The 53129-nt window shown below is 71.8% G+C and carries 47 protein-coding genes and 2 pseudogenes; 32 read left to right on the top strand and 17 right to left on the bottom strand.

Features of this window, described 5'->3' with window-relative positions; all coding sequences use genetic code 11:
• A partial coding sequence (locus ROT00_RS18325) for an alpha-amylase family glycosyl hydrolase (RefSeq protein ID WP_472974913.1) occupies positions 1–177 on the bottom strand: 177 nt, incomplete at its 3' end.
• 142 nt (positions 178–319) lie between these two features.
• Here ROT00_RS18325 and ROT00_RS17420 point away from each other — a divergent pair.
• A complete protein-coding gene (locus ROT00_RS17420) occupies positions 320–2203 on the top strand; it encodes a glycoside hydrolase family 13 protein (RefSeq protein ID WP_404776303.1) in 1884 nt (627 codons plus the stop codon).
• A complete protein-coding gene (locus ROT00_RS17415) occupies positions 2196–2987 on the top strand; it encodes a hypothetical protein (protein WP_404776302.1) in 792 nt (263 codons plus the stop codon). The genes ROT00_RS17420 and ROT00_RS17415 overlap by 8 nt, the downstream gene beginning before the upstream one ends.
• Here the strand turns inward: ROT00_RS17415 and ROT00_RS17410 are convergent.
• Positions 2952–3398: a VOC family protein gene (locus tag ROT00_RS17410; RefSeq protein WP_404776301.1), complete on the bottom strand. Its 447-nt coding sequence runs from the start codon at positions 3396–3398 to the stop codon at positions 2952–2954. The two genes, ROT00_RS17415 and ROT00_RS17410, sit on opposite strands and share 36 nt — an antisense overlap.
• Positions 3398–4153, bottom strand: a complete 756-nt coding sequence (locus ROT00_RS17405; protein WP_404776300.1) for a DUF2306 domain-containing protein — start codon at positions 4151–4153, stop codon at positions 3398–3400. The genes ROT00_RS17410 and ROT00_RS17405 overlap by 1 nt, the downstream gene beginning before the upstream one ends.
• A gap of 187 nt (positions 4154–4340) precedes the next feature.
• Between ROT00_RS17405 and ROT00_RS17400 the strand changes: the two genes are divergently transcribed.
• The 6 genes from ROT00_RS17400 to ROT00_RS17375 all read left to right on the top strand — a co-directional run bounded on the left by ROT00_RS17400 (position 4341) and on the right by ROT00_RS17375 (position 10903).
• Positions 4341–4994 (top strand): response regulator transcription factor, encoded by a 654-nt coding sequence (locus ROT00_RS17400; RefSeq protein ID WP_404776299.1) that lies wholly within the window; start codon positions 4341–4343, stop codon positions 4992–4994.
• Positions 4995–5046: 52 nt separating this feature from the next.
• Positions 5047–5862 (top strand): AAC(3) family N-acetyltransferase, encoded by an 816-nt coding sequence (locus ROT00_RS17395; protein WP_404776298.1) that lies wholly within the window; start codon positions 5047–5049, stop codon positions 5860–5862.
• A 122-nt stretch (positions 5863–5984) separates the two neighbouring features.
• The gene (locus ROT00_RS17390; protein WP_285465136.1) at positions 5985–7235 is read left to right on the top strand and encodes a sugar ABC transporter substrate-binding protein; all 1251 of its coding nucleotides are present in this window, start codon (positions 5985–5987) and stop codon (positions 7233–7235) included.
• 70 nt (positions 7236–7305) lie between these two features.
• Positions 7306–8919, top strand: coding sequence for an ABC transporter permease subunit (locus ROT00_RS17385; protein WP_404776297.1), 1614 nt, complete (start codon positions 7306–7308; stop codon positions 8917–8919).
• Positions 8919–9860: a sugar ABC transporter permease gene (locus tag ROT00_RS17380; protein ID WP_404776296.1), complete on the top strand. Its 942-nt coding sequence runs from the start codon at positions 8919–8921 to the stop codon at positions 9858–9860. Before ROT00_RS17385 ends, ROT00_RS17380 begins: the two co-directional genes overlap by 1 nt.
• 35 nt (positions 9861–9895) lie before the next feature.
• Positions 9896–10903, top strand: coding sequence for a LacI family DNA-binding transcriptional regulator (locus ROT00_RS17375; RefSeq protein ID WP_285465133.1), 1008 nt, complete (start codon positions 9896–9898; stop codon positions 10901–10903).
• Positions 10904–11023: 120 nt separating this feature from the next.
• On the opposite strand, the gene ROT00_RS17370 is transcribed toward ROT00_RS17375, so the two are convergent.
• The gene (locus tag ROT00_RS17370; protein WP_404776295.1) at positions 11024–11839 is read right to left on the bottom strand and encodes a hypothetical protein; all 816 of its coding nucleotides are present in this window, start codon (positions 11837–11839) and stop codon (positions 11024–11026) included.
• Between the two features lie 208 nt (positions 11840–12047).
• Between ROT00_RS17370 and ROT00_RS17365 the strand changes: the two genes are divergently transcribed.
• Positions 12048–13451, top strand: a complete 1404-nt coding sequence (locus ROT00_RS17365; RefSeq protein WP_404776294.1) for an MFS transporter — start codon at positions 12048–12050, stop codon at positions 13449–13451.
• A gap of 87 nt (positions 13452–13538) precedes the next feature.
• Here the strand turns inward: ROT00_RS17365 and ROT00_RS17360 are convergent, their stop codons facing one another.
• Positions 13539–13982: a MarR family winged helix-turn-helix transcriptional regulator gene (locus ROT00_RS17360; RefSeq protein WP_404776293.1), complete on the bottom strand. Its 444-nt coding sequence runs from the start codon at positions 13980–13982 to the stop codon at positions 13539–13541.
• A gap of 118 nt (positions 13983–14100) precedes the next feature.
• Here ROT00_RS17360 and ROT00_RS17355 point away from each other — a divergent pair, with 118 nt between their 5' ends.
• From ROT00_RS17355 to ROT00_RS17300, 12 genes are all read left to right on the top strand, one after another.
• Positions 14101–14580 carry an Lrp/AsnC family transcriptional regulator gene (locus ROT00_RS17355; protein WP_404776292.1) on the top strand — a complete coding sequence of 160 codons (480 nt, stop codon included), beginning with the start codon at positions 14101–14103 and terminating at the stop codon, positions 14578–14580.
• Positions 14581–14843: 263 nt separating this feature from the next.
• The gene (locus ROT00_RS17350; RefSeq protein ID WP_404776291.1) at positions 14844–16322 is read left to right on the top strand and encodes an amidase; all 1479 of its coding nucleotides are present in this window, start codon (positions 14844–14846) and stop codon (positions 16320–16322) included.
• On the top strand, positions 16319–17566 hold the full coding sequence (locus tag ROT00_RS17345) for an alpha/beta hydrolase family protein (RefSeq protein WP_404776290.1): 1248 nt from the start codon (positions 16319–16321) through the stop codon (positions 17564–17566). The genes ROT00_RS17350 and ROT00_RS17345 overlap by 4 nt, the downstream gene beginning before the upstream one ends.
• A 59-nt stretch (positions 17567–17625) precedes the next feature.
• Positions 17626–19098 (top strand): MFS transporter, encoded by a 1473-nt coding sequence (locus tag ROT00_RS17340; RefSeq protein ID WP_404776289.1) that lies wholly within the window; start codon positions 17626–17628, stop codon positions 19096–19098.
• Positions 19095–19853 carry an SDR family NAD(P)-dependent oxidoreductase gene (locus tag ROT00_RS17335; protein ID WP_404776288.1) on the top strand — a complete coding sequence of 253 codons (759 nt, stop codon included), beginning with the start codon at positions 19095–19097 and terminating at the stop codon, positions 19851–19853. Before ROT00_RS17340 ends, ROT00_RS17335 begins: the two co-directional genes overlap by 4 nt.
• Positions 19854–19906: 53 nt before the next feature.
• On the top strand, positions 19907–21154 hold the full coding sequence (locus tag ROT00_RS17330) for an aminotransferase class V-fold PLP-dependent enzyme (RefSeq protein ID WP_404776287.1): 1248 nt from the start codon (positions 19907–19909) through the stop codon (positions 21152–21154).
• Positions 21144–23264 carry a hydantoinase/oxoprolinase family protein gene (locus tag ROT00_RS17325; RefSeq protein ID WP_404776286.1) on the top strand — a complete coding sequence of 707 codons (2121 nt, stop codon included), beginning with the start codon at positions 21144–21146 and terminating at the stop codon, positions 23262–23264. Before ROT00_RS17330 ends, ROT00_RS17325 begins: the two co-directional genes overlap by 11 nt.
• Positions 23261–25081, top strand: coding sequence for a hydantoinase B/oxoprolinase family protein (locus ROT00_RS17320; RefSeq protein WP_404776284.1), 1821 nt, complete (start codon positions 23261–23263; stop codon positions 25079–25081). Before ROT00_RS17325 ends, ROT00_RS17320 begins: the two co-directional genes overlap by 4 nt.
• A complete protein-coding gene (locus tag ROT00_RS17315) occupies positions 25078–26442 on the top strand; it encodes a transaminase (protein ID WP_404776283.1) in 1365 nt (454 codons plus the stop codon). Before ROT00_RS17320 ends, ROT00_RS17315 begins: the two co-directional genes overlap by 4 nt.
• A gap of 226 nt (positions 26443–26668) precedes the next feature.
• Complete coding sequence (locus ROT00_RS17310) at positions 26669–27709, top strand: permease (RefSeq protein WP_404776282.1); 1041 nt, start codon at positions 26669–26671, stop codon at positions 27707–27709.
• Between the two features lie 4 nt (positions 27710–27713).
• Positions 27714–28478 carry a TIGR03943 family putative permease subunit gene (locus ROT00_RS17305; RefSeq protein ID WP_404776281.1) on the top strand — a complete coding sequence of 255 codons (765 nt, stop codon included), beginning with the start codon at positions 27714–27716 and terminating at the stop codon, positions 28476–28478.
• A 121-nt stretch (positions 28479–28599) separates the two neighbouring features.
• A complete protein-coding gene (locus tag ROT00_RS17300; protein WP_404776280.1) occupies positions 28600–29922 on the top strand; it encodes a hypothetical protein in 1323 nt (440 codons plus the stop codon).
• Here ROT00_RS17300 and ROT00_RS17295 read toward each other — a convergent pair.
• Entirely contained in the window at positions 29869–31074 is a 1206-nt protein-coding gene (locus ROT00_RS17295; RefSeq protein ID WP_404776279.1) for an MFS transporter, read from the bottom strand. The two genes, ROT00_RS17300 and ROT00_RS17295, sit on opposite strands and share 54 nt — an antisense overlap.
• A 111-nt stretch (positions 31075–31185) precedes the next feature.
• Here ROT00_RS17295 and ROT00_RS17290 point away from each other — a divergent pair, with 111 nt between their 5' ends.
• From ROT00_RS17290 to ROT00_RS17280, 3 genes are all read left to right on the top strand, one after another.
• A complete protein-coding gene (locus ROT00_RS17290) occupies positions 31186–31626 on the top strand; it encodes a MarR family winged helix-turn-helix transcriptional regulator (RefSeq protein ID WP_404776278.1) in 441 nt (146 codons plus the stop codon).
• Positions 31627–32087: 461 nt separating this feature from the next.
• Positions 32088–33410, top strand: a complete 1323-nt coding sequence (locus ROT00_RS17285; RefSeq protein WP_404776277.1) for a hypothetical protein — start codon at positions 32088–32090, stop codon at positions 33408–33410.
• Between the two features lie 106 nt (positions 33411–33516).
• A complete protein-coding gene (locus ROT00_RS17280; RefSeq protein WP_404776276.1) occupies positions 33517–33825 on the top strand; it encodes a GNAT family N-acetyltransferase in 309 nt (102 codons plus the stop codon).
• Between the two features lie 442 nt (positions 33826–34267).
• On the opposite strand, the gene ROT00_RS17275 is transcribed toward ROT00_RS17280, so the two are convergent.
• From ROT00_RS17275 to upp, 3 genes are all read right to left on the bottom strand, one after another.
• On the bottom strand, positions 34268–34753 hold the full coding sequence (locus ROT00_RS17275; protein ID WP_404776275.1) for a MarR family winged helix-turn-helix transcriptional regulator: 486 nt from the start codon (positions 34751–34753) through the stop codon (positions 34268–34270).
• Positions 34754–35315: 562 nt separating this feature from the next.
• Positions 35316–36077 (bottom strand): winged helix-turn-helix domain-containing protein, encoded by a 762-nt coding sequence (locus ROT00_RS17270; protein WP_404776274.1) that lies wholly within the window; start codon positions 36075–36077, stop codon positions 35316–35318.
• A 526-nt stretch (positions 36078–36603) separates the two neighbouring features.
• On the bottom strand, positions 36604–37236 hold the full coding sequence (gene upp / locus ROT00_RS17265; RefSeq protein WP_404776273.1) for a uracil phosphoribosyltransferase: 633 nt from the start codon (positions 37234–37236) through the stop codon (positions 36604–36606).
• A gap of 59 nt (positions 37237–37295) precedes the next feature.
• Between upp and tadA the strand changes: the two are divergent.
• Positions 37296–37739, top strand: a pseudogene (gene tadA, locus ROT00_RS17260) (tRNA adenosine(34) deaminase TadA); the annotation flags it as partial.
• 77 nt (positions 37740–37816) lie between these two features.
• Here tadA and ROT00_RS17255 read toward each other — a convergent pair.
• Complete coding sequence (locus ROT00_RS17255) at positions 37817–38440, bottom strand: TetR family transcriptional regulator (protein ID WP_404776272.1); 624 nt, start codon at positions 38438–38440, stop codon at positions 37817–37819.
• A gap of 115 nt (positions 38441–38555) precedes the next feature.
• On the opposite strand from ROT00_RS17255, the gene ROT00_RS17250 reads away from it, so the two are divergent.
• Positions 38556–39341, top strand: a complete 786-nt coding sequence (locus ROT00_RS17250; RefSeq protein WP_404776271.1) for an SDR family NAD(P)-dependent oxidoreductase — start codon at positions 38556–38558, stop codon at positions 39339–39341.
• 176 nt (positions 39342–39517) lie between these two features.
• Here the strand turns inward: ROT00_RS17250 and ROT00_RS17245 are convergent, their stop codons facing one another.
• Together ROT00_RS17245 and ROT00_RS17240 are read right to left on the bottom strand one after the other, a co-directional pair.
• Positions 39518–40480, bottom strand: coding sequence for a cation diffusion facilitator family transporter (locus tag ROT00_RS17245; RefSeq protein ID WP_404776270.1), 963 nt, complete (start codon positions 40478–40480; stop codon positions 39518–39520).
• Between the two features lie 185 nt (positions 40481–40665).
• The gene (locus ROT00_RS17240) at positions 40666–42153 is read right to left on the bottom strand and encodes an APC family permease (protein ID WP_404776269.1); all 1488 of its coding nucleotides are present in this window, start codon (positions 42151–42153) and stop codon (positions 40666–40668) included.
• Between the two features lie 180 nt (positions 42154–42333).
• On the opposite strand from ROT00_RS17240, the gene proC reads away from it, so the two are divergent.
• Entirely contained in the window at positions 42334–43179 is an 846-nt protein-coding gene (gene proC, locus ROT00_RS17235) for a pyrroline-5-carboxylate reductase (protein ID WP_404776268.1), read from the top strand.
• Positions 43176–44480 carry a beta-N-acetylhexosaminidase gene (locus ROT00_RS17230; protein ID WP_404776267.1) on the top strand — a complete coding sequence of 435 codons (1305 nt, stop codon included), beginning with the start codon at positions 43176–43178 and terminating at the stop codon, positions 44478–44480. Before proC ends, ROT00_RS17230 begins: the two co-directional genes overlap by 4 nt.
• Before the next feature lie 75 nt (positions 44481–44555).
• Here ROT00_RS17230 and ROT00_RS17225 read toward each other — a convergent pair whose 3' ends face one another.
• A complete protein-coding gene (locus tag ROT00_RS17225; RefSeq protein ID WP_404776266.1) occupies positions 44556–44804 on the bottom strand; it encodes a hypothetical protein in 249 nt (82 codons plus the stop codon).
• Positions 44805–44967: 163 nt separating this feature from the next.
• Between ROT00_RS17225 and ROT00_RS17220 the strand changes: the two genes are divergently transcribed.
• The gene (locus tag ROT00_RS17220; protein ID WP_404776265.1) at positions 44968–45354 is read left to right on the top strand and encodes a YciI family protein; all 387 of its coding nucleotides are present in this window, start codon (positions 44968–44970) and stop codon (positions 45352–45354) included.
• Entirely contained in the window at positions 45351–46637 is a 1287-nt protein-coding gene (locus ROT00_RS17215) for a DUF6596 domain-containing protein (protein ID WP_404776264.1), read from the top strand. The genes ROT00_RS17220 and ROT00_RS17215 overlap by 4 nt, the downstream gene beginning before the upstream one ends.
• A 4-nt stretch (positions 46638–46641) precedes the next feature.
• Here ROT00_RS17215 and ROT00_RS17210 read toward each other — a convergent pair whose 3' ends face one another.
• Positions 46642–48276 carry an amidohydrolase gene (locus tag ROT00_RS17210; protein ID WP_404776263.1) on the bottom strand — a complete coding sequence of 545 codons (1635 nt, stop codon included), beginning with the start codon at positions 48274–48276 and terminating at the stop codon, positions 46642–46644.
• Between the two features lie 175 nt (positions 48277–48451).
• Between ROT00_RS17210 and ROT00_RS17205 the strand changes: the two genes are divergently transcribed.
• Together ROT00_RS17205 and ROT00_RS17200 are read left to right on the top strand one after the other, a co-directional pair.
• Entirely contained in the window at positions 48452–49474 is a 1023-nt protein-coding gene (locus ROT00_RS17205) for a P1 family peptidase (protein ID WP_404776262.1), read from the top strand.
• Positions 49471–50547, top strand: a complete 1077-nt coding sequence (locus ROT00_RS17200) for a C45 family autoproteolytic acyltransferase/hydrolase (protein WP_404776261.1) — start codon at positions 49471–49473, stop codon at positions 50545–50547. Before ROT00_RS17205 ends, ROT00_RS17200 begins: the two co-directional genes overlap by 4 nt.
• Before the next feature lie 47 nt (positions 50548–50594).
• Here ROT00_RS17200 and rlmC read toward each other — a convergent pair whose 3' ends face one another.
• The 3 genes and pseudogenes from rlmC to ROT00_RS17185 form a co-directional block, all read right to left on the bottom strand.
• The gene (rlmC, locus tag ROT00_RS17195) at positions 50595–51758 is read right to left on the bottom strand and encodes a 23S rRNA (uracil(747)-C(5))-methyltransferase RlmC (protein WP_404776260.1); all 1164 of its coding nucleotides are present in this window, start codon (positions 51756–51758) and stop codon (positions 50595–50597) included.
• A 38-nt stretch (positions 51759–51796) separates the two neighbouring features.
• Positions 51797–52489: a response regulator gene (locus ROT00_RS17190; protein WP_404776259.1), complete on the bottom strand. Its 693-nt coding sequence runs from the start codon at positions 52487–52489 to the stop codon at positions 51797–51799.
• A pseudogene (locus ROT00_RS17185) lies at positions 52486–52938 on the bottom strand (sensor histidine kinase); the annotation flags it as partial. The gene ROT00_RS17190 and the pseudogene ROT00_RS17185, both read right to left, overlap by 4 nt.
• Positions 52939–53129 lie beyond the last annotated feature (191 nt).

Raw genomic sequence — 53129 nt, 5'->3', positions numbered from 1 at the left:
GACGCCGAGCTCGGCGAGGGCATCGAGGCGGCTCGCGATGCCCGCGAGATCGCCCATCCCGTCACCGTTCGCATCGGCGAAACTGCGGGGGTAGATCTGGTAGATCACGGCCGTCCGCCACCACTCGTCTCGAGCGTCACGAGCGAGCTCGAAGTGATTCTTGCGGCGGATGGCCATTGGCAGCTCCTTTGGTGCAGTCGACGAACATCACGCAGGATCCCACAGGACACACCGATTGCAAAATCTTTCAAACCATGAAATGAGTTTGCTAAGGTCGCCGCAACATCACTCGTCTATGCAGGGGAGCCAGCGTCATCTCATGAATTGCTACTACGACCGACCGCATCACGATGGTTCGTCTCTCTATATGTCGACCCGTGGACGGGGTGTGGGCGCGACACAGTTCGTTCGCGTGCGAGTTCCTCATGGATTCGGTGCTCCGCGCTCAGTGTTCGTTCGTGTGGTCTGTGACGCGGAACCGTGCTTCTTCCCGCTCTTGCCCGGTGCGGCTTCCCCCGACTGGGACACCGCGGCGGAATGGTGGGAAGGCAACTTCGCGCTCCCGAACCCGATCACCAAGTACAGATTCCTCATCAACCTCGAGGACGGGAGCACGCGCTGGTTGTCCGCGGACGGTCTGGAGTCGCTTGAGCCGCGAGACAGCAGCGACTTCCGAACGACCTCGTTTCCGCCGCCGCCGCCGTGGGCACACCAGCAGGTGATGTACCAGATCTTCCCGGACCGCTTCGCGAGGAGTTCAGGCGCGTCCCGTGACATTCCGGACTGGGCCGAGCCAGCGGAGTGGCAGGACGCGCCGGTCGCGGAGGGGCCCTCGACCTCGCGCCAGTTCTTCGGCGGAGATCTCGACGGCATCACGGAGCGGCTGGGCCACCTGGAGCGACTCGGGGTGACCCTCCTCTACCTGACGCCGTTCTTTCCAGCGCAATCGAACCATCGGTACGACGCTTCCAGTTTCGACCGGGTCGACCCGCTGCTCGGTGGCGACGAAGCGCTCGTCCGCCTGGTCGAAGCGGCGCACGCGCGCGGGATGCGGGTGATCGGCGACCTCACGACGAACCACACCGGCGACGGGCACGAGTGGTTCCGAGCTGCGTTCGCCAAACCCGGCGCCGTCGAATCGGGCTTCTACTACTGGAACGACACCGACCACACCGACTATGTCGGTTGGTACGACCTGCCCAGCCTTCCGAAGCTCAACTGGGACTCGCGAGAACTGCGCCGGCGGTTCATCGAGGGGGACGATTGCGTGGTTGCGAAGTGGCTCCTCCCGCCATTCAACCTCGACGGTTGGAGAGTCGATGTAGCCAACATGAGCGGCCGACTCGGAACAGATGACTTCAATCGGACGATTCAGCGGACGGTGCGAGCGACGATGGACCAAGTCGCCCCTGGTCGAGTGCTCTTCGCAGAGTCGACCAACGACGCCACAGTGGACTTCGACGGCGAAGGGTGGCATGCGCCCATGAGTTACCCGTCCTTCACTCGTCCAGTCTGGAACTGGCTTCGAAGCCCGACGATCAATCGGCGCGACTTCGGCATCCCCTACGAATCCGCTCCCGCATACTCTGCCGCGGATGTCGTCGAGAGCTACCGACGATTCACTGCGCCATATCCCTGGTCGGTGAAGCTCCTCGCGATGAACGCCATCGACACCCACGACACTGCTCGGTTTGCGGAAGAGGCTGACGACGAGCGCCAACTGGTCGCTGCTGGACTCTCGTACACGCTGCCGGGTACCCCGGTCGTCTTCGCGGGTGACGAGTTCGGACTCCGCGGACGCAATGGGGAGGGATCGCGGACGCCCCTGCCGTGGGAAGAGCACCCCCGACTGCTCGCTGCATACAGCGAGCTCGGTCGCCTTCGGCGAGAGTCGGTCGCCCTGCAGACCGGCGGCCTGCGCTGGCTCTCTGCCGACAGCGAGTGCCTGGCCTTCCTGCGGGAAAGCGATGAGGGCGCCGAACTCGTGATGGCATTCCGATCGCCCAGCGAACTCGCGCTGCCGCTCAACGTCGCTGAAGCGCTCGAGGATGCTCCTACGCTGACGTTCGGGAGCATCGCATTCCGACGCGAAGGTGCGCGGCTGCTCTGGGAGGCGGACGGGCCGGCCTTCGGGGTCTGGGCGGTTCGCACGCTGGTCACGGCACGCGCGTCCGCTCCCGAGCGGGTCAACGCCAATGCGTGACCTCGCTGAGTTCGACGCGTTCAGCGACCGCCTCGCGGGCGGCTTCGCAGGCGTACCTGGTGCACACGGACTCGTCTTCCTCGGGTCGGCCGCTGCGGGACACCGTCGAGACCGATGGTCCGACCACGACTTCCTCGCGCTCGTGGAAGAGGAGCACGTCGAGTCGGCCCGTGCGAACCTCGATTGGCTCCCCGATCCGCAACGTGTGCTGTGCGTCGCCCGCGAAGGTGAGCTCGGCTTCTCGGTGCTCTACGACGACGGCCATGTCCTCGAGTTCGCCGTTGGAACGACCAAGGAGCTCGCAGCCGCACCGCTGGATGAGGCGAAGCTGATGTTCGGAGATCCGCGGATGCGGGACTTCGTCGACGCGGGGCAGGACCGTCTCGCTGCGCTCCCTGCGATTGACCCGGCGAACGAAGTCGCCCTTGCCTACATCAAACTCCTCATCGGATACGGTCGAGCCTGTCGGGGCGAGCGCATCGCCGCCGGGCGTTTCGTGCGAGGCTGGGCGGTCGACCATCTGCTCCGGGCGATACGTGCACGCGTCCTCCCGGCGGGCGCAGCGCGCTCGGATCCGCTGGACCCTTCCCGACGCTTCGACGCCGCGTACCCGCACATAGCTACGCAGCTCGACCACGCTCTCGCTCAGCCGATCGAGCAATCGGCACGAGATGTCGCGCTGCTCGCGCGCGTTGTGTTGGAACACGGGTGGAAGGAGTTCCCGGCCATGACGGCTGAACGCGTCCAATCACTGCTCAGGAGCAGCGGAAACGCTCCGAGCTGACGGCGATCCGGACGGCCTGGCCCCACGGGAGAGAAAGCTGCGCTGCCGATCACTCCAGCGGTTCCCACAATCGACGACAAGACAGAAGCGATTGCCCTCAGGGTCCGCGAGTACAGCGAAGCCGCCGTCCCCCTCTGAAACAGGCTCCCGGAGAACCGATCCGCCGAGTTCGACGGCACGTTGCACCATGCCTTCGAGGTCGTCGACGACGACATCGAGGTGCAAGTTGCTTCGCGGGTACCGTCGCTCACTCGGGGCACGCCGAAATGCGAGGAAGACCGGCGCCTCTGCCACGATGGCCCACTCCGACCCGTCGACTGCCCACGTTGCGTCGAGCAAGCTGCCCCAGAACTCGGCGAGCTTGCTCGGATCCTCGCAATTCGTGACGACTTCTTGAATGCTCCCGAGCATCAGGGCTGCACCGCCCGGATGCGCGTCGTATCCGAGACAAGCCGAAACGTCGGCAACCCCCGTCGACGAATGATCAGCTCCGCGACGACCAGGTTCGGAATCCAGCCGAGGAACGGGACGACCGAGTAGGCGTTGCTGAACGCGCTGTCGAACTCGGACCCGCCGAACGGTACTTGGGCGAAGATCAGGAGACCCATCCAGACGCGAAGCGTGACGGCGGAATACGTCAGCGCGAAGTTCCGAATCATCCAGGCTCGGTGGCTCGGAACATCCCGTCGGCGGATCGCTCGGTACGCTGCCGCAGCCGTTCCGAGCCAGAGTGCTGCCATCATTCCGAACCCAAACAGACCGGACAGCCCCGCCGGGCTGAACGGTGCGATCACGAGCGCGGAGACCCCAGCCACAGCGACGCTGAGAAGGATGAGCCTGCCGATCCACCGGTGCAGTCGAGGAGTGCGTGCCCGAAGCGCGCCGATGAATTGCACCGGCGAGAGCAGGAGGACGATCCCGCCCGATATCACGTGCGCGTAGAACGCGACGACCACTGGGAGGGGTTGGTTGAGATAGTCCTGCGCGAGACCCACGTGATCGGCGGCAAGATCTGCAAGGGAGGCGGTGACGTACGGAGTGACGGCATATCCCACAATGGCGAGCGATGACAGCGCCACCCAAATCCACGCCGCTCCAGACCCCAAGGACGGCTTCGAAGGACGCGACAGGGTGACGCTACTATCAGTATCTGCAATGAGTTTCACTCGCACATCGTGGCTCATCTCATCGGACTCGCCAAGGGGTGGGCTGGGAATCGGTACTTCTGTAGGAGTTCGCCTGCGGCAGCGGCGCTGCTGCAAGCTCGAAAGCGAACGCAGCGCCGACTGCGGGAGGTAGGCATATGGACGCGGACTGGGCCTGCGCGGCATACCCACACCGTGCGGTGGCGGGATGAGCATCCGGGTACTCATCTCCGACGGTCAGGAACTGATGCGGCTCGGCTTCGCGCTCATGCTCGAAAGCCAGCCGGGCTTCGAAGTCGTAGCGCTCGCGCAGAACCGATCACAGGCAATCGAACTCTCGCGACGCCATCGCCCCGACGTCGTCCTCGTCGATCTGGACGGGTCATACCTCGAGGGCATCGCCGCGATCCGAGGCATCGTCGAGAGGGAGCCCTCGCCGAGCGTGATCGCGGTGGCGAGTTTCGACTGCGACGACGCAGCGTTCGACGCGCTCGAAGCCGGCGCGGCCGGCTATCTGATGAAGGATGCGAGCGCAGGCGAGCTGCACGCCGCGGTCCGGGATGCATCGGGCGGGGGAGTGGCCCTTCCCCACTGGGTGACCAGTGAACTCGTACGACGGTATCGTCGCCTGGCTCAAGCACCCGAGACTGCCGAGGAATGCAATCTGCTGACCCGACGTGAGCAAGAGGTCCTGAAGTGTCTCTTGGAGGGGCTCACGAACGCTGAGATCGGAGCACGTCTTTGGCTGTCCGAGTCCACCGTGAAGACGCACGTCGGGGCTGTCTTGCGAAAGCTGGGTGTTCGTGACCGCGTCGGAGCGGTCTTGTACGCGGCGAGATACGGCCTTCTCTCGGGCAATTGAGTGCGAGCGGTGGCGTTGCGTGAATCGTCATCCACGAGAGATCATGCAGGTCATGAAACACGATTCAGCCACCACGCAGAACGCCGGCCGATCCGTCAGCGAACGGGATATCGAGGCGACGGTTCGCTCGCTCGGTATCGGTGACGGCTCGGTGCTGCTCGTCCACGCGTCGTTGTCCGCGTTCGGGGATGTCATCGGCGGCGAGCAAGCGGTCATCGATGCCCTTCAAGCAGCGATCGGCCCAGCCGGCACGCTCGTGATGCCATCGCAGAGCTGGCAGCTTTGTGATCCTGAGTACTTGGCACCTGGTGCGATGGCGTTTGAGGAGTGCGCCCGCATTCGGGAAAATCTCCCGGTCTTCGACGTGGCGCGAACTCCGACGCGGTCGATGGGCGCAGTTGCCGAGCTGTTCCGAACCCTGCCTGGCGTCCGGCGAAGCAGGCATCCTCACCGCTCGTTCGCGGCGCTCGGACCGGAGGCGGCGGGCGTCACCGCCGAGCAGAATCTCGATTCACCGTTCGACGACGCGTCGCCTCTTGCGCGACTCTACGATCTCGACGCTGTCGTCCTGCTCCTCGGCGTCGGATTCGACAAGGCGACCGCGCTCCATCTCGCGGAGTGGCGCTCGCGGGCACGGCTCCCCAGGGTCCCCAACGGCGCGCCCATGCTCGTGGGCGGTGAACGGCGCTGGGTCACCTGGGAGGAAACGCCGGCCGAGTCGGAGGACTTCGAGGTGATCGGTGATGCCTTCCGGTCGAGTAGCGTGGCACGATCCGCGACGGTGGGGCGGGCAAGCTGCGAGGCGATGAGCCTCAGGGAACTCGTGGACTTCGGAGCGAGCTGGATGAATTCCACCCGCAAGACATGAAACGGCTTGCAAGTTTCGCAAGAGTCTGGCAATCTGCTCTCACCCGCAACGACGCTGCTCCCCTTCTCCGTGGAGGTGCTCGCGAGTGCGGGCCCTGACAATCACGCAGAAAGGCAGCACCAATGAAGGTGAATCGATCAGCCGCGACCGCGATCTTCGCGGGCAGCGCGATTCTGGCTCTGGCCTTGACGGGATGCTCGGCGGGCGGGGGAGGCGGGCAGTCATCGACGTCGGCCACGCTCACCGTCTGGGTCGACGCGAACCGTGTCGAAGAGATGCAGGACATCGCTGCGAAGTTCGAGGACGACAAGGGCATCAAGGTCGAGCTCGTGCAGAAGGAGTACGGCGATGTGATGCGCAACGACTTCATCCAGCAGGTGCCGGCAGGGGAAGGCCCGGACGTCATGGTCGGCGGCAACGACTGGCTTGGCCAGCTCGTCCAGAACGGGGTCGTGGCTCCGCTCGAGCTCGGCGACACCGCTGGGGACTTCTCCGACGTCGCCATCGGTGCCATGACCTACGACGAGGTCACCTACGGGCTGCCAGTCTCCCTGGAGAACATCGCGCTTCTGCGGAACACGGCGCTCGCCTCGTCCACCCCGGCCACCTGGGACGAGCTGATCGCTGCCGGGCAAGCCGTCGTCGCGAGCGGCGCCGCCCAGTATCCGGTGCTCGTGCCCTCAGACCCGGTGGACTCGGACCCGTACCACCTGTACCCCCTCCAGACCTCCTACGGTGCCCCGCTCTTCGCCTTCGACGCGGACAACGGGTACGACACCTCCGAGCTGTTGGTGGGTAGCGAGGGTGGGAACGCGTTCGCGGCCAAGCTCGTCGAGTGGGGCGCGGCCGGAATCATCAACACCAGCATCACCGGTGACATCGCACGTGACGAGTTCGCCGCTGGCAAGTCGCCATTCATGCTCTCCGGTCCGTGGAACCTCCCCGCGTTCCAGGAAGGCGGCATCGACTACGCCATCGAGGCCATCCCGCAGGCGGGCCCGGACGCGCCGACTCCCTTCGTGGGCGTGCAGGGCTTCTTCGTCAGCTCGCAGAGCAAGAATGCCATCGCGGCCAACGAGTTCGTCGTGAACTACCTCGGCAGCGAAGAGGCGCAGCTCGCGCTCTACGAAGCCGGCGGCCGCCCGCCGGCGCTGAACTCCGCGTTCGAGATCGCCTCCGCCGAGAACCCCGATGTGGGCGCGTTCGGCGAGGTCGGCCGGACGGGCGTGCCGATGCCCTCGATCCCCGAGATGGGGGCGGTCTGGGACAACCTCGGCGCCACTCAGTCTGCGCTGCTGAACGGAACGGCCGGAGACCCGACGGAAGCATGGCAGGCGATGACCGAACGGCTCCGCGAAGTCGTCGGCGGATAACAGACCGGGCCGAGGCGGAGCCCCAACCGCCTCGGCCCTTCCAGCCGTCCAACCGCATTCAGGAGCACGTGTGACCACCACCGAACTGCAATCGCCTTCCAGCACCGACAGAAGCCGGAAACGTCAACGCCCCACCACTCGCGCCGTTGCCGGCGCACCGTCCACCTGGGTGGTGCTGATCAAGATCATCAGCCTCGGCGTGCTCGACGCGGTGGTCATCTACGCGGCATTCATCCTCGCGTTGAACGAGGACTTGGTGCTCGCGGCTGTCGCGCTGGTGGCCGCAGCCCTGATCAACTGGATCTACATCCGAAGGGGGAGCCTCCCCGCCAAGTACCTGATCCCGGGAACTGTGTTCCTGTTGGTCTTCCAGATGTACGCCATCATCTACAGCGGGTACGTCGCCTTCACGAACTACGGTGACGGGCACATCGGCTCGAAGGAAGCCGCCGTCGAGGCGCTCATCAACAAATCGCTCACTCGGGTCCCCGATTCCCCCGCTTATCCGATGGTCGTCGTCGAACAGTTCGGGCAGCTCTCCTTCCTGGTGACCGACCCCGACGGTGAGGCGCTCATCGGTGGAGAGGACCGGCCGTTACAACCAGCGGATGCTGATTTCGAAGGCGGCCGTGCCGTCGCCGTCGAGGGCTACACCACGCTGGACTTCGCCGGTGTGCTCGCTGAACAAGAGCAACTGGCTGCGATGAGCGTGCCACTCACCGACGACCCGAACGACGGGGCGCTGCGGACTCCTGACGGATCCCAAGCGTTCGTCTACTCGGCGAAGATGCAGTACGACGAAACCGCCGACGCGTTCATCGACACCGCCACCGGGAGGATCTACGAGGACACCGGGGACGGCGCCTTCGTCGCGGCCGACGGAACTCAGCTCATGCCCGGCTGGAAGATCGATGTGGGCTTCGAGAACTTCGTTCGAGCGTTCACTGAAGAGTCCATTCGAGGACCATTGATCGCAGTGGTCCTCTGGACCTTCGTCTTCGCTGGATTCACCGTCGCAGCGACCTTCGCCGTCGGTGTGTTCCTCGCGCTCATCCTGAACGATTGGCGGCTGCGATTCCGCAGGACGTTCCGTGTCCTCGTCATTCTGCCGTACGCATTCCCCGTCTTCCTCTCGGCACTCATCTGGAGCGGGATGCTCAACCCGCAGTTCGGTTTCATCAACCAAGTGCTCTTCGGCGGGGCGCAGATCCCATGGTTGACCGACCCGATCCTGGCGAAGTTCAGCATTCTCATGGTGAGCCTCTGGCTCGGCTATCCGTACATGTTCTTGGTCGCCACCGGGGCGCTCCAGTCCATCCCGGAAGAGCTCGTCGAAGCCGCCAAAGTCGACGGGGCCGGACCATGGGCGGTGTTCCGGCGCATCAAGCTCCCCTTGCTCATGGTCTCGATGGCGCCGCTGCTGATCGCGTCCTTCGCGTTCAACTTCAACAACTTCAATCTGATCTACATGCTGACCAGAGGCGGCCCGCAGGACATCACCACCGACATGAACGTCGGCGCGACCGACATTCTCATCACCCTGGTCTACAAGGTCGCATTCGGCGAGACCGGGGGACGCGACTTCGGCCTCGCGAGCGCGTTTTCGATCATCATCTTCGTTCTGGTCGCGGTCATCTCGGTGATCAGCTTCCGCCGCACCAAAACGCTCGAGGAGCTCAACTGATGTCCATCGACACGTACCCGGCCACGTCGCATACGCCTGAAGTGAACCCCCGCGGGGAGAGGAGCGGGCGTGTCCCGAAGGGGCCCTCCCAGCGCCGCAGGACCGCCCGGGCGCTCGCCGCGAAGTACATCGTGGTCATCCTGACCTCGGTCATCGCGGTGTTCCCGATCCTGTACATCGTCTCCGCATCTCTGAACCCGAACGGAAGCCTGGCCGGCTCGACCGGTCTCTTCACGAAGTTCAGCCTGGAGAACTACATCAATCTCTTCAGCAACCCGGCTCAACCGTTCGCAGCATGGTTCATGAACACCCTGCTCATCGGGTTGGTGACGGCAGCCGGCACGGTCCTCCTCGGCGGGCTCGCCGCCTACGCCTTCTCGCGAATGCGGTTCTCCGGACGCCGGCTCGGGCTGATCACGATCCTCCTCGTGCAGATGTTCCCGCAACTGCTCGCGGTGGTCGCGATCTTCCTGCTGATGAAGGGCATCGGCGACATCTTCCCGGCGCTCGGGCTGAACACCCATATCGGGCTGATCATGGTCTACCTGGGCGGCGCCCTCGGCGTGAATACGTATCTCATGTACGGGTTCTTCAACACCGTCCCCGTGTCAATCGACGAAGCGGCGAAGCTCGACGGTGCCGGGCACAGCCGGATCTTCTTCACGATCATCCTCCGGCTCTCGGCTCCCGTTCTGGCCGTGGTCGGCCTGCTCTCGTTCATCGCGACGATCAACGAGTTCGTCATCGCGAGCGTGCTCCTGACCGCGCCGGAGAGGAAGACCCTCGCCGTCGGCCTCTACCAGTTCATCGCTCAGGAGACCTCTGCGAACTGGCCCGTCTTCGCGGCCGGTGCAGTGCTCGCGGCGCTGCCCGTGGTCGTCCTCTTCTTCGTGCTCCAGAAGTACATCGTGAGTGGTCTCACCGCTGGATCCGTGAAGTAGCCGGGGTGGAGTTCGCCGATGCTAGCCTTACCCGCATGGGTGCGACTCTCGCGGATATTGCAGCGCACGCGGGGGTCAGCGAAGCCACGGTCAGCCGCGTTCTCAATGACAAGCCGGGAGTCGCTCAACACAAGCGTCAGGCAGTTCTGACCGCTCTGGACCTACTGGGTTACGAACGGCCGGCGCGTCTGCGACGACGCACCGGTCGTCCGGTGGGTCTGCTCCTCCCCGAGCTGATCAACCCGGTCTTTCCCGCATTCGCCCAAGCCCTCGGGCCCAACTTCGCACGTCGAGGCTTCACCCCGCTGATCGGCTCCCAGAGCGAAGGCGGGCTCGACGAGGACGAGTACATCGACATGTTCATCGAGGCCGGTGCGGCGGGGATCGTCTTCTTCTCCGGCCGACACTCCGACTCAGGATTCCCGATGGAGCGGTACATCCAGCTGTTGGGGCTCGGCTTGCCGTTGGCGTTCGTGAACGGCTACCGCACCGGGGTCGATGCGCCGTTCTTCTCTATTGATGAGCACAGTGCGATGGAGCTCGCCGTGCGCCATCTCACTGCCATGGGGCACAGGAGGATCGGACTCGCGGTCGGACAAGAGTCCTACGTGGCCGCGCAGCGGAAGTCCGAAGGATTCCACAGCGCGATGAAGAAGCACGCCGGTGATGGAGCGCGCGGCGTCATCGAGCCGTCGCTCTACACCGACGATGGCGGAATCAGCGCTGGGCGAGCGTTGATCGCGGCCGGCTGCACGGCAGTGGTCTGCGCGAACGACCTCATCGCGGTCGGGGTACTGGCGGAGGCCCGCAGGCAAGGCCTTGAGATTCCTCGCGATTTGTCCGTCGTCGGCTTCGATGACTCGGTGATTGCGCGACACGCCTGGCCGCCGCTCACGACGGTCCGACAGCCGGTCACCGCGATGGGGGTGGCCATCGCTGATGCGTTCGTCGGGGAGATGAACGGCATCCGAGCGTCCAGGACCGAGTACCTCTTCCAGCCCGAGCTCGTGGTGCGCGAGTCGACGGGGCCCGCCAGAGCGTAGTCGGGCGCAGGACCGGCGCTTCGCCGTTGACGCCCTCGGGGCGTCAACGCTTCGTGCTGGAAGTCTCCGTCTCCCTGAGTTATCCACGCGCACGCGACCACGGTCGTCCCGCGGCCCCGCTCAGTCGGTCTCTGCAGCGCCCGCCTCGGCACTGCGCCGGCCCCGCACCGATTCCCACCTGGCCAGCGCCAGAGCGAGGAGCGTCGCCAGGATGAAGCCGCCGAGCAGCCACGGCGCGGCGGCGTCGAGCCCCTTCGCGAACGGCGAGGCGTACCACCCGAGCGGCAGCGGCAGGTTCGTGCGGCCCTGCTCGTGCGCGGCGGCGAGGTCGAACTGCACGTCCCAGGCGGGCGCCTCCGTCTCGGCGCCCGACTCGTCGCGGACGGTCCGGTTGTACCCGGGGAAGAGCCGCGAGACCGCGGGGTCGTCGACCTCGACGACGAGGCCGGCGGAGCCCTTCGCCGCCGTGCGGTCGCCGTCCAGGTCGGTCTCCTCGGGGAGCACCGTCCCCTCGCCGTCGTCGATGAGCACGTACGAGGCGAGGGGGTCGTACATGTCGCCGAGCTCCCCGGATTCGTCGACGCCCTGGCCGCGCACCTGTCGCGATGCCGGCGGCTCCTCGCCCGGCATGAGGAAGCCGATGTCGGCATCCACCGGGACCTCCGCGGCGGTGTAGGACTCCTCGTCGATCCGGTCGAGCTCGGACACCCGGGGGTCCACGGCCGGCGACACGCCGTTGATCAGGCGGAGCTCCGCCGTGGCCCCGGACGCGTCGCTGACGCGGAGCACGTCCGGAGCGTCGACCCGGATGCTCGGCGGGAGGCGCGGCATGCCCACGCCCGCGGTCATCACGCCCGCGCCGACGGCGAGCACCGCGCAGACTCCGGCGATCGCCATCCACCATCGAACCCGGGTCTTCGCTGTGTGCTGCGTCATGTCTCCTGCGTCACGTCCCTCGTCTGCCTGCGCTCCCATCCTTGCGCGTCGGGGCCCGGTTCGGCGTCGCGCCATCCAGAAGCCGCGAGTTCCCATCCCATCCCGTTGCTCCTGCGGGGTGCAGGATGGATGCCGCGGCGCGCCGTGCGGCATCCGCGTGTCGTCCGAATCATGGTGCAACTCGCGAAACGCCGGGCATACTAGTTAAGTGACTGAACTAGATGCGCTGGCGCCGCGCCGCGCCGCGACCGTGCTCGTCGGCCTCACCGTGGGCCTCTTCGGCTCGGCCTCGAGCGCGATGATCGTCGCCAACACGCTGCCGGCGATCGAGGCCGACCTCGGCGCCGATCCGGCCGGCGGCAGCTGGGTCGTCGTCGGCTCCCTGCTCGCCATGACGGTGACGATCCCGATCTGGGGCCGGCTCGTCGACGCCTTCGACGGCAAGCGCGTGGTGCAGTCCGCCTTCGTCGTCTTCGTGCTCGGATGCCTCGGCGCGGGCCTCGCCCCCGGGCTCGGCGGCCTCATCGCCACCCGGGCGCTCCAGGGCGTCGCGATGGGCGGCATCCTCGTCGCGAGCCAGGCGGTCATCGCCCGCGTCGTCCCGGGGCAGCGCCGCGGGGCCTACCTCGGCTACCTCGGCGCGACGATGTCGATCGCGAGCCTCTGCGGTCCGCTCATCGGCGGATTCCTCGTCGAGCTGCCCGGCGCCGGCTGGCGCTCCGCGTTCTTCGTCCTCATCCCCTTCGCGCTCGTCGGGCTCGTCGTCGTCGAGGCGGCGCTACCGCGCCGGCGCGGCCCGGGCGCGTTCCGGGTCGACGCCGCGGGCATCGCGCTGCTCGCCGTCGCCGTCACCGCCGTGCTCCTCCTCGTGACCTTCGGCGGCGTCGCGTTCCCCTGGTGGTCGGTGCCGGGCGTCGCGCTCGGCGGCGTGGGCGTCCTCGCCGCGATCGCGCTGGTGCTCGTCGAGCGCCGGGTCGCCGATCCGGTCGTCGAGCTCGGCGCCCTCGCCGTGCCCGCGGTGCGCTGGAGCGTCATCGGCAGCGTCGCGATCGGCGCCGTCATGTTCTCCGCGGTGCTGTACCTGAGCCAGTACTGGCAGCTCGCGCGCGGGGTCTCAGCGGCGATCACCGGACTCCTCGTGGCGCCGCTCCTCGCCGCGACACTCGTCTCCTCGATCGTGAGCGGCCACCTCGTGTCGCGCGGTCCGCGGGCGCGGGGCCGCACGATGCTCGCGGGCTCCCTGCTCCTCACGGCGGGACTCGCCGGGCTCGCGTCGATCGCGGTGTCGCCGCCCGACTGGCTCGTGGTGGCCTCGGCGAGCCTCGTCGGCCTCGGCATGGGCGCCCTGATGCAGACGTTCCTCCTCGTCGCCCAGCTCGCAGTCGCTCCGGAGCGCGTCGGCCGCACGACCTCGCTCGTCAGCATGCTGCGCTCGCTGAGCGGCGCCGCGGGCGTCGCCGTGCTCGGCGCGGTGGTCGCCGGCCTCGTGCCGCGGGAGGGGTATGCGGTCGCGGTCGCCACGGCGTTCGGCGTGGCCGCCGTGGTCTCGCTCGGGGCGGTCCTCGCGGCGCTCGTGCTCGGCCGGGAGCGGGGCGCGGCGGGGGCCGAGTAGCGCCCGCCCGAGTCAGGCGCGCCGGCGCCAGACCCGAGCGCGTCAGGCCCGCCCGCGTCAGGCGCGCCCGAGTCAGGCCCGCTCGCGTCAGGCGCGGGCGCCGAAGTCCCGGTCGACCTGCTCGTCGAGCGCGAGCTCGAGTGGGATGGTGTCGAGCGCCTCGAGCGCGCCGACCGCGTCGCCGAGCACCTCGCGGAACCGGGCGAGGAGCAGCGCCTCGGCCTCCCGGAGCCGTTCGCTGCCGTACTCGGTGACGACGAACACCACGCCGCGGCCATCCGTCTTCGAGGACTCCCGGGCGATCAGCCCGGCCTTCACCATACCGTTCGTGAGCGAGGTCACCGCGGGCCGGGTGACCGCCGTCGCCTGCGCGAGCTCGTAGGCGCGACGACCGGCGTCGCGCGCGCTGTTCAGGGCGCGGTACTGCGCGAGGTTCAGCCCGGCCTCCTCGCAGGCCTGCTGCGCGATGCGGGCGAGCCGGATCACGGTGCGGACGGAGTCGAGGAGCGCGGCGGGGTCGTCGGTGTGCATGGTTGCCTTTCGGGTGCGTGCCCGCCTCGTACCCTACGGCCCCGCGACGGTATCCTGCAGGAGCGCGATCGGAGCGGCCCGCGGGCCCCGGCCGGTCTCGACGGAATCGGAGGCCGGGATGGCGGACGCAGTGACGGGTGCCGGAGCGACCCCCGCGCTCGACGACATCGACAAGGCGCTCATCCGGCTGCTCCAGACCGACGGGCGCATGCCCTACTCGAAGCTCGGCCCGGCGGTCGGCCTCTCGAGCGCGGCGGCCCGGCAGCGGGTGCAGCGGCTGATGGAGTCCGGCGTCATCGAGATCGTCGCGGTCTCGCAGCCGCTGAAGCTCGGCTTCCACATCCAGGCGATGGTCGGCATCAGGGCGGATGGCGACATCCGCGCCCTCGCCGCGGCGCTCGCGGAGGTCGAGCAGCTCGTCTACGTGGTCGTCTCCTCGGGGCACTACGACCTCATCGTCGAGCTCGTCTGCACCGACGCCCGCGAACTCCTGGCGATCGTGAACGACCGCATCCGCACCCTGCCCGGGGTGACTTCCACCGAGACCTACAACTACCTCTACATCGAGAAGGTCAAGTACGCCTGGGGGACCGCCTAGGTCCTGCGCGTCCGCGCGGTCGACGTCTCGTCGGCCGGTGTTCGGCGACCCTGCGAGCCCGGCCTCGGGTCGGCAGTGGGCACTCGCGGGCGGCATCGGAACGCTCGAGGCATCCGCTCCTCGACCGTCGAATCGCTCGCTCTCACAATCGAATCGATCGTTCCGTTATGGATTCGCAATCGAAACAGTGGCGGAAAAGTAGTTAAGCGGCAATACTTCTTTTAGCGCGACGAACGCGGAGCGCCCACCACGAAGGAGTGAGCATGATCGGACTACCCGACGACCTCGACGGCCTCGGCATGGCCGCACTCGTGCGCGCGGGCGAGGTCACCGCGGCCGAGCTGCTCGAGGACGCCATCGAGCGCGTCGAGACCCGCAACCCGGCCGTGAACGCCGTCATCGGCACAATGTACGACGAGGCCCGTCGCGCGGTCGCCGAGCCGATCCCCGACGGCCCGTTCGCCGGCGTGCCGTTCCTCCTGAAGGACGGCGGCGGCGTCGGCTACGCCGGCGTGCCGATGACCTCGGCGAGCCGCTTCCTGCAGGACTACGTGCCCGCGACGGACGGCGAGCTCACCCGCCGCTACAAGGCCGCCGGGCTCATCCCCTTCGGCAAGACGAACCTCCCCGAGTTCGGTCTCCAGCCGACGACCGAGCCCGAGCTCTTCGGGCCGACCCGGAACCCCTGGAACCTCGGGCTCTCCGCGGGCGGCTCGAGCGGCGGCGCGGCCGCGGCGGTCGCGACCCGCATGGTCCCCATGGCCAACGCGAGCGACAGCGGCGGGTCGATCCGCATCCCCGCCTCGAACTGCGGCGTCTTCGGCATGAAGCCGACCCGGCTCCGGATCACCTCGGCCCGCCGGCACACCGGCCTCAGCAGCCGGATGGCGGTGCTCAGCGAGCACGCCGTCACCCTGAGCGTCCGCGACTGCGCGACCCTCCTCGACGCGACCGCGGGGCCGCTGCCCGGCGACCCCTTCATCGCGCCCCGGCCGGAGCGCCCCTACGCCGAGGAGGTGGGCCGCGACCCGGGCCGCCTGCGGATCGTCTACAGCACCGCCTCGCCCCTCGGCATCCCGCTGCACCCCGACTGCATCGCCGCGGTCGAGGACGCGGCCCGGCTCTGCGCGGAGCTCGGGCACGAGGTCGAGCACCGCGAGCCCGAGATCGACGGCGCCGCGCTCGCCGGCCCGTTCTCCACCGTCTCGGCGGGCGGCCTGGCCTGGGACATCGCCCGGCTCGAACGGGTCACCGGCCGCACGGCCACCGCCGAGCTCTTCGAGCCGGCGACCTGGGCCATGATCGAGCGCGGCCGCTCGAGCGAGGTCACGATCCTGCAGTACCTCGACGCGCTCGCCGAGCTGCAGGCGCTCAGCCAGCGGCTCGCCGACTTCCAGCGACCCTACGACGTGTGGCTCACCCCGACCGCGGGCAGCGTCGCGCCGCCGCTCGGCTCGTTCTCCTCGGATGCCTCGGACCCGTTCCGCGGGCAGCGCGCCGCCGGCCTCTTCCTCCCCTTCACCACCCTCATCAACGTGACCGGCCAGCCCGCCATGTCCGTCCCGCTCTACTGGACGGCCGACGGCATCCCGGTCGGCACCCACTTCGTCGGCCCGTACGGCGACGAAGGGCTGCTCTACCGCCTCGCGGCCCAGCTCGAGGCGGCCCGCCCCTGGGCGGGACGGCGGCCCGACACCGCACGACCCCACGCACCCCACGCCGAGAAGGAGCAGCAGCAGTGACCGACACCGCAGCACGACCGATTGCCCGAGTGAACGAGTACTTCCCCGGCCCGCACTGGACCGCGTTCCGCTTCTTCGAGAGCGAGGTGATGGACGACCAGTTCAAGCACCAGCTGGGCCAGATGTTCTACGGCGGCGCCGACCTCGGCGAGTGCCTCGAGGTCGGCGGCCGCATCGCCTCCGACGACGAGCAGATGTGGCTCGACGAGTGGTCCGCGCTCGCCGCGCGCCTCCAGGATCGCGCCGAGCAGGCCGAGGGCCGGGGCCACCGCCAGAGCGCCGCCTCGCTCTACAAGCGCGCCGCGACCTACTGGCGCGGCTCCCTCATCCACCACGCCCTGCCGGACGAGCCGCGCACCCGCACGAACGCCCTCGACGCGTACCGCTGCTGGGACCGCTACCTCGAGCTCTCCGGCTTCCCCGGCGAGGCGCTGCAGATCCCCTACGAGTCGAGCTTCCTGCCGGCCTACCTCTACCGCAGCCCGATCGCGGAGGCGAAGGCGCCGCTGCTCATCTTCTTCCAGGGGCGCGACGCGTGGAGCGAGGACACCGGCTGGGTGTACGAGAACGCCATCCGCCGCGGCTACCACGCGCTCTCGGTGCAGTGCCCGGGCCAGGGCATGGCGATCCGGGTCAACGGCCTGCCGTTCCGCCCCGACTGGGAGAACGTCGTCACCCCCATCGTCGACGTCGCCGTGCAGCTCGAGGGCGTCGATCCCGAGCGCATCGGGCTCATGGGCCTGAGCTTCGGCGGGCACCTCGCCCCGCGGGCCGCCGCCTTCGAGAAGCGGCTCAAGGTCTGCATCGCGAACCCCGGCGCCATCCACTGGGGCGAGTCCATCCGGATCGGCCTGCCGCCCGCGCTCACCGAGGCGTACGCCGACGGGCCCGACACCTTCAACGCCGTCGCCTCGGCGGTGTCGGACGCCTCGCCCGTCGCGTCGTGGTTCCTCCGCGACTCGATGTGGAAGCACGGCGTCGCGACCCCCTACGAGCTCATGGTCGAGTTCGACAAGTTCGACATCCGCGAGCTCGCCGGGCAGATCGAGGCCGAGACGCTCGTGATGGACGGCACCGAGGAGGTGTTCGAGGCGGGGCAGGCGCACCAGCTCTACGAGGCCCTCACCTGCCGCAAGGAGCTCATGCTCTTCGACGCGTCCACGACCGCGCAGCTGCACTGCCAGACCGGCGCGTTCGGCACGGCCGGCGAGTACCTCTTCGACTGGCTCGACGGCCGCCTCTGATGCAGTCCCCGCCGGGCCCGACCGGGCCCGGCGGCCTCCCCCGATCGAAGGACGATGACGTGACCGAGATCCCCAACACCCGCAAACCCCCCGAGCCGGCCGCCGAGCGCACCGCCGCGCCGGCCGCCGACCACGCCGCTGCGCGCGCCGACGGCATCGACGACGTGGTCGACGCCGTCGCCGACGCCATCCTGCCCGGCATGCAGGAGACCATCTCGCTCCGCGAGACGCTCCGCCGCGGCGGCTGGAGCGTCGTCTCGCTCGCCGTGCCGCTCGTCATGATGGAGCAGCTCGTGCGCGACGCCGGCACGACGCTCGCACCCGACATCCAGCGCTCCTTCCAGCTCGACGACGCGATGCTCATCGCGGTGCTCGCCTTCTCCGGTGTCGCGCTGACGCTCCTCGGGCCGCCGATGGCGTACCTCGCCGACCGGATGCGCCGCCGCTACCTCGTCGTCGGCTCGGCCGCGCTCGGCACGGGCGCGCTCGTGTGGGCGTTCTTCGCGAGCTCGGTCTGGGAGATCTTCATCGCGATGACCCTCACGGGGCTCGCGGCCGCCTACTCGCAGCCGGTCTTCGGCGCGATGATCGCCGAGGCGTACCCGGTCGAGGGGCGCGGCCGCGTGTACTCGCTGCACGCGATGGCGACTCCGCTCGGCCAGCTCATCGGGCCGACGCTCGCGGGCACCATCGCGGTGCTGTCGGGCGCGGGGGAGAACGCGTGGCGCTACTCCTTCCTCGGCCTCGCCGTGCCCTACGCGATCCTCGCGGTCTGCGCGGCGATCTTCCTGAAGGAGCCGCCCCGCGGCGGGCACGTCTATGCGATCGCCACCGGCGGCTCGATGGTCTGGGAGCAGCCGATCGGCGTGTTCGCGGCGTTCCGCCGGCTCGTGAGGATCCGCACCTTCCTCTTCCTGTGCATGGGCATCGGCTCGCTCGGGCTCGCACTGTACGCGGTGCCGATCCAGGTGTCCCTGCTGTTCGGCGGCACCTACGGGCTCGACGCCCTGCAGCGCGGCATCATCTTCTCGCTCACGCAGATCCCGGTGATCGCGGCGATGCTCATCGGCGGACGCCAGTTCGACCGGCTCTACCGGACGAACCCGGCGCGCACCATGTACCTCGCACTCATCGGCATCGTCGGCTTCGGCGCGCTCATGGTCCTCGGCATCTGGGCCGAGCCCCTCTGGCTGCTGCTCATCGTCTACGTCGTCGCGATGATGTTCAACGGGCTCACCCTCGTCTCGGTGGGCGCGATCATCGCCTCCGTGACGCCGCCGCGCTACGTCGCGCAGTCGTTCGCGGTGATGACCCTGTTCACCTTCCTCATGGGCGGCTTCTTCGGGGCCGTCATCTCCGGCCTCATCTCGAGCGCCTTCGGCACCCGGCTCGCCATCGCCCTCGCCGTCGGCCTCTCCGCCGTGGCCGCGGCGCTCTTCTACTGGCTCGGGTCCCGCACGATCGGCGCCGACGCGCGCCGCGTCGCCGCGGAGATCTCCGAGGAACTCACCGCGAAGGAGGCCGGTCGATGACCGCACCCCACCCGTTCCGCCTCGACGGCAAGGCCGTCATCGTCACCGGCGCGAGCTCCGGCATCGGGGCGGGCATCGCCCGGCTCGCCGCGCAGTCCGGGGCCGACGTGCTCCTCGTCGGGCGCTCCCGCTCCCGGCTCGCCGAGCTCGTGCAGGAGCTCCGCGAGACCGGGTCGAGCATCGGCTCCATCGCGATCGACCTGCGCGAGGACGGCGCGCCCGAGGCCGTCGTCGCCGCCGCGCTCGAGGCCTTCGACCGGATCGACGTGCTCGTGAACGCCGCCGGCATCTACCGGATGGCCTCGCTCGACGACACGAGCGACGAGATCTTCGACGAGCACTGGGAGGTGAACGTGCGGGCGCCGTTCCGGCTCACCCGGGCCGTGCACCCCCACCTCGAGCCGGGCGCCTCGATCGTGTTCGTCTCCTCGATGTCCGGCAGCGTCGGCTCGCCGAACGACTCCGCCTACTGCGCCTCGAAGGGCGCGATCGAGCTCATCGTGAAGGCGCTCGCCACCGAGCTCGCGCCCGCCGGCATCCGCGTGAACGCGGTCGCGCCCGGCAACGTGCGCACCCCGATCAACGCGGAGCTGATCACGCCGGAGCTCGAGGCCGAGATCCTCGCGACGACGCCGGCCGGCCGCATCGGCGAGGTCGACGACATCGCCCCGGCCGTCGTCTACCTCGCCTCCGACGCGTCGCGCTACGTCGTCGGCGCGAGCCTCGCCGTCGACGGGGGATTCACCGCCCAGTGAGCACCCCGCCGCACCGTCCCCACCCGACCACCGCCGTTTCCGAGAGGCCGATCATGACCACCTATCCCAGCGGGCTGACCCGACGCGAGTTCGAGCAGGAGCTCGACCGACTCGAGGTCGTCTCGCGCTTCCCCGAGATGCCGAGCAACCTCTTCGACGAGGGACCGCACCTCGTCGACACCCCGCTCACCCCCTGGGGCGACGAGGTGCGCGAGCTCGCCGTCGACGCCTACCGCCGCTTCATCCACGGCGAGACGTGGATCACCGGGGGCGGCGCGCGCGAGATGGAGGCCGAGGTCATCGCCTGGATGGGCGGGCTGATGGGCGCGGAGACGCCGACGGGATTCCTCACCGCGGGCGGCTCCGAGTCGAACATGTGCGCCATCCTGACGGCGAAGCAGCTCTCCGGCCGCCGCGGCGGCAGCGTCGTGTTCCCCGACAACGGGCACTACTCGCTGCACAAGCTCTGCCGGATGTTCGACCTCGACGCGATCGTCGTGCCCGCGCCCGAGGGCCGTCTCCACGAGGTCGACCCAGCCGCGATCGAGGCCGCCATCCGCCCCGACACCATCGCGATCATCGCGACCGCGGGCACCTGGGCCTTCGGCAGCGTCGACCCCATCGCCGAGATCGGCGAGATCGCCGAGCGGCACGGGCTCTACCTGCACGTCGACGGCGCCTTCGGAGGGTACATCCTGCCCTTCCTCGAGAGCTCCGGCTACGACCCGACCATCCCGGCCTGGGACTTCCGGGTGCCCGGCGTGCGCTCGATCAGCGCCGACCTGCACAAGAACGGCATGGCGCCGCCGCCCGCGGGCAGCCTGCTGTTCCGCGACGAGGAGCTCCTCGCCGCCGCGAAGGAGATCTGCCCGCCGAACGGCACGATGTCCGGCACCCGCGGCGTCGGGCCGATCGCGGGCGCGTGGTCGATGGTGCGCCTGCTCGGCCAGGCCGGCTACGAGGCCGTCTCGCTCGCCTCGATGGCGATGCGCGACGAGCTGAACGCCGGCGTCGAGCGGATCGAGGGCCTCGAGATCCACCCGGGCTCGCGCATCAACATGTCGCTCATCCACTCCACCACGCTCGACCTGCGGCCGACGGCCGAGGAGCTCCGCCGCCGCGGCTGGATGTTCGCGGCGCGCTCGGTGCCCGCCCCGGTCGGGATGGTGCTCGTGCCGATGCCGCACAACACCGGGCGCATCGCGCCCTTCCTCGCCGACCTGGAGGAGGCCGCGGGCCTCGCCCGCCCGCTCGGCGCCGAGGAACTGAGCGCCGCGGGGGTGTCGTCCTATGGCTTCTGAACGCCTGCGCCTCTCCGTCGACATCGGCGGCACCTTCACCGACCTCGTCGTCGAGGAGGGCGGACTCCTCCGTCTCTTCAAGGCGCCCACCGTGCCGAGCGACCCCGTGCAGGGCATCCTCGACGTCATCGGCGTCGCCGCCGCGGCCGACGGGGTCGGTGCGCGCGAGTTCCTCGACCGGGTGTCGAGCCTCGCCCACGCGACGACCCGCGGGCTGAACGCCGTGCTCACGGGCACGGCGGCGCGCACCGCGCTCCTCGTGACGAGCGGGCACCCCGACGTGCTGCTCCTCCGCGAGGGCGGGCGCCGCGACCCCTACGACTTCACCGTGCCCTATCCGGAGCCGTACGTGCCGCGCCGCCTCACCTTCGAGGTGCCCGGCCGCATCCTCTCCACGGGGGAGGAGCTGGAGCCGATCGACCTCGCCGCCGTCGAGGCGGCCTGCGACCGGCTGCTCGAGCTCGACGTCGAGGCCGTCGCGGTGTGCCTGCTCTGGTCGACCGTGAACCCGGCGCACGAGCTCGCCGTGGGCGAGGTGCTCGCCCGCCGGCTCGGCGGCGTGCCGTTCAGCCTCTCGCACGCGCTGAACCCCTCGCTCCGCGAGTACCGCCGCGCCTCGTCGACCGCGATCGACGCCTCGCTGAAGCCGCTCATGTCCGACTACGTCGCCGCCCTCACCGGCCGGCTGCGCGAGGCGGGGCTCGCCGGCCGCATCCTCATGGTCACCTCCATGGGCGGGGTCGTCGAGGTCGAGGATGCCGCGGCGGCGCCGATCGTCACGCTGAACTCGGGGCCGTCGATGGCGCCCGTCGCCGGGCGCGCCTACGCGGCCGCCGACACCGGCTCGGACGCGGTGATCATCGCGGATGCCGGCGGCACGACCTTCGACGTCACGCTCGTGCGCCGCGGCGAGATCCCCTCGACCCGCACCGCCTGGGTCGGCGAGGAGGGCACCGGGCACCTCACCGGGCTGCCCTCGATCGACGTGAAGAGCGCCGGCGCCGGCGGCGGCAGCATCGCCTGGGTCGACCCCGGCGGACTCCTGCACGTCGGACCGCAGAGCGCCGGCTCCCAGCCGGGCCCCGCCTGCTACGGTCGCGGCGGCACCGCCGCGACCGTCACCGACGCCGCGCTCGTGCTCGGCTACCTCGACGCGGAGCGCTTCTCGAGCGGTCGCATGCGGCTCGACGTCGAGGCCGCGCGCCGGGCGATCGAGCAGGACGTCGCCGGCCCGCTCGGCCTCGGGCTCGTGGAGGCGGCCTCGGCCGTGCTCGACCTCACCACCGAGCAGATGGTGCACGCCATCGAGGAGATCACCCTCCAGCAGGGCATCGACCCCGCCGCGGCCGTGCTCGTCGGCGGGGGCGGTGCCGCCGGGTTGAACGCGGCCGCGGTCGCGGGCCGGCTCGGCTCGCCCTCGCTCGTGATGCCCGCCGTGGGCGCCGCGCTCGCCGCGGCGGGGGCCCTGATGAGCGACTACACCGCGGTGTACTCCTCGACCGTTCCCGCGCTGACCTCGGCGTTCGACGCCGAGCGGGTGAACGCCGCCCTCGCCGAGCTCCTCGCCCGGGGGCGCGCCTTCGCCGAGCGGATGGGCGGGGCGGATGCCTCGATCGGCCTCTACGCCGAGGCGCGCTACCCGCAGCAGATCTGGGAGCTGGAGATCCCGCTCCGGGGCGAGCGCTTCGCCGGGGACGCCGACGTCGCGGACTTCGTCGCCGACTTCCACGACGTGCACGAGGAGATCCTCGGCATCCGCGACGACGGCTCACCCGTCGAGGTCGTGAGCTGGGGTGCGCGGGTGCGCGTGCCGCTCGAGCGCGCCGAGGGCGTGCTCTCCGCCCGGCTCGAGTCCGGCACCGTGGCGACGAGCCGGACCGCGTACGTGCGCGGCGTCGGCATGGTCGAGGTGCCGGTGCGGCCGCTGTCCTCGCTCACCCCCGGGATCGCCGAACGCGGGCCGATCCTCGTCGAGTCGCCGTTCACGACGATCGTCGTCGCCGATGCGAGCGCCGTCGAGATCGCCCCGAGCGGCTCGCTCGTGATCACCCCCGCCGGCGTCGCCGATCCCGCGACGCCGCCCGCCGAACTCCAGGAGAGCCTCCGATGACCGACCGACTCACCGCCGCACCGCCCGGTTCGGCGGCCCCCGCCGCCCCGACCCACGACGGCGCCCAGCTCGCGGTGCTGAGCCACCGCCTGGAGGCGATCGTCCGCCGCATGGCGAACACGCTCGCCCGCTCCGGCCGCTCCGGGGTGCTGAACACCGCCCGCGACTTCTCCTGCTGCATCCTCACCGCCGACGGCGAGGTGCTGACGACGGGGCAGAGCCTGCCGATCCACGTGATGGGCGGGCCCGACCTGCAGGCGAAGGCGCTGCGCGAGTTCTTCCCGGTGATGCGCCCGGGCGACGCGTTCCTGCACAACTCCCCGTACCACGGCAACACGCACGCGGCCGATCACGCGATCATGGTGCCCGTCGTCGACCGCGACGGCGTGCACCGCTTCACGGTCGTCGCGAAGGCGCACCAGGCCGACTGCGGCAACTCGGTGCCGACGACGTACATGGCGAGCGCCCGCGACGTCTACGAGGAGGGCGCGCTCGTCTTCCCCGTCGTGCGGGTGCAGCAGGACTACGTCGACCTCGACGACATCCTGCGGATGTGCGAGATGCGCATCCGGGTGCCCGAGCAGTGGCGCGGCGACTACCTCGCGATCATGGGCAGCGCCCGCATCGGCGAGCGTGCGCTGCTGGAGCTCGGCGAAGAGGTCGGCTGGGAGACGCTCGACCGCTTCTCCGACGAGTGGCTCGACTACAGCGAACGGCGGATGGAGGTCACGATCCGCGCGCTGCCCGCCGGCTCGACGACGAAGTCCACCGTGCACGACCCGTTCCCGGGCGTGCCCGACGGCGTGCCGATCCGGGCGACCGTCACGGTCCTGCCGGAGGAGGGGATGATCGAGGTCGACCTGCGCGACAACCCCGACTGCGTGCCGTCGGGGTTGAACCTCAGCGAGGCGACCTCTCGCGCCGCCGCCTTCATCGGGCTGTTCAACAGCGTCGACCACACCATCCCGCACAACCAGGGCAGCTTCCGCCGCGTGCGGGTGCTGCTGCGCGAGAACTGCGTCGTCGGCATCCCGCGGCATCCGGTGAGCTGCTCGGTCGCGACGACGAACCTGTCGAACCGCGTCGGCAACCTCGTGCAGCGCGCGATGGCCGAGCTCGGCGCCGGGCTCGGCATGGCCGAGGTCGGCACCGGGATGTCGCCGGCGGAGGCCGTCGTCTCGGGCATCGACCGGCGGGCCGGCGCGACGGCGTTCGTGAACCAGATCTTCACCGGCACGAACGGCGGGGCCGCGGGTCCGCACACCGACGGCTGGTTGACGATGGACGACCTCGGCTCGGGCGGCACGCTGCTCCTCGACAGCGTCGAGATCGACGAGCTGAAGCAGCCGATCGTGATCCACGAGCGCCGCCTCGCGGTCGACACCGAGGGGGCCGGGCAGCGCCGCGGCGCCCCGGGCACGGTCGTCGAGTACGGCCCGATCGGCGGGCCGATCGAGGCGATCTACGCGAACGACGGCTCGATCAACCCGATGGCGGGGGCGCGCGGCGGACGCGCCGGCGCGCCCTCGCAGCAGCAGAAGCGGACGCGGGACGGATCGCTCGTCGCGCTCGACATCTGCGGCCCGGAGGTCATCGAGGTCGGCGAGCGGCTCGTCGCCCGCACGAGCGGGGGCGGCGGCTACGGCGACCCGGCGACGCGCGAGCCCGAGCTCGTGCTCGCCGACGTGCGCGAGGGCTGGATCAGCGAACGACGTGCGCGCGAGGTGTACCTCGTGCAGATCCGCGACGGGCGGATCGATCAGGACGCGACCGGGCAGCTCCGCTCGGCCAAGGAGATGTGGAGGAACCGCGGATGACCGCGACGACGATGGACCGGACCCGGCTCGGGCAGCTGCTCGCGCGCGAGCGGGGGGAGTTCGTCCGGCGCACCCCGGAGTCCCGGCGGCTGCACGAGGCGGCGGCGCCGCACCTGCTCGGCGGCGTGCCGATGACGTGGATGGCGAAGAGCGCGGGGCCGTACCCGCTGTACCTCGACTCGGCGCGCGGCGCCCGGGTGACCGACGCCGACGGCAACCGCTACGTCGACTTCTGCCTGGGCGACACGGGCGCGATGGCCGGGCACTCGCCTGCGGCGACGGTCGAGGCCGTCGAGCGGCGGTACGGTCGCCTCGGCGGCGCGACCACGATGATGCCCACCGAGGACGCGGGCGTCGTCGCCGGCATCCTGGCCGAGCGCTTCGGCGTCGCGGAGTGGAGCTTCTCGCTCTCGGCGACCGACGCGAACCGCTGGGTGCTGCGCCTCGCCCGCGCGGTCACCGGGCGCCCTCGCGTGCTCGTGAACAGCTTCAGCTACCACGGCAGCGTCGACGAGTCGTTCATCGTCACGGGCCCCGACGGGCCGCGGGCGCGCCCGGGCAACGTCGGGCCCGCCTACGACGTGACCGAGACGAGCCGGGTCGTGGAGTTCAACGACCTCGCGGCGCTCGAGCGCGAGCTCGCCGCGGGCGACGTCGCCGCGGTGCTGATGGAGCCGGCGCTCACGAACATGGGCATCGTGCTGCCCGAGCCCGGCTATCTCGCGGGCGTGCGGGAGCTGACGCGGGAAGCCGGGACGCTGCTCATCAACGACGAGACCCACACCTTCTCGGCGGGGCCCGGCGGCTGCACGGCGGCGTGGGGGCTCGAGCCCGACATCGTCACCCTCGGCAAGGCGATCGCGGGCGGCATCCCGATCGGCGCCTACGGGCTGAGCGCGGAGCTCGCCGACCGGATCTGGTCGGACCCGGACGCCGACCTCGTCGACACGGGCGGCGTCGGCGGCACCCTCGCGGGCAACGCGCTGAGCCTCGCCGCGGCGCGGGCGACGCTCGAGCGGGTGCTGACCCCGGAGGCGTTCGCGGGCATGACCGCGCTGTCGGGGGAGTACACCGCGGGCGTGCAGGGCCTCATCGACCGCTTCGCGCTGCCGTGGACGGTCACGCAGCTCGGCGCCCGCTCGGAGTACCGCTTCACCTCGCCCGCCCCGCGGAACGGCACGGAGTCGTACCTCGCGACGGACACGGAGCTCGAGGACTACCTGCACCTGTTCCTGCTGAACCGGGGCGTCTACCTGACGCCGTTCCACAACATGGCGCTCATGTGCCCGGAGACGAGCGGCGCCGACGTCGAGCTCCACCTCGACGTGCTCGGGGCCGCGCTGGCGGACCTCGCCGGTTGAGAGCCGCCCGCCCCGCCCACCCGCCCGCATCTGCGAGTTGCACAACGGACCGGCCGGCGCGCCGGGCTTCGGCGGCGCGTCGCCCGAATCGCCGTGCACCTCGCGAAACGCGTGGGGCACCGCCGGGCGGCGCGGGCGGCGCGGGGCGGTCCGCCGTGCCGGCCGCCCGCGCCCGGCCGAGTCGAGCTATTGAGAACGATTCCGGTTCTCGGTTACGCTCGACGGGATGCCCCCGAGTCCCCTCACCCCGGTGCGCCCCGCGCCCGCCGCGCCCGGCACCCGGGGTGCGCGCCCCGCCGCCGCGCCGCTCGCCCTCGGCATCGCCGGCCTCGCGGGCCTCCTCGCGGTGCGCTGGCTCGCCCCGCCCGAGCTCTCCGCCGGGCTCGACGACGGCGTGCAGGACTTCCTCACCCTCTCGGCGAGCGTCATCATCGAGAGCCTGCCGTTCGTCTTCCTCGGCATCCTGCTCTCGATCGCGGTGCAGCTCTGGCTCCCCGCCGACCTCCTCACCCGCCGCCTGCCCCGCAGCCCGCTGCTGCGACGGGCGGTGGTCTCGCTGCTCGGCGTGCTGCTGCCCGTCTGCGAGTGCGGCAACGTGCCGCTCGCGCGCGGGCTCGTGCTGCGCGGCCTGACCGTCGGGGAGGCGATGACCTTCCTCCTCGCCGCACCGATCCTGAACCCCGTCACGATCATCACGACCTACCAGGCCTTCGGCTGGGACGACGGCATCCTCGTCTCCCGCATCCTCGGCGGCTTCGTCATCGCGAACCTCGTCGGCTGGGTGTTCAGCCGGCATCCGCGTCCGATGTCGCTGCTCACGCCTGCGTTCCAGGCCGCCTGCGCGCACGACCACGCCGCAGCCGGGTCGAAGCCGCGGCGGGCCGCCCGGATGTTCGCCGACGAGACCTCCGCGATGCTGCCCGCGCTCTTCGTCGGCTCCGCGATCGCCGGGCTGATCCAGGTCGCCGTGTCCCGGGAGCTCCTCGTCGCCCTCGGCCAGAACCCGGTGCTCAGCGTCTTCGCCCTGATGCTCCTCGCCTTCGTCGTCGCGATCTGCTCGAACGTCGACGCCTTCTTCGTGCTCTCCTTCGGATCGACGTTCATGCCGGGCGCGATCGTCGCGTTCCTCGTGTTCGGGCCGATGATCGACGTGAAGATGCTCGCGCTCATGCGCACCACCTTCACCGCGCGCACGCTCGTGCAGCTCACCGCGATCGTCGCGCTCGCCGCCGCAGCGCTCGGCCTGGGGGTGAACCTCCTTGCCTAGGCTCGTGGCCCGCTGGAAGGGCGTCGCGCTCACGCTCGTGGGCGTCGTCGCGACCGTCTGGCTCGCGCTCGACGGCGGGCTCGGGCTCTACATCCATCCGCGCTACTTCGGCTTCACCGCGGCGATGGCGGTGCTCGGCGGAGCGGCCGCGATCGTCGCGCTGGCGCTCGCGCCGCGTCCGGGCGAGGCGGATGACCCGGATGCCGCCCACGGATCCGGCGGGCCGGCGGATGCCCCGTCCGCCCGCCGCCGCGGGGCGGTCCTCGGCGCGTGGGGCGCCGTGCTCCTCGTCGCGACGGCCGTCGTGGCGCTCCTCGCCGTCCCGCCCGCCGCGCTCACCTCGCGCACGGCCGTGCAGCGCGACATCGACCGCACCACGGCCGACCTCGCGGGCGATGCCCCGAGCCTCCGCGGCGCCGACCCGGCGAGCTTCACGCTGAAGGACTGGGCGCTGCTCCTCCGCCAGAACGACGACCCCTCCGTGTTCGCCGGGCAGGAGCCGGAGCTCGTCGGCTTCGTGACGCCCGCCCCGGGCGACCCCGACGACGCCTTCTACCTCGCGCGGTTCACGATCACCTGCTGCGCGGTCGACGCCCAACCGATCGGCGTCCCCGTGCACCTGCCCGGCTGGCGGGAGCGCTTCGCGGTCGACGACTGGGTGCGGGTGAGCGGCGCATTCGGCCAGGATCCGGCGGGCGGCACCGGGCTCGTGCTGCTGCCCGCGGAGCTGGACCAGGTCGAGCAGCCGGAGCAGCCCTATGTCTACTGAGCCGTCGACTGAGCCGTCGACCGAGCCGTCTACTGAGCCGTCCGGGTCGCCGTCGGAGTCCCTTGCCCGGCCGGGGCCCGATGCCCGCCGCTTCCGCCGCGGGCTCGCCGCGACGCTCGGAGTGCTCGCGCTCGCCGCGGCCTCGCTCGGCGCCGCGGGCTTCCTGCAGGGTCCGAAGCTCGTCGACGCCGCGGTGGACGTGCAGCGGGCGACCCGGCTCGCCGAGTCCCGGCTCGTGCTGCAGTTGAACCAGCCGGTCGCGGAGGCGGGCGCGCTGCGAGTGAGCCCCGACGAGCCCGCCTCGCTCGACGTCGACGGCGACCGCCTCGTGGTGACCTTCGAGCGGCCGCTGCCGGCGAACACGGAGTTCCGGGTCGCCGTGACCGACGTGGTCGGGGCCGCCCAGCCCTCGCCCGCCGAGGTGTCGTACCGCTTCACGACCGCGGACGAGCCCGTCTTCACGCTCGTCCGCCGGAGCGCGGACGGCCGCCCCGACGTCGTGCGCCGGGCGAGCCCGGCCGAGCCGGCGCCGCGCGACGTGCTCGAGGCGCCGAGGCTGCAGTCCTTCGCCGCGGCGGGCGAGGTCGTCGTCGCGGCGGCGATCGAGGAGGACGGCACGAACACGCTCCGGGTCGCCGGGATCGGCGGGGCGACACAGACCGTCGGGCTGCCCGAGCCCGGCGTCGTCCGCCGGATCGCGGCGTCCACGACCCATCCGCTCGTCGCCCTGAGCTTCGACGGGCGCACGAACCCCGGCGGCGGCGAACCGCGCTTCCGGCACGCCCTGTTCACGCTCGACGTCTCGGGCGCGCAGGCCGCGCTCGAGCCGGTGCTCCGCCCCGACGGCGAGCCGTTCGCCGTCGCGGACTGGCGCTTCGTGCCCGGCACCACCTCGCTCGTGCTGCAGGACCTCGACGGCGGGCTCTTCGTCGTCGACGCCCTCGGCCTCTCGCCCCCGATGGCGCTCGGGGCGCACGCGGAGCTCCGCGGCATCCTGCCCGGCACCGCCGTGCTCGTCGTCGCCGACCCCGACGGCGGCGCCCGCATCGACCTCACCACCGGCGGGACGAGCGCGAACGAGCTGCCGCGGGCGGGGCTGCCCGAGCAGGCCTATCCGGGCCGGGTGCAGCAGCTCGACGCCGCGGGCGCGTACGTGATGGACGTGCTGCTCGCGTCGAGCGGCGGTGCGGAGTCGCTCGTCGTGCTCGTCGACGGCGGCGGCACCGAGATCCGCTACGCGAGCGGACCGGGCAGCCGACTGGCTGGGTCGTGCGTGTCGCCGAACGGCCGGCTCGTCGCGATCGAGACCGTCGCGGCGGATGCCCCGTACGACGGCTACCCGAATCTGCCCTCGCCCGTCGACCGCCTGACGACCGTCGTCGACCTCGACTCAGGCGACCCGGTGCTCGTGCAGAACGGCGGCTTCTCCGACTGGTGCGGCTGAGGCGCCGCGCCGCCGACGCGCGGCGAGTGCGGCGACGACGAGCACCAGGAGGGCGAGCGCGCTCAGCCCGGCGCCGATCCAGATCGGCGAGGTGTAGCCCAGGCCGGCGGTGATCCCGAGCCCGCCGGCCCACGCGCCGAGCGCGTTGCCGGCGTTGAAGGCGGCGATGTTCGCGCCCGATGCGAGCGTCGGGGCGCTCGCCGCGTAGCCCATGATGCGCGACTGCAGGCCGGGGACGGTGCCGAAGCCGAGACCGCCCATCAGGAAGAGGGCGACGACGGTCGCCGGGCCGTTCGACGCGATGAGCGCGAATCCGACGAGCACGACGACGAGGGCGGCGACGAAGACGAGCAGCGTCCCGTCGATGGAGCGGTCGGCGGCCCGGCCCCCGACCCAGTTGCCGAGGAACAGGCCGGCGCCGAAGAGGACCAGCAGCCAGGGGACGGCGCCGGTGGCGAAGCCGCTCACCTCGGTGAGGGTGTACGCGATGTAGGTGAAGGCGCCGAACATGCCGCCGAACGCGAGCATCGTCACGAGGAGGGAGAGCCACACCTGGCCCGAGCGGAACGCCGAGAGCTCGGTGCGCAGCCGTGGCTGCGGCAGGTGGCCGAGGGGCGGCACGAGCAGGGCGAGGCCGGCGAGCGCGAGGACGCCGATCGCGGCGATCACCCAGAACGTGGCCCGCCAGCCGAACTGCTGCCCCAGGAAGGTGCCGAACGGGACGCCGAGCACGTTCGCCGCCGTGAGGCCGGTGAACATGATGGCGATGGCCGCCGCCTTGCGTTCGGGGGCGACGAGGCCCGCCGCGACGACGGAGCCGATGCCGAAGAAAGCTCCGTGGCAGAGGGCCGCGATGATGCGACCGAGCATCGCGATCGCGTAGTCGGGGGCGAGCGCGGTGAGCGCGTTGCCGAGGATGAAGAGCACGAGGAGGCCGAGGAGCACGGCCTTGCGGGGGAGTCGGACCGTCGCCGCGGTCAGCGCGAGCGCACCGACGACGACGCCGAGCGCGTAGCCCGAGATGAGCCAGCCCGCGGCCGCCTCGGTGACGCCGAGGTCGGCGGCGACGTCGGGCAGCAGACCCATGATGACGAACTCCGTGAGGCCGATGCCGAACGCGCCGATGGCGAGGGCGAGCAGACCGAGTGGCATGGGTGATCTCCTGGTATCGTGAAGTAGTTGCGCGCGCTGCATATTTCGGCAGCGGGGTTAATAGTTGCACACGCAAATAGAGAGCGCAAGCAAGCAATTCGAGGAGGACCCATGGGCATCGCCGACGACGCCGTCGAGATCCGCGCCCGGGGCTGGCGGACGCTCGCCGCCCTGCACGCGATGATCGAGCTCGAGCTCGAGCGCGCGCTCGGCGAGGCGGCCGGGCTCTCCGTCGTCGAGTACACGGTGCTCGACGCCCTCGACCGCCAGGACGGCTGGCACATGCGCATGCAGCAGCTCGCCCGCGCCGCCGCCCTCAGCCCGAGCGCCACCACTCGGCTCGTGAACCGCCTCGAGGACCGCGGCCTGCTCACGAGGGTGCTGTGCGCCGACGACCGGCGCGGCATCTACACCGAGCTCACCCCCGCCGGCCGGTCGCTGTACGACTCCGCCCGCCCGGTCCACGACGAGGCCCTCGCACGCGTGCTCGACGACGCATCCGGACGTCCCGAGCTCGCGCCGATGGTCGACGCGCTGCACGCCCCCGCCTGAGCGCGCGACGGCCCGGGGGGTTGGGGCCGGGAGTCCCCGCGACCTTCCGGCGACCGCGAGGAATCATCACGATGCGATAGACTGCGCGGGCAGTTCTTCCGGTGCGCGCGCCGGCAGCCACCCGTCGGGACGGGTCGCGCCCGCCGCTCCGGTCCCGCCCGTTCGCCCCCGCGAACGGCGGGATTCTCGCCGCTCGGAGGCTCGAATGCCCCGTTTCCTCGGACTTTGCCCCCCGTTTTGGGTGGATTCTCGACGATTCGGGCGTGGGGGCGCCGATAGGCTCGATTTGTCTGATTCCCGTGAACGAGAGTCCGGATATGAGGGGTGCGTTTGTCGGGGCCACCCCGGCACCAACGCTCCGGGTACACTCCCTGCGGCGTCGCATGGCGGCCCCGGATCGTGCCGGTCGTGAAAATCACGTCCGGCTGAGCGGCGAGCGCTCGGACGCGTCGATTCCGCAGGTGCGCCCCGAATTCGTCGGCGACGCCGAGCCGATCGTCGACGCGCTGGCGACCATCGCCCTCCGCTCCTCCCGCGCCCTCCGCCGGATCTTCATCGCCGGCATCGCCCTCGCCTTCGGCATCGTCTTCGCCCGGCTGCTGAGCGTGGAGGGCCGCGGACTCGGCTTCGACGCCCTCGGGGCCTCGGACTCCGGCTGGGCCGGAGCGGATGCCGCGGTGATGCCGCTCGCCGGGCTCGGGGCCATGGCCGTCGCGCTGCTGCTGCTCGTCGTCTCGGCGTCCGAGGAGCGCCTCGCCGCCGTGGCGCGGTTCGGGCTGCCGGGCTTCGACGTCCGCGCCCGCGCCATCGCCAACGGAATGATCTGGGCCGGCATCGCCCTCCTCGCCGTCCACTTCGCGAGCCCCGCGTTCGCGTGGATGCCGGGCGGCTACGAGGCGGCGGGCGTTCTGCTCGGCACGGTGCTCGGCGTCGGCACCGCGCGCCTCCACCACCAGGCGATCGAGCACGAGGCGTACCGCACGTTCAACCTCGTCTCGATGCTCCTCGCGGCGGGCAGCCTCGGGGCGATGTCGATCACGCCGACCGGGGAGTGGTGGACGCTGAACTTCAGCACCCTCGGCACGAGCGACGACCTCGCCGCGGCGAGCTTCAACGTCGGGATCGTCATCGCGGGGCTCGGCATGGCGGCCCTCGGTCCGGCGCTCACCCACGCGCTCGGCGCCGCGCGCTTCGCGGCCCGCCGAGGCGGGATCGGCGCCGCCCGGATCCTCATCGCCGTCATCGGCGCGAGCCTCGCCGGGGTGGGCCTCGTGCCGATCGACACCGACACGCTGCTGCACAACGTCTTCGCCTGCGCGGCCGCCGCCGGATTCGCCGGGCTCGCGGGCTGCGTCCGGGCCTTCGCGCGGAGGATGCCGCGCACCCTCGTCACCCTCTCATTCGTGTTCCTCGGCATCGAGGTCGGCGCGATGTTCGCGTACCAGGTGCTGGGGCTGTTCAACCTGACGGTCTTCGAGATCGTCGCGTTCACGCTCGTCTTCGCCTGGCTGATCGCGCTCGTCGCGACCACGCACGCGGCGCCGCGGGTCGAGCCGCGGGACCTCCGCCTCGGTGCGGCGCCGGTGAGCGCACGCCGGCACGCGGTGCCGCGCCGGCGCGTCGCCCCGGCCGGGGCCGCCGCGCTCACCCGGCCGTCCGGTCGCGACGAGGAGGCCCGGTTCCGCGGCCCCGGCGCTCGCGGTTCGGACCGGCTCCGCCGACTCGGCGTGCGCGGCATGGATGCCTCGGCCGACGAGCCTCCGGACTTCGCGCCGCTCCACTGATGCCCCCGAGGAGGTGGGCATCGGGAATCCGGGACCGCGTCCCGCGTTGCATCAGGAGGACGGACGCGGCTCGCGGACGCGGGGCGCAGCAGGAGACGAGGAGCGCATGAGCGAGGACATCCAGGTCGACGAGGTCGCCGAGCGATCGCGGTACGAGATCCGGTCGGGCGGGGCCGTCGCGGGCTTCGCGATCTACCGGCGCGAGGGCGGCCGCACGACCTTCACCCACACGATCGTGAAGCCGGAGTACGAGGGCCAGGGGCTCGGCAGCCGGCTCGCCCGCTTCGCCCTCGACGACACGGTGGCGCGCGGCGAACGGATCGTGCCGGAGTGCCCCTTCATCCGGGCCTACCTCGAGCGGCACCCGGAGTACGCGGACTCCGTCGACCCCGTTCCGGGCGCCGACGAGCACTGAGCGCGCTCGGCGCGAGCGGGCGCGCTGATCACCGGGGCCGCGCACCGGGCGAAGATCGCCTCGCTGGGGAGCGTTGCGCCGCGCGGTGATGCGGATCCTCCGCCCGCCGGCGATCGACGTGACCCTCGTTCCGGGGGCGGCACGAGACGGGCGTGGGGGATACGATTCACCCAAACCCGAGTCGGGAACCCGAACCCGACATGCCCGCCAGCCATGGTGGCCGCGGTGCGCCCTCGCGCGCCCCGCTCGGGAGGTTGCTCGTCGAGCTCAGTTCGGGTCGCTCGGCGGGGAGGGCCTCCCCGGAGGCCGCGGTGGGGCGGGAGGTAGGGTTCCCGCCCCACCGTCACGCCCGCCGACCGGCCGAAGGGCCCGGCGACGGGCGCGCCGTTCCGCCATCCTCAGCCGCGCGCCGGGCGCCCTCGGAGCCGGGGCGCAGCCGGGCTCAGGCCTCGTCGACCTCGTCCTCCGGGCGGATGATCGGCGCGCCGGCCTCGGCGGCGCTCAGCCGGAGGCGGGTGGTCAGCCGGATCACGCTGCGCAGCTCGTCCTCGTCGAGGGCGGCGCCCAGGTGCTCGGTGATCGACTGCATGTGCTCGACCGCGACCCGACGGAACAGCTCGAACCCCTCCGCCGTGAGCGAAACGATGGTGCCGCGCCCGTCGTCCGGGTCCTCGCTCTTCTGGAGCAGACCGCGGCTCGCGAGCCGGTCGACGAGTCGGCTGACGCTCGGCTGGGTGATGAGCACCGAGCGGTTCAGCTCCTTCAGGCGCAGCCGGCGGCCGGGTGCCCGGGAGATGTTGAAGAGCACGTCGTACTCGTTCATCGAGATGATCGAGGAGGGGAAGTCGCGCTGCAACGCCCGCATGACGGTCACCTGGGCGCGGAACAGCGACTCCCATGCCGCGACGGTGAGCTGCCGATCGACCACGTGGTGCTCCCTTCGTCAGCGCATGCGCGCGCTACCAGAATAGGGGGCCCGGAGACGGTTGAGGGCCGGTCGTAGAGGCTGACGACCGGCCCTCGCCCTTGCACCAAGAGTGTCCTGCAATCACATTCCACACCGCCCGCCACAGCAAACGTGCGGTGCGATACCGAATATATAACAGATAGATAACGGGCGCCAGACCCGCTCGGAAAATCTCTCCCGGCTCCCGGCTCCCGGCTCCCGGCTCCCGGCTCCCGGCTCTCGGCTCCCGGCTCCCGGCTCCCGGCTCCCGGCTCGCGACTCGTCCCTCACGGGCGGGAGGAGATTCGCGCCGCGGGAGGATGCATCGGGCCCGACCATCCTCCCGCGGCGCCGATCTCCTCCCCCCGCGCGGTGGCGAGGGGAGGGGGTGGGCGCCGCGCGGTGGCGAGGGGAGGGGGTGGGCGCCGCGCGGGGGCAGCGGGAACGGGAGGGGCGCCGCGCGGGGGCCGCAGGGAGGGGGAGGGGCGCCGCGCGGTGGGAGCGGGGATGCCGGGACGCGGGGAAAGGGCGGGCCGGGCCGAGCTCAGAAGACGTCGGGGCTCGGCGTGGAGGCCTGGCGGATCGAGACGTCGGCGTGCCGGTCGAAGCGGTAGCCGAGGCCGCGCACCGTGCGGACGATGTCCTGGTAGTGCGCGAGCTTCGACCGCAGCCGCCGCACGTGCACGTCGATCGTGCGCTCGCTCGGCGCCTCGTCGTCGGCGTTCCACAGGCTGTCGATGAGCTCGTGCCGGTCGATCGTGCGGCCCTCGCGGAGCACGAGGTACTGCAGCAGCTCGAACTCCTTGTAGGTGAGCCCGGCGGGCTCGCCGTCGAGGAGCACGCGCTTGCGCGAGATGTCGATGATGACGCCGTTCGGGTGACGGTCGGTGTCGTCGCGCACGTCGCCCTGGGCCTCGCGCTGCTTCGCGAGCGCGGCCGGGTCCTGCAGGGCGAGACGGACGACGTCGACGTCGCGACCGCCGGCGCCCTCGGGGGCGAGTGCCACGGCGGCGTAGGTCTCGGCCGAGGGGGCGACCTCGGCGGTGAGCCGGCGGAGCGCCTCGACGATGCGGTGGAGGGTGGTGCCGTCCTCGGTGGCCTTCGTCTCGTCGATGCCGACGTAGAGGACGAAGCCGCGCGCCTCGGTGCCCTCGGGCACGGCGCGGACGCGGGGGGCGGGGGCGAGCTCGGCGGCGGGGGCCGCGAAGCGGGCGATGGGGGCCCCGTCGGCGATGGCCCGGACCGGGGCGGCCGAGATGCTGGGGGCGGTGCGAGCGGTGGGAGCGGAGGCGAGTGCGAGCGACATGACTGGTTCCTTGCGTTGCGAGGTGCAGCGATCGACCCCGTCGTCGGGGTCTGCGAACTGGCCGGGAACGGCCGGGCGAGCGCCGGAGCGGCGGCTCAGAGGAGTCCGGGCGATCGGGATGCGGATCGGCGGCGGGACTCGGCGAAGAGGTCGCGGGTCAGCGGCACATTCGACAACACATGCCTGCACGCGCCGACATCATCATGTCGGCAGTCCTGTTCACCTCGCGGGTGGTCAGGGTGCGTGCGGTGTCGGTCATGGGGAGAGTCAATCGGAGCCGCGAGCATGTGTCAATTCGTGACCGCCGGATGACGGGGTGTGACGTCGCACGCGGTGCAGCGGCATCCGGCCACCGCGGAACCCTCTCTCCAGAGTTCTGCCAGCGTCGAAGAATCAGCGAGGAACACCGAGCAAGAAAAATCTTCTGCGATCGATCCCGCGGAGCCGCGGGGCCTGCCCGAAGATCCTTCGCATATAGCACGACGGGCGCCTCCGGAGAGGCGCCCGTCGGGAGGAAGCAGTTCGGTCAGACGGTGCCGTACAGGCGGTCGCCGGCGTCGCCGAGCCCGGGCACGATGAAGCCCTGCTCGTTGAGCCGCTCGTCGACGGCGCCGAGCACGACCGTGACGTCGCGGCCGTGCAGCGCCTCCTCGACCGCCTTCAGCCCCTCGGGGGCCGCGAGGATGCAGATCGCGGTGACGTCGGTCGCACCGCGGGCGAGCAGGAAGTCGATCGCCGCGATGAGCGAGCCGCCCGTCGCGAGCATCGGGTCGAGCACGAAGCACTGCCGGTTGCTGAGGTCGTCGGGCAGGCGCTCGGCATAGGTCGTCGGCTGCAGCGTCTCCTCGTCGCGCGCCATGCCGAGGAAGCCGACCTCCGCGCTCGGCAGGAGCTTCACCATGCCCTCGAGCATGCCGAGGCCCGCCCGCAGGATCGGCACGATGAGCGGCTTCGGCTCGGCGATCCGCACGCCGGTCGTCACGGCGACGGGCGTCTCGATCTCGACCTCGGCGACTCGGACGCCGCGGGTGCCCTCGTAGGCGAGGAGCGTCATGAGCTCCTCGACGAGGGAGCGGAACACCGGCGAGGGGGTCTCGCGGTCGCGGAGCACCGTCAGCTTGTGGGTGATGAGCGGGTGATCCGCCACGTGGACTCGCATGGCCCCGATTCTACGGCGCGGTAGCGTGGCATCCGAGAGCGGATCGGGCGGAGGCGCGGATGGAGCGGGCGGAGCACCGGGAGTGGATGCGTCGTGCGCTCGCCGTCGCCGAGGGCGCCCGCGGCTCGGGCGACGTGCCGGTCGGCGCGATCGTGCTCGACCCCGAGGGGCGGGTCATCGCCGAGCGGCGCAACGAGCGCGAGCTGACCGGCGACCCGACGGCGCACGCGGAGGTGCTCGCGCTCCGCGACGCGGCCGCCGCGCGCGGCGAGTGGCGGCTCGAGGGCTGCACCCTCGTCGTCACCCTCGAGCCCTGCGTGATGTGCGCGGGGGCCATCCTCGCCGCCCGGGTGCCGACCGTCGTGTTCGGCGCCTGGGACGAGAAGGCCGGCGCGGCCGGCTCGCTCTACGACGTCCTGCGTGACCGCCGCTTGAATCACCGCGTCGAGGTCTACGGCGGAGTGGCGGCGGATGCCGCGGCCGCCCAGCTGCTCGCGTTCTTCGGCGGCGCCGAGCATCGACCGGCCGAGCGCGGGGCAGAGCCGCGCGGAGCCGGGCCGCGCGGAGCCGGCCGGCCGGATCAGCCGGCGAGCGAGATGCCGCTCGACAGCTGAGCGAAGGCGCGCCGGGCGAGCTCGGCCGGCACCCCCGCCGAGCCGTCGAGGTCCTCGTCGGCGGCGGCCCACGCCTCGAGTCCGAGCCGGATCGCGTCCGTCGCCGCTGCGGCGAGCAGGCGCACCTCGAAGGCATCGGCGTCGGGGCCGGCGAGCTCGCCGATGATCGTGCGCAGTCGGGACTCGGAGTCGTGGTTCACCCGGTGCCACACGGTCTGCAGCGCGGGGTCGTCGGCGGCGGCGCGGAGGAGGCCGTGGGTCCAGCGGAGCGCCTCCCGCTCGGGCTCCCCGGCGGGCGTCAGCACGCGACGGATGAGCTCGGGGAACGCACGGCTCGGATCGCCGGGGCCGGATGCCGCGAGCGCCTCCTGCCAGGTGACGGCGCCGACGGCGAGCAGCGGCCCGACGGCGTCCTCCTTCGTGCGGAAGTAGCGGTAGAAGGTGCGGAGCGAGACGCCCGCGGCCGCGGCGATCGACTCGGCCGTCACCCGGTCGGCGCCGTGCTCGGCGAAGAGCACGGCGGCGGCCTTCGCGATCTCGAGCTGGGTCGCGGCCTTCCGGCGCTCGGTCAGGGTCGGCGTGCGTTCCACGAAGGGAAGCGTACGGGAAATACCGGGCAGCATGTCGGTGTTTGACAATATGGCACGTTATGCCAAAGAGGCGTAACGTGTAGCAAAACTCCTGGGACTCGAAAGGTCGAACACCATGAACCGCTACGAAGGTCGCCGCGCACTCGTCACCGGCGGCGGATCCGGCATCGGGCAGGCCACCGTGCTGCGCATGCTCGCCGAGGGCGGCCGCGTCGTCGCCGCCGACGTCAGCGACGCCGGACTCGCCGACACCGTCGCCAAGGCCGGCGACGCCGCAGACCGCCTGCACACCGTCACCCTGAACATCGCCGACGAGGCATCCGTGCGCGCCGGCGTCGCCGCCGCCGTCGAGTGGCTCGGCGGGCTCGACGCGCTCGTGAACGCCGCAGGCATCCTCCGCTCCTCCCACACCCACGAGACGAGCCTCGACGCGTTCGAGCAGGTCATCCGGGTGAACCTCGTCGGCACCTTCCTCGTCACCCGCGAGGCGATCCCCGCGCTCCTCGAGGGCGACGGCGCCGCCGTTGTGAACTTCAGCTCCACCTCGGCCGAGTTCGCGCACCCCTACATGGCCGCCTACGCCGCGAGCAAGGGCGGCGTGCAGTCGATGACGCACGCCCTCGCCGCCGAGTACGCGAAGCAGGGCATCCGCTTCACCGCGGTGCAGCCCGGCTCCATCTCCTCCGGCATGACCGACGGCTCCGGCCAGAGCAAGCAGAGCCAGGGCCCCGGCCTCCCCGAGGACGCCGACATGATGCTCTTCATGAAGCTCCAGCCCGCGCTCGGCCAGGGCTTCGCCGGACCCGAGACCGTCGCGAGCGTCGTCGCCATGCTCGCGAGCGATGACGGCCGCTTCATCACCGGCACCGAGGTGCGCATCGACGGCGGCACGCACTTCTGAGTCCAGCCGCCCGCCGAACGCCCGAGTTGCCCGACTTCCATGGAAGTCGGGCAACTCGCACATTCGGCTCGCCGGGCTCGGGCTCGCCGCGCTCGGGCTCGCCGGGCTGGGGGCGCGGCCGCTCAGCGGCCCCGGATCACGCCGGAGAGGTGAGGGTCACGCCACGGAGGCGACGGTCACTCCAGGCCCTTGATGACGATCGCATCGGTCGGGGGCGCCGTGTGGTGCGGATCGACGTAGACGTCCGGCTCGATGTAGATCACCCGCGCCGCGGGCACCGCCTGGCGGATGCGCTGCTCGATCACGTTCGTCGCCGCGGCCACCTCGAGCAGCCGCTGATCGGCGGCGAAGCCGAGCTTCGCGGCCACGAGCAGCTCATCCGGCCCCAGGTAGAGGGTCTTCATGTGGATGATCCGCTCGATCTCCGGCCCCGCCGTGATCGCCTGCTCGATCTTCTCGACGTCGGCGTCGTTCGCGCCCTCGCCCACGAGGAGGCTCTTCGTCTCGATGCCGAGGACGATCGCCACGACGATCAGCAGCGTGCCGATCATGAGCGTGCCGATCGCGTCGAACAGCGGGTTGCCCGTGATGATCGTGAGCCCGACGCCGAACAGGGCGAAGACGAGACCGAGGAGGGCCGCGACATCCTCGAGCAGCACCACCGGCAGCTCCGGCGCCTTCGCCCGCCGGACGAACTGCACCCAGCTCTGCCGGCCCCGCAGCGGATTCGACTCCTTGATCGCCGTGCGCAGCGAGAACGACTCCAGCGCGATCGCGATGACGAGCACCAGGATCGGCAACCACGGCACCTCGAGCTCGTGCGGGTGCTGGATCTTCTCGATGCCCTCGTAGATCGAGAACAGGCCGCCGACCGAGAACAGGATGATCGCCACGACGAACGCGTACACGTAGCGCTCGCGGCCGTAGCCGAACGGGTGCTCCTTGTCGGCGGCGCGGCGCGCCTTGCGACCGCCGAAGATCAGCAGCAGCTGGTTGCCCGAGTCGGCGAAGGAGTGCACCGCCTCCGCCAGCATCGAGCTCGAACCCGAGAACGCCCAGGCGATGAGCTTCGTGACGGCGATGCCGAGGTTGGCGAGGAAGGCCGCGATGATGGCTTTGGTTCCGCCCGATGCGCTCATGGATCGATTCTAGGAGCCGTGGATGCCTCGAGCGTGATGGGCTCTGCCGATTGCGCCCGATGCGCTCATGGATCGATTCTAGGAGCCGCGGATGCCTCGAGCGTGATGGGCTCTGCCGATTGCGCCCGATGCGCTCATGGATCGATTCTAGGAGCCGCGGATGCCTGGAGCGTGATGGCTTGGCCTCAGTCGATCTGCGCGAGGTGGGTGGTCGGCGTCCCCAGGTTCTGCGCGAGCCGCTCGAAGCGCTCCGGCCGGGTGCGCCGCCACCGTCGCGCGACCAGCACACCCGTGACGAAGAGGACCGGCGTCGGCAGGATCAGCGCCGCGTTCACGAGCGTCCCCTCGAGTCCGCTGATGATCGAGAAGTTCAGCACCACCACCACCCAGGCGACGCCGAGGCCGATCGCGCCGACGAGCGGCGCGACGACGACCCGCCACGGCGAGTGCCCCCGCCGATCCCGGACGAAGTACGCGACGACCGCGAAGCCCGCGACCGCCTGGGCGAAGATGATCGCGGCGACGCCGGTGGCGTAGACGACCATCGCGAACACCAGGAACGGGTCGGCGCCGGTGACGGCGCAGACGACGATCGGCACCATCGAGATGGCCGAGACGGCGAGGCTCGCATTGGCAGGCGAACCGTGCTTCGGATGCACCCGGCCGAGCACCGGCGGCAGCGCCTCGTCGCGTCCGAGCGAGAACAGGTAGCGCGCCGAGGCGTTGTGGAACGCCATCACGCAGGCGACGAAGCTCGTGACGACGAGCACCGACAGCACGATCGCGGCCCAGTGCCCGAGGTACGTGTCCGACGCCGCGAAGATCATGTCCTGGAAGTCGTCCTGGGCGGATGCCTCGAGCACCCCGTCGGTGCCGAAGGCGACGGTGTACATCCAGAAGGCGAAGGAGTAGAAGATCCCGAGGAAGCCGACCGCGATGTAGGTCGCGAGCGGCACGGTGCGCTCCGGGCGCTTCGCCTCCTCCGCGTAGATGGCGGTCCCCTCGAACCCGACGAAGGCGCCGAAGCCGAGCACGAACAGGGCCGCGGCCCCGGGGACGAACAGGTGCGCCGGGTTGTACGACTCCGCCGACATCGGCTCGGGGCCGCCGGTCGCGAGCACCGCGACGGAGAGGATGACGAGGATCGCGACCTCGGCGGTGAGGAGCACGGCGAGCAGCCGGGCGCCCGCCTCGGCACTGCGGCGGCCGAGGAATGCGACGAGCACCCAGCCGAGCAGCGCCCCGACGGTCCAGTGCACCTCGACCCCGAGGACGGTGCGCACGCCGATGCTCGTGAAGATCCCGATGAAGCCGAAGAAGCTGGCCGTGAGCACGACGTAGGCGAAGGTCGTGACGGCGGCGATGCCGAGCCCGGCGGGGCGGCCCAGCCCCCGCCCGACGTACGCGTAGAACGCGGCCGCGTTCGTCACGTGCCGGCTCATCGCGGTGAAGCCCATCGCGAAGCAGATCAGCACCGCCGCGCAGATCAGCATCGCGAGCGGGCCGCCGAGTCCGCCGAGTCGGAAGTTCGTCGGTCCTGAGCTCGCCGCCACCGTGAGTGGCGCCGCAGCGGATACCACGAGCGCGACGACGGCGAAGATGCCCAGGCTGCCGGCACGGAGCCGCTGCGGCGGACCCGTCTCACTCGGGGCAGGCGATCGAAGGTCGGTCACGGTGGTGCTCCTCTGCGGTCCCGCTCACGTGCGCGCGTGCACGATGAGATCGGTGCCGACGCTAGTTCCGTGTTGGGATACCACGCATCGGCGAGCCGGGCATCCCGCGCGGACGGTCAACACCCGTGCGCCCGCCGTCAACAGCGGAGGGAGGCCGGAGCCGCTCCTAGGATGGGGCGCATGACTGCCGACGCGCCATCCCTTCCCGTCATCGCGTTCCTCGGCGCCGGCTCGATGGCCCGGGCCGTGCTGCACGGCCTGCTCCAGCCGGGCGTCGCCGTCGCCGGCATCCGTGCGACCAACCGCAGCGCCGAGAAGGCCGCCGAACTCGCCGGGCTGCCCGGCGTCACCGCCTTCGCGACGGAGCAGGATGCCGAGGCGAACCGCCGCGCGGTCGCCGGCGCCGGCCTCGTCGTCGTGGCCGTGAAGCCCGCGATGGTGCCCGAGCTCCTCCGCGAGATCGCCGACGCGCTCGAGCCCGGCACGGTCGTCGTCTCCGTCGCGGCCGGCGTCACCGTCGCGACGTTCGAGTCGATCCTGCCGGCCCACGTCGCCGTCGTGCGCACCATGCCGAACACGCCCGCCGTCGTCGGCCGCGCCGTCACCGGGGTCTCCGCCGGCACCCGGTCGAGCGACGCCGAGCTCGACCTCGTGGTGCGGCTCTTCGAGACGGTCGGCGAGGTGCTCGTCGTGCCCGAGTCGCAGCTCGACGCGCTCTCCACGATCTCGGGCTCGGGGCCCGCGTACGTCTTCTATCTGATCGAGCAGCTCACGGCCGCGGCGGTCGCGAAGGGCTTCACGCCCGAGCAGGCGGCGACGATGGTGCAGGGCACCTTCCGCGGCGCGAGCGAGCTGCTCGCCGACTCGGGGGAGGAGCCGGCCGAGCTCCGCCGCCGGGTGACGAGCCCGAAGGGCACCACCGAGCGCGCCGTCGCCGTGCTCGAGTCGGCCGGCCTCGAGGAGCTGTTCGCCCGCGCCACGGACGCCGCGCTCGCCCGCGCGCGCGAGCTCGCCGCCGGCGCATGAGCGCCGCCGTGCCGCCCGCCGCCGGACTGCGGTTCACGGGGGAGCCGCGCTTCGCCTGGCGCGGCGTCATGCTCGACGTCGCGCGGCGCTTCCGGCCGCTCCCGGAGCTGTACCGCTTCGTCGACCTCCTCGCCGCGCACCGGATCGCCGTGCTGCAGCTGCACCTCTCCGACGATCAGGGCTGGCGCTTCGAGGTGCGGGCGTACCCGCGGCTCACCGAGCTCGGCGGGCGCCGCTCGGAGACCCAGCTCGGGCACGGGCCCGACTCGACGCTCGACGGCGTGCCGCACGAGGGCTGGTACCGGCAGGCCGAGCTGCGCGAGCTCGTCGCCTACGCGGCGGAGCGGGGCATCCGCGTCGTCCCGGAGCTCGACGTCCCCGGGCACGCGAGCGCCGTCCTCGCCGCGTACCCCGAGTTCGGCGTCGGCGGCGCCGAGGCGGTCGCCCGGCGGGTGCGGGAGCCGTGGACCCGCTTCGGCATCAGCGACGAGGTGCTGAACGTCGAAGAGGCGACCCTCGAGTTCATCGGGACGGTCTTCGACGAGCTCTGCGAGGTGTTCGACGACGAGGTCGTCGGCATCGGCGGCGACGAGGTGCGCAAGGACCGCTGGCGCGCCGACCCGCGCACGCAGGAGCTCATGGCCGAACGCGGCATCGCCGACGAGGAGGAGCTGCAGGCCTGGTTCCTCGCCCGCGTCGCCGACGGCCTCCGCGCCCGAGGCCGGCGCGCCGTCGGCTGGGACGAGATGCTCGAGGGGCGGGATCCGGCGCCCGATGCGGTCGTCGCCTCCTGGCGCGGGCCCGTGGGGGCGAGGCTCGGGGCGCGCCTCGGCCACGACGTCGTGCTCTGCCCCGACCTGTGGACCTACTTCGACTATCGGCAGTCGGATGACCCGGCCGAGCCGATCCCGGTCGGCACCGTGCTCTCCCTCGACGACGTCGCGGGCTTCGACCCGGTGCCCGAGACGGAGCCGGGATGGTTCGCCGAGCGGGTCGTCGGCGTGCAGGCGAACGTCTGGGCCGAGCACCTCGACGGTCCCGAACGGCTCGACTACGCCGTGTTCCCGCGGCTCGGCGCGTTCGCCGAGGTGGCGTGGACGGGGCATCCGCTCGACCCGGCGGACTTCGCGGCGCGGCTGCCCGACTACCTCGCCTGGCTCGACGCGCAGGGCGTCGGCTTCCGGCCGACGGCCGGTCCCCGGCCGGATCAGCAGCGCCCCGGCGTGCCGGGGGTGCCGCGCGAGCGCGCCTCGCGCATCGCCGAGCTCGAGCGGCTCACCGCGGGGCTCGCGGGCGCCTGAGACGTGGAACGCGGGGCCGGCCAACGATGGCCGACCCCGCGTCCGGGTCTCCCGGGACGATCCCGGGTCTCTGGGCTAGCCCGCGTGCTTCGCGTCGCGCGAACGCACCGCGCGCGCGGCGGTGCGCACGAGCCGGACCGCGACGAGGGTCGCGGCGGCGATGGCGACGGCGGCAGCTCCGGTGAGGAGTCCGGCGAGCGCCGCGCCGTCCGTCGCGGGCGTCGCGCCCGAGTCGAGACGGCCGAGATAGCCGAACGCGAATCCGATGATGAACAGCCACGTTGCGACGATGATGGTCGCGGGGACGATTCCGATCCTTCGCATGTCACCTCCTTTGCATGACCGATCAGTATAGCCGACGAAACTGCGGAAAGGCCTGAACAGGGCCCGTTTCGTTCCGGGTGTCGATTTCCGGGGCCCGGATTCGTCACCATGGTGTGACGATCGTCGTCACAGCCCGCGAGCGGGCTGAGAGCTGGGAGACACCATGACCGACACGTACGTCTACCTCATCCACGAGCCCGACTGGGACTCCGACGCGTTCCTCGGCGGCGGGGGTGTACCGGGCGGCGACCCGGAGGCGAACTTCCCCGCGCACAAGGCGTTCCAGGAGGCCGTCGAGCGGCTCGGCGCGCGCATCGTCGGCGGCTCCGCGCTGCAGAACGCGAAGTACGGCGGACGGGTCACGCCCGGTGCCGGCGACCGCGTCGAGGCCGACGCCGTCTACTCCGACGGGCCCTACCCCGACACGAGCGAAGTCGTCTCCGGCTTCTACCTCGTCGAGACCGACGACGAGTCGCTCGCCCGCCGCATCGCCGCCCTCGTGCCCACCGGCGGCCACATCGAATGGCGGAAGGTCTTCCCCACCTCGTGAACGGATCCGCCGCCGGCCTCGGCGAGGACTTCGCCGACGCCTGGCCGCGCGTCGTCCGCGCGCTCGCCGCCTACACGGGGAGTCTCGACGACGCGCAGGAGTACGCCGCCGAGGCGATGGCGCGGGCCGTCGCCGAGGCCGGCGGCGGACGGTCCATCGGCTCGCTCGCCGCCTGGTGCACCGCGGTCGGCAAGCGGGCCTTCCTCGACGAGCGGCGGCGCGCCGCCACCGAGCGCCGGCACGCCGAACGCGAGGCCTCCGAGCTCGCCGACGGGCCGCGCGAAGCGGAGTGGGCGGAGCCCGAGGCAGCCGCGGGCGCGGCGCTCGGCGACGCCCTCGACGACCGGCTCGCGCTCCTCTTCGTGGCCTGCGACCCGGCGCTCACCGAACAGGCCAGGCTCGTCCTCGCCCTGCGCGTGGTGTGCGGCCTCGACGTGCCGCGCATCGCCGCGCATCTCGGGGTGCAGTCGACGGCCGCCGCGGCGCGGCTCACCCGGGCCAAGCGCGCCCTCGCCGAGGCCCGCGGGGGCTTCCGCGTGCCGGAGGGGCCCGAGCGCCGCGCGCGCCTGCCGGTCGTCCTCGCGAGCGTCGCCGGCATGTTCACCGTCGCCCACCGTGACGTGCTCGACCCGGGCACGCCCCTCGACGACCTCGGCCGGCAGGCGCTGTCGATCGCCGACGCGCTCGTCGCCGAGTTCCCCGACGATGCGGAGGTGCGCGGGCTCCGCGCGGTCATCCGGCTCGGGCTCGCGCGGCGTCCGGGTCGGCTGGACGCCGAGGGCGCGGCGGTGCCGCTCGACGAGGCCGACCGGCGGCGCTGGGACGCCCGGCTCATCGAGGCGGGCCTCGCGGATGCCGCGGCCGCGGCCGATCGCGGCGACGGCCGCTTCGTGCTCGAGGCCGCGATCGCCGGGCTGCACACCTCCGCGCCGAGCTTCGCGGAGACCGACTGGGAACGGGTCGTCGCCTTCTATCGGGCGCTCGAGCGGGTCTGGGGCGCCCCCTCGGTGACCGTCGCCCGGCTCGTCGCCGAGCAGCACCGCGCCCTGTTCAGCCCGCCGTCCGGCGAGCGCACGGCCGCCCTCCGCGGGGTCGAGCGGGAGCTCCGCGTGCTCGCCGGGGGCGCAGCACCCTATGCGGCGCTCGACGCCCGACTCGCCCTCGCGGACCTCGCGCGGCGCACCGGCCGGAGGCAGGAGGCCGCCGAACGGTACGCCGCGCTCGCCGCGGAGGTGCCGACCGAGCCGGTGCGGCGGCTCTGCGAGCGCCGCGCGGCGGGGTGAGGGCTCAGCGCTCGAAGACGGGCGCGCCGTCGACGAAGGTCGCGTCCACCCGGGTGGCGCCGATCTCCTCCGCGGGGATCGCGAGGAGGTTCCGGTCGAGCACCGCGAGGTCGGCGGCGTACCCCGGCGCGATGCGGCCCGTGTCGTCGAGCCGGTTCACGTGGGCGGAGCCGGCGGTGTACGCCTCGAGCGCCGTCGCGACGTCGATCGCCTGCTCGGGCAGGAACGGCTCGGTGGAGCGCCCCGGATGCCCCGCCGGGAGCGTCCGCGTCACGGCGACGTGGATGCCCGCGATCGGATCGGGCGTGGACACCGGCCAGTCGCTGCCGGCCGCGAGGCGCGCGCCGGCGGCGTGCAGGGCGCCGAACGGGTACTGCTGACCCGCGCGCTCGTCGCCGAGGAGCGGCACGGTGTGCTCGACCATGAGCGGGTCGTTGCACGCCCAGTACGGCTGGATGTTCGCCGTCACGCCGAGCTCGGCGAAGCGGGGCACGTCGAGCGGGTCGATGAGCTGCACGTGGGCGATGTGGTGGCGCGGGTCGGCTCCGCGGCGTGCGCCGCGGGCGGCGGCGATCGCGTCGAGGCTCTCCCGTACGGCGCGGTCGCCGATGCCGTGGAAGTGGAGCTGGAAGCCCTCCGCCTCGAGCCGCACGGCGATCTCGCGGAGGAGCTCGGGGTCGACGAACGACAGCCCGGTCTCGGCGTGCGCGGCGCGGTACGGCGCGAGGAGCGCCGCCGTCTCCGACTCGATGATGCCGTCCTGCATGATCTTCACAGTGGGGGTGCTGAAGCGGGTGCCGCGGAACCGCTCGCGGCGTTCGACGAGCTCGGGGATCTGCTCGAGTCCGCGCGTGCGGTCCCACCACAGCGCCCCGGTGACGCGGGCGGTCAGGCGGCCCGCCCGGTCGGCGCGCAGGTAGGCCTCGGCCGGGTCCTCGCCGTCCTCCGCGCGGGAGAGGATGGCGTCCTGCCAGGCGGTGATGCCGACGGCGTGCAGGTGCTCCTGGGCGCGCAGCACGGCGGCGTCGAGCTCGCCGGGCGTCGCGTCGGGGAGGAGCGCGAGCACGGGGCCGACGGCGCCCTCGAGGAGCAGCCCGGTGGGCCGGCCCGCGGCATCCCGCTCGATGCGCCCGTCGGCCGGGTCGGGGGTGTCCGCGTCGATGCCCGCCGCCGCGAGGGCGGCGGAGTTCACCCAGGCGCGGTGGCCGTCGTTGCCCCAGAGCAGGATCGGCCGGTCGGGGACGACGCGGTCGAGCAGTGCCGCGGTCGGCGGCCCGTCGGGGAACGCGGCCTGGGTCCAGCCGGCGCCCTGCAGGGTCCCATCGTCGGGATGGCTCGCCGCGTAGGCCGCGACGGCGGCGAGGTACTCCTCGACCGTCGCGAGGCCGCCGAGGTGGCAGCTCGACAGCTCGAGGGCGCCGAAGACGGGGTGGGCGTGAGCGTCCTGGAAGCCGGGCACGAGGAGGCGCCCGGCGAGGTCGACGGTGCGGGTGGCGGGGCCGGCGAGCTCGAGCAGGCCGTCGTCGCCGACGGCGACGATGCGGCCCTGCCGCACGGCGACGGCGGTCGCCGGGGGGCCGCCGGACGGCCGGGCACCGGTGAAGACATGGCCGCCGTGGAAGACGAGTTCGGGGATCATCTGGACGTCGTTGCTCCTCTCCGATCCGCCCGGGAGCGCGCTCCGAAGCGCCGAGTCGCGTCGGGTCGTGAATCTGAGCATCGCTCTTGACCGCGCTCGGCGAGGGCACTACCGTCGGACCGTGCCGGATCGTTCCGGCACTAGGCATCGTATGGGATCTCTGGAGAGGAACACAATGACGTACCCACCCCGCCGGCCGGCCGAGCTGCCGCGCTTCCGCGGACTCGACGGCAACCCGCAGCTCGCGCCGAGCCCCGTCCCCGGGACCCCGCGGGAACTGGTGGACCACGGCTTCGCCGAGCTCACCGTCGGCACCGCGGAGTACGCCGAAGGGCCCACGGGTGTGACGGTGATGCGGCTGCCCGACCACGCCCGCGTCGCGACCGACTTCCGCGGCGGCTCGAAGGGCCTGAGCGGCGGGTACCAGGTCGTCGAGGCGATCTGCTTCGCCGGGGGATCCGTCTACGGCTTCGGCGCGGCGACCGGCGTCGCCGAGGCGCTCCTCGCCGAGCGCGGGAACGACGTGTCCTTCCCCCGGCTCTCGCTCGTGAACGGCGCGATCATCTACGACTTCTCGGCGCGGAACAACGCCGTGATCCCGGATGCCGCGCTCGGGAAGGCCGCACTCGCGAACGCCGTCGCGGGCACGGTCCCGGTCGGCCGGGTGGGGGCGGGCGTCGCCGCGACGGTCGGCAAGATCGACTGGTCGCGCGCCGAGTTCGCCGGACAGGGCGCGGCCTACCGCGAGATCTCGGGCATCAAGCTCCTCGTCGTCACCGTCGTGAACGCCGTCGGCGCGATCCTCGACCGGGAGCAGCGCGTCGTGCGCGGCAACTACGACCCGGAGACGGGCGAGCGGCGCCACCCCGCCGAGGACTACGCGGCGGCCTTCGCCGGGGCGGGGGTGCCGGAGACCGAGCTCGGCAACACCACCATCACCGCGGTGTTCACGAACGTGCGACTCGACGACCGTCAGCTCGACCAGTTCGCGAAGCAGGTGCACAGCTCCATGCACCGGGCCATCCAGCCCTTCCACACGAGCCAGGACGGCGACGTGCTGTTCGCCGTGACCACCGACGAGGTGGACTTCCCGAGCGAGACGACGGCCGATCGGGGCGTGCACCAGCTCGCGCCGAGCGCGCTCGGCGCCATCGCCTCGGAGCTCGCCTGGGACGCCGTGCTGAGCGCCGCCGCATGATCATCCGACGACACGAGTCCGTGACCCGCGACCCCGCGACCCGCGGGGCGGAGATCGGCGAGCGCTTCCGCCCCCAGATCGCCGAGTCCCTCGACGGCTACTGGCGGCTCTTCCGGGCGAAGGGCATCGCCGAGGACCGCGCCCGGGATGCCGCCCTCCGCATCCTCGACGACGTCGCCGACTGGTCGCCGAGCCTCGCGACGGAGCTCGCGGGCCTCGCCGCCGGCGCCGGCCTCGACCCCTGGCAGGCCGCGCTCATGAGCGGCCGCACCGAGATCATCGCGCTCGCCGAGCCGAGCGGCCAGGGCGAGTGCTCGACCGGGGTGTTCCTCCCGGACGACGGGCAGGCGCCCCGCTCGCTGCAGATCTGGGACTGGTACACGCACCTCGCGACGGAGTCGCTCGCCTGGTCGTACGTGACCGACGCCGGGCGGCGGGTGCACGGCTTCACCGAGCTCGGCCTCCTCGGCAAGATCGGCATCAACGATGCCGGCGTCGGCAGCCACATGAACATGCTGAACCACGAGAGCGACGGCTCGGTGCCCGGCATCCCGCTGCACCTCATCGCCCGGCGCATCCACGACGAGGCCGCCTCGCTCGAGGAGGCGATCGAGCTCGTCCGAGGCGCCCGGCTCGGCGCCTCGACGACGCTCACCGTCGTCAGCTACGACGGCGAGCGCCCGCGGGCCGCGTTCCTCGAGGCGACCCCGGTCGGCGTCGCCGTCATCGAGGGCGCGCCGGGGGAGACGATGCGGCACACGAACCACTTCCTCGACGCCGGGCTCGCGCGCGGCGAGCGCAACCCCGACATGAGCGACACGCATGCCCGGCTCGCGATGCTCGACGAACGGGCGACCGCGTTCCGCGCGCTCGATCCGGTCGAGCGCGCCGCGCAGCTCATCGAGGGGCTCCCCGACGGCGGGCCCGTGTGCATCTTCTACCGCGACGAGGAGCACCCCGAGTTCAGCTGCGAGACGAAGGCGACGCTGTCGCTCGACTTCGACGAGCGCGTCCTCCGGTACCGGGCCGGCACCCCGGCCGCCGTCCGCGAGCACGGCTGGGAGGTGATCTGAGGCGCCGAGCCAGCGGCGAACGCACGGCCCGGCGCCGAACGCGCGGCTCAGCGCCGCTCGAGCAGCACCATCACCTCGAAGTGCGTCGTCTGCGGGAACATGTCGAACACCCGGGCCCGTACCGGCCGGTACGACGGCATCGCGCGCAGATCCTTCGCGAGGGACGCGGCGTTGCAGCTCGAGTAGAGCACGTGCGAGACGCCCGTGCTCTGCTCGAGCCAGCCGGCGAGCTCGGCCCCGATGCCGCGGCGCGGCGGGTTCACCACGACGAGGTCGGGCGGGGCATCCGCCGCGAGGGCGAACGCCGTCGCATCGCCGGCGGCGAAGCGCAGACGGCTGAGCGCGGCATCCGCCCGGCTGAGCTCCGCCGACGCGACGGCCTCGACGCTCGTCTCGATGCCGGTGATCTCGGGGCCGGGGGAGCCGGCGCCGTCGCGCCCGATCCCGGCCGTGCCGCTCGCGAGATGGAGGGCGAATCCGCCGACGCCGGAGTAGAGGTCCCACGCCGAGTCGGGGGCGAGCTCGCGGATCCACTCCCGCGCCTCCGCGTAGAGGGCCGCCGCGATCGCCGTGTTCGTCTGGAAGAAGCTCTGCGGCCGCAGGTGCATCGTCACGTCGTTCAGCCGCATCGGCAGGGTCTCCTGCTCGGTGAGCACGAGCTCCGACTCGCCCTCGAGCACCGCCTTGTGCTCGGGCAGCAGGTTCACCGTGACGACGCGCGCCTGCGGCAGCTCCGCGAGGAGCGTCGGCAGATGCTTGCGGATGCGGGAGACCGGCTCCGTCGAGCGCAGCACGAAGCGCACCATGAGCTCGCCGTCGGGCGACTCGGTGACGATGAGGTGCTTCAGCTCGCCCCGCCGGGCGGTGACGTCGTAGGGGGCGATGCGCGCGCGGGTGATGAAGCGGGCGAGCACCGGGAACGCCGCGCGATGCCCCGGCGAGCAGATGCCGCACGCCTGCAGGTCGACGCCGTGCCCGTCGGCGTCGAGGATGCCGATCGTCGGGGCGTCGACGGTGCCGCCGACGACCATCTTCGCCTTGTTGCGGTAGTCGCGCTCGCCGGAGGCGACGGGCGGATGCCACGCGCCGACGCCGAACGGGGCGAGCAGCTCCTCGGCGTGCGCCTGCTTCGCGGCGAGCTGCTCCGGGTACGGCTGCCCCATGAGGGCGCACGAGGTGCAGCGCCCGGCGTCGAAGTAGCCGCAGTCCACCCCTCAAGCGTAGGCCGCGCGCCGCCCGGCCCCGCGCGTCACGGCTCGAAGCGGTAGCCCATGCCGGGCTCGTTCAGGAAGTGGCGCGGCTCCGCCGGCACCGGCTCGAGTTTGCGCCGCAGCTGCGCGACGTAGAGCCGCAGATAGCCGGCGTCGTTCGCGTGGTACGGCCCCCAGACCTCCGAGAGGAGCATCTCGCGGGTCAGCAGCTTCCCCGGATGCTTCAGGAAGAGCTCCAGCAGGTGCCACTCCGTCGGGGTCAGCCGCACCGAGCCCGACGCGGCATCCGCCCCCTCGAGCCGGCGGATGGTCTTCGCCGCGAGATCGACCTCGAGCCCGCCGATGCGATGCAGCGCGCCGGCGTCCTCCTCGCCCGCGGGCCGGCGCGACCTCGCGCGGATCCGCGCGAGCAGCTCGTCCATCGCGAACGGCTTCGTCACGTAGTCGTCGGCGCCGGCGTCGAGCGCCTCGACCTTCTCGCCGGAGTCGGTGCGGCCGGACAGCACGAGGATCGGCACGCTCGACCACGCGCGCACCGCGCGGATCACGTCGAGACCGTCGACGCGCGGCATGCCGAGGTCGAGCAGGATGAGATCCGGATGCCCCGAGGCCGCCTGCTCGATCGCCTCCGCGCCGTCCCGGGCGTGCAGCACCTCGTAGCCGCGCGCGGCGAGCGTGATGCGGAGCGCGCGCTGCAGCTGCTCGTCGTCGTCGGCGAGGAGGATCCTCATCGCACCGGCCCTTCCTCGTCCGCGGCGTCCGGGTCCGTGCCTGTCGGGGCATCCGTCGCCTGGTCCGCCGCCCGCAGCGTGACCACCATGGTGAGTCCGCCGCCAGGGGTGTCCTCGACCTCGAGCGTGCCGTCCATGCCCTCGACGAATCCCTTCGAGAGCGCGAGTCCGAGCCCGAGCCCCGTCTCATTGTCGGTGTCGCCGAGGCGCTGGAACGGCGTGAACACGCCGTCGCGCCGCTCCACCGGGATGCCCGGGCCGCGATCGACGACGCGGAGCTGCACGCGCCCCCGGAACCCCGACGCCGAGACCCGCACCCGCTCGCCCGCGGGGGAGTGCCGCACCGCGTTCGCGAGCAGGTTCACCACCACCCGCTGCAGCAGCCCCGCGTCGGCGAGGAGCGGCGGCACGCCGTCGGCGGGGGGGGGGGGGGCCGCGGGCGGCCCCCCCCCCCCCGCCTCCACCCCCCCCCGCCCCACCCCCCCCCGCCCCCCCCCCCCCCCGCCCCCCCCCCCCCCCCCCCCCCCCCCCCCCCCCCCCCCCCCCCCCCCCCCCACCCCCCCCCCCACCCCCCCCCCCCCCCCCCCCCCCCCCCCCCCCCCCACCCCCCCACCCAACACCACACAAACACAAACCAAAA

It is taken from the genome of Agromyces mediolanus (assembly GCF_044917495.1).
In the GTDB taxonomy this organism is placed as follows: Bacteria; Actinomycetota; Actinomycetes; order Actinomycetales; family Microbacteriaceae; genus Agromyces; species Agromyces mediolanus_B.
This window is presented reverse-complemented; position numbering and strand designations above follow the sequence as displayed.

What these genes read in the sequence shown, in the direction of transcription:
- proC (WP_404776268.1), top strand. Translation starts at nt 42,334, where the DNA reads ATGACTGCCGACGCGCCATCCCTTCCCGTCATCGCGTTCCTCGGCGCC.
- ROT00_RS17315 (WP_404776283.1), top strand. Translation starts at nt 25,078, where the DNA reads ATGACCGCGACGACGATGGACCGGACCCGGCTCGGGCAGCTGCTCGCG.
- ROT00_RS17270 (WP_404776274.1), bottom strand. Translation starts at nt 36,077, where the DNA reads ATGTCGCTCGCACTCGCCTCCGCTCCCACCGCTCGCACCGCCCCCAGC.
- ROT00_RS17390 (WP_285465136.1), top strand. Translation starts at nt 5,985, where the DNA reads ATGAAGGTGAATCGATCAGCCGCGACCGCGATCTTCGCGGGCAGCGCG.
- ROT00_RS17410 (WP_404776301.1), bottom strand. Translation starts at nt 3,398, where the DNA reads ATGCTCGGGAGCATTCAAGAAGTCGTCACGAATTGCGAGGATCCGAGC.
- ROT00_RS17200 (WP_404776261.1), top strand. Translation starts at nt 49,471, where the DNA reads ATGATCATCCGACGACACGAGTCCGTGACCCGCGACCCCGCGACCCGC.
- ROT00_RS17370 (WP_404776295.1), bottom strand. Translation starts at nt 11,839, where the DNA reads ATGACGCAGCACACAGCGAAGACCCGGGTTCGATGGTGGATGGCGATC.
- ROT00_RS17325 (WP_404776286.1), top strand. Translation starts at nt 21,144, where the DNA reads ATGGCTTCTGAACGCCTGCGCCTCTCCGTCGACATCGGCGGCACCTTC.
- ROT00_RS17350 (WP_404776291.1), top strand. Translation starts at nt 14,844, where the DNA reads ATGATCGGACTACCCGACGACCTCGACGGCCTCGGCATGGCCGCACTC.
- ROT00_RS17310 (WP_404776282.1), top strand. Translation starts at nt 26,669, where the DNA reads ATGCCCCCGAGTCCCCTCACCCCGGTGCGCCCCGCGCCCGCCGCGCCC.
- ROT00_RS17220 (WP_404776265.1), top strand. Translation starts at nt 44,968, where the DNA reads ATGACCGACACGTACGTCTACCTCATCCACGAGCCCGACTGGGACTCC.
- ROT00_RS17400 (WP_404776299.1), top strand. Translation starts at nt 4,341, where the DNA reads ATGAGCATCCGGGTACTCATCTCCGACGGTCAGGAACTGATGCGGCTC.
- ROT00_RS17280 (WP_404776276.1), top strand. Translation starts at nt 33,517, where the DNA reads ATGAGCGAGGACATCCAGGTCGACGAGGTCGCCGAGCGATCGCGGTAC.
- ROT00_RS17295 (WP_404776279.1), bottom strand. Translation starts at nt 31,074, where the DNA reads ATGCCACTCGGTCTGCTCGCCCTCGCCATCGGCGCGTTCGGCATCGGC.
- ROT00_RS17250 (WP_404776271.1), top strand. Translation starts at nt 38,556, where the DNA reads ATGAACCGCTACGAAGGTCGCCGCGCACTCGTCACCGGCGGCGGATCC.
- upp (WP_404776273.1), bottom strand. Translation starts at nt 37,236, where the DNA reads ATGCGAGTCCACGTGGCGGATCACCCGCTCATCACCCACAAGCTGACG.
- ROT00_RS17335 (WP_404776288.1), top strand. Translation starts at nt 19,095, where the DNA reads ATGACCGCACCCCACCCGTTCCGCCTCGACGGCAAGGCCGTCATCGTC.
- ROT00_RS17320 (WP_404776284.1), top strand. Translation starts at nt 23,261, where the DNA reads ATGACCGACCGACTCACCGCCGCACCGCCCGGTTCGGCGGCCCCCGCC.
- ROT00_RS17290 (WP_404776278.1), top strand. Translation starts at nt 31,186, where the DNA reads ATGGGCATCGCCGACGACGCCGTCGAGATCCGCGCCCGGGGCTGGCGG.
- ROT00_RS17190 (WP_404776259.1), bottom strand. Translation starts at nt 52,489, where the DNA reads ATGAGGATCCTCCTCGCCGACGACGACGAGCAGCTGCAGCGCGCGCTC.
- ROT00_RS17205 (WP_404776262.1), top strand. Translation starts at nt 48,452, where the DNA reads ATGACGTACCCACCCCGCCGGCCGGCCGAGCTGCCGCGCTTCCGCGGA.
- ROT00_RS17360 (WP_404776293.1), bottom strand. Translation starts at nt 13,982, where the DNA reads ATGCACACCGACGACCCCGCCGCGCTCCTCGACTCCGTCCGCACCGTG.
- ROT00_RS17330 (WP_404776287.1), top strand. Translation starts at nt 19,907, where the DNA reads ATGACCACCTATCCCAGCGGGCTGACCCGACGCGAGTTCGAGCAGGAG.
- ROT00_RS17245 (WP_404776270.1), bottom strand. Translation starts at nt 40,480, where the DNA reads ATGAGCGCATCGGGCGGAACCAAAGCCATCATCGCGGCCTTCCTCGCC.
- ROT00_RS17415 (WP_404776302.1), top strand. Translation starts at nt 2,196, where the DNA reads ATGCGTGACCTCGCTGAGTTCGACGCGTTCAGCGACCGCCTCGCGGGC.
- ROT00_RS17395 (WP_404776298.1), top strand. Translation starts at nt 5,047, where the DNA reads ATGAAACACGATTCAGCCACCACGCAGAACGCCGGCCGATCCGTCAGC.
- ROT00_RS17210 (WP_404776263.1), bottom strand. Translation starts at nt 48,276, where the DNA reads ATGATCCCCGAACTCGTCTTCCACGGCGGCCATGTCTTCACCGGTGCC.
- ROT00_RS17375 (WP_285465133.1), top strand. Translation starts at nt 9,896, where the DNA reads ATGGGTGCGACTCTCGCGGATATTGCAGCGCACGCGGGGGTCAGCGAA.
- ROT00_RS17225 (WP_404776266.1), bottom strand. Translation starts at nt 44,804, where the DNA reads ATGCGAAGGATCGGAATCGTCCCCGCGACCATCATCGTCGCAACGTGG.
- ROT00_RS17355 (WP_404776292.1), top strand. Translation starts at nt 14,101, where the DNA reads ATGGCGGACGCAGTGACGGGTGCCGGAGCGACCCCCGCGCTCGACGAC.
- ROT00_RS17420 (WP_404776303.1), top strand. Translation starts at nt 320, where the DNA reads ATGAATTGCTACTACGACCGACCGCATCACGATGGTTCGTCTCTCTAT.
- ROT00_RS17230 (WP_404776267.1), top strand. Translation starts at nt 43,176, where the DNA reads ATGAGCGCCGCCGTGCCGCCCGCCGCCGGACTGCGGTTCACGGGGGAG.
- ROT00_RS17380 (WP_404776296.1), top strand. Translation starts at nt 8,919, where the DNA reads ATGTCCATCGACACGTACCCGGCCACGTCGCATACGCCTGAAGTGAAC.